Origin of the sequence: Saccharopolyspora sp. NPDC050642 (assembly GCF_040654735.1) — a bacterium.
GTDB classification, from domain to species: Bacteria; Actinomycetota; Actinomycetes; order Mycobacteriales; family Pseudonocardiaceae; genus Saccharopolyspora; species Saccharopolyspora elongata.
In genome coordinates this window covers 115,343-159,921 of the sequence record NZ_JBFAIN010000018.1, presented here as the reverse complement: position 1 = coordinate 159,921, position 44,579 = coordinate 115,343, and the positions used below count along the sequence as shown (strand labels likewise).

Below are 44,579 nucleotides of genomic sequence, written 5' to 3'. Positions count from 1 at the left end.
CTTCCGCACCGCCGACGGCGTGGTGCGCGCGGTGGACGGCGTCTCCTTCACCGTCGACGAGGGCGAAACGCTTGGCATCGTCGGCGAGTCCGGTTGACCGCAGTTTCAATTGAAACTGCGGTCACGGCAGGCGGCCGGCCGCGGGCGGCTCAGCTCATGGCGGTCGAGATGACCGACAGCAGGATGATCAGGAAGCACAGCGCGACGCTGCCGGCCATGATCCCGATGGCCAGGCCCATGCCGGGCGCCTTCTGCGGGGTCGGGCCGATGGCGCCGTTCATGAAGACGATCACCGGCGCCGCGTAGTGGACGTCGACCTGCTGACCGGCGTTGACCGGGATCACCGCGGTCGCGAGGCCGACCTGCCACAGGTAGTTGACGTGGATGCCGATCTGGTACTGGCCGGGCGGCAGGTCGACCGGGTTCTTGCCCCAGGTCAAGATCGGGCCCGGCTGCCCGTTGATGGTGAGCTGCGGCTTGAAGAACATCAGCATGAACGCCAGCCAGAAGTACGAGCAGTCGATCATGATGCGTCCCATGCCGGGCGCGGGCGGCGCCATCGGCTGGCCCTGCGGCGCGGCCGGGGCCGGCGGCTGCGGGTAGCCCTGCTGCGGCATTCCCGGCTGCATCTGCGGCGGCATCGGCTGTTGCGGCATCGGCTGCTGCGGCATCGGGCCGGACGGCGGGCCGTAGCCGCCGGGCGGCGCCATCGGCGGGCCCTGCTGCGGGTACGGCTGCTGCCCCGGCGGGGGGCCGTACGGGTTGGTCATGGAAAGCCTCCTGTACCTGGTGGGACCCCGCACTCGGGGTGATGCGGGAACTCCGCGCCCGGTGTCCGGTCGGCATCTGCCCCCGAGGATCGACGCCCGACCGCGGAAACATCGTCCCGCATGCCGTTCCCGAGGTTGAACCGAGGTGGCGGACGACACCATTGCCCGACCCCCGGGGCTTCAGCGGGAGTCGCCACGGGTCGATGATCTACCCAAGCGATCACCGAGGCTGCGGATGGGGGCTGCGGTGCAGGATCATGCGGATCTGCGGGCGAAGCTCAACGCCTATTCGGCGGGCGTGCTCAGCGACGTCGAATGGCTGACGGTGCGCACCCACCTGTCGGAGTGCGCGGCGTGCCGGACCGAGCTGGGGCGGCCGGAGTTGTGGAATCGTGCTGCGCCGCAGTGGATTTCACCGCGGGATCCGAAGCAGGCCCGCTGGGCGCCGGCCCGGCCGGGCTGGTCGGTGGTGTTCGGCTTCGCGCTGGTGGCGGCGCTCGTCGCCTTCGGCGTCGGCTACGCGCTCGGCACGTCGGCCTGATCTTCGGGCGCCGGATCCGGCTCTCCCGCAACGCTTTCCGACGTCGCCGTGCCGTCCAGCACCGCGGCGACGTCGCCTTCGGGCGGCGCGTCGGGCGCGTCGTCCTTGCGCCGTTTGCCGGAATCGCCGCGCAGGCGCTGGGAAATCACCTGCGTGATGCCGTCGCCGCGCATCGTCACGCCGTACAGGGCGTCGGCGATCTCCATGGTCGGCTTCTGGTGCGTGATGATGATCAGCTGCGAGGTCTCGCGGAGCTGGTCCAGCAGCGTGATCAGGCGCCGCAGGTTGGTGTCGTCCAGCGCCGCCTCGACCTCGTCCATCACGTAGAACGGCGACGGCCGGGCGCGGAAGATGGACACCAGCATGGCCACCGCGGTCAGCGACTTCTCCCCACCGGAGAGCAGCGACAGCCGCTTGACCTTCTTGCCCGGCGGCCGGGCCTCGACCTCGACGCCGGTGGTCAGCATGTCCTCGGGGTCGGTGAGCGTCAGCCGCCCGTCGCCGCCGGGGAACAGGACCTTGAAGACGGTCTCGAACTCCGCGGCCACGTCGTAGAAGGCGGAGGCGAACACCTCAAGGATCTTGTCGTCGACCTCCTTGACCACGCTGAGCAGGTCGCGGCGGCTGTCCTTGAGGTCTTCCAGCTGGGTGGAGAGGAACTTGTAGCGCTCCTCCAGCGCGGCGAACTCCTCCAGCGCCAGCGGATTCACCTTGCCCAGCAAGGAGAGGTCCTTCTCGGCGCGCTTGGCGCGGCGCTCCTGAGTGGCCCGGTCGAACGGCATCGGCGGCGGCGGGCTGACGTCCTCGCCGCGCTCCTTGGCCGCCTCGTACTCGGCGATCTCGGCGGGGCCGGGCGGAATCGGCACGGTGGGCCCGTACTCGTCGACCAGGTCGTCCAGGCCGATCCCGAAATCCTCGATGATCTTGGTTTCCAGCTGCTCGATGCGCAACCGCTGCTCCGCACGCACGACTTCGTCGCGGTGCACCGCATCGGTCAGCTTCTCCAGCTCCCCGCCGAGCTCGCGCACGCGCGCTCGCACGGCGCCGAGCGCCTGCTCGTGCTCGCTCTGCTTCGCCTGCGCGACGTCCCGCTCCTCCGTCGCGGCGCTCAGCGATCGCGCGATGCGCTCCAGCGCCGTCTCGGCCCCGGTGACCACGGCCTGGGTCACGCGCGCTGCGCGTTCCCGGGCCTTGCGAGCCGCTTCCGCGCGGGCACGCGCTTCGCGCTCATGGCGCGCTGCGCGGCGCAGCTGGTCGGCGCGCCCTTGCACGGCCCGGGCGCGCTCCTCGGCGGTGCGCTGTCCGAGGCGGGCGTCCATTTCCTGCTGCCGCACGGCGTTGAGCTCGGTGCCCAGCCGGTCGCGTTCGCCGGTGTCCGGCTCCACCGCTTCGTCCTGTTCGGACTTGACGACGCTCAGCCGCTCTTCGAGTTCGGCGAGCTTGACCAGGGCTTGTTCGCGGGATTGCTCGACCTTCACCCGCTGCTGCCTGATCCGGTCGACGTCGGCGCCGGCGGCGCGGGCGGCGCGTTGCAGGCTGGAAAGCCGTTCGGTGCTGCGGGCTCGCCGCACCTTGGCGTCGTTGATCTGCTCCTGCACGGCCCGCACTTCGGCACGCCGCGCTTCTTCTTCGGCTCGCGCGCCTTCCAGCGCCGCTGAGTGCTGCTCCAGGCGTCGCCCGGCGGCGGCGAGTTCGCGTTCGGCTTCGTCGACGGCGGCCTGCACCTCGATGGTGCTCTGCCGGTCTTCGGAACCACCGATCGCCCAGTGCACGCCGAGCACGTCGCCGTTCGCCGTCACGGCACGGACTTCGGGATGGCGCTGCACCAGTTCCCGGGCGTCGGTCAGCTCGTCGACGACCGCGACCTTGTCGAGCGCGGTGGCCACGGCCCCGCGCAGCCCGTCTGGCGCGGTGACCAGGTCGACCGCCCAGCGCGCCGAGCCGGTCAGCTGCGGCCAGCCCGATCGGTCGACGTCCACGGCGGAACCGATGAGCAGTCCGGCGCGGCCCGCCTCGTCCGCCTTGAGCAGTTCCAGGGCCGTCACCGCGTCCGTGACACCGCGAACGGCGACGGCGTCGGCGACCGCGCCCAGCGCCGCGGCGAGTGCGGCCTCCGCGCCCGGCTCGACGCTGAGCAGCGCCGCGACCGTGCCGAGCAGGCCCGGCACCCGGTCTCCCGCCGACATCAGCGCGCCGGCGCCGTCCTTGCGCTGCAAGCCCATCGACAGCGCTTCGACTCGCGCCTTCCAGGACGCGATCTCCCGCTCCGCGGTCCGCTCGGCCTTCACGAGCTCCTCGACGCGGGCGCGCGCCGCATCGCGCGCTTCGGCTGCGCCTTCGCGGCGTTCTTGCAGCCCGGCGTCGTCGGAGTCGTAGCCGCCGCTCTCCTCCTCCGCGTCGGCCTGCGCGCGCTCCGCTTCCTCGGCCCGCCCAGTGGCTTCTTCCAGCGAATCCGACAGCCGCTCGATCTCGTCGGCCGTGTCGCTGACCTTGCTGCGCAGCGATTCGACCTGGCCGGACAGCCGGGCAGCGCCCTCGCGGCGGTCGGCGATCGCCCGCACCGCGGCGAGGTGCGCCTGTTCGGCCTGCTTCAGCGCGGATTCCAGCTCCGAGCGGCGCAGCACGACCTCGTTGAGCACCTCGCGGGCCTCTTCGACCTGCTCGCGGAGCTCGATCTCCTGCTCCGCCGCCTCTTCTGCCTCGGCGTCGAGCTGATCCGGGTCGCGGCCGGGGCGGTGCTCGTCGGTCTGCGCCGTCAGATGCCGGTGGCGCTCGGCGGCCAGCCGCAGCGTGCCGTGCAGCCGCTCCTCCAGCGCCGACAGCCGGTACCAGGTCTCCTGCGCGCGGGTCAGCCTCGGAGCGTCCGCGGCGACCTGCTCTTCGAGGGTCTTCTCCTCGGACTGCGCGAACTGCAGGGCGCGCTCGACCTCGGTGCGCTTGGCGCGTGCGGTTTCCTGGTCCGCTTCGTCGCGGGCCAGGTCGGCGCGCGCGGTGATCAGGTCGTCGGCGATGAGGCGCAGCCGGGAATCCCGCAGGTCGGCCTGCACTGTCGCCGCCTTGCGGGCGATCTCGGCCTGCTTGCCGAGCGGTTTGAGCTGGCGGCGCAGCTCGCTGGTCAGGTCGGTCAACCGGGTCAGGTTGGCCTGCATCGCGTCGAGCTTGCGCAGCGCCTTCTCTTTGCGCTTGCGGTGTTTGAGCACGCCCGCGGCCTCTTCGATGAGCCTGCGGTTCTCGTCCGGCTTGGCCTGCAGGATGCTGGCCAGCTGGCCCTGCCCGACGATGACGTGCATCTCGCGGCCGATGCCGGAGTCCGACAGCAGTTCCTGCACGTCCATCAGCCGGCACGTGTTGCCGTTGATCTCGTACTCGCTGGCGCCGTCGCGGAACATCCGGCGGGTGATGGAGACCTCGGTGTACTCGATCGGCAGCGCGCCGTCGGAGTTGTCGATGGTCAGCGTGACCTCGGCGCGGCCCAGCGGGGCGCGGCCCGCGGTGCCCGCGAAGATCACGTCCTCCATCTTGCCGCCGCGCAGGTCCTTGGCGCCCTGCTCGCCCATCACCCAGCGCAGCGCGTCGAGCACGTTGGACTTGCCCGAGCCGTTGGGGCCGACGACGCAGGTGATGCCGGGTTCGAAGCGCAGCGTGGTGGCCGAGGCGAAGGACTTGAACCCCTTCAGCGTCAGGCTCTTCAGGTGCACGGCTGCGATCGACCTTCCCGTGTTTCGTCCGGTTCACCGGCGGTCACATCCGGCAAAGCCTACCGCTGCGGCCACTCGCGACTGCGCAGAACCGCTGGTTGCGGCGATTTTCCCCGCGCACCGCGCACTTGGAGATCAACGCCGGGTGCGCCCTGGACCCGTGCGCACTTCTGGTTGCTATCGCGACACAACGTACGCACGGCTTCCGGCCAGGCGAAACCGCTGCTAGCGCTCGACGAAACCGGTCAGCCCGCCCTTGGGCTCGGACCACTGCTCGGCGACGTGGTCGACGTGACCCGGGGTTTCGCCGGAGCGCAGCGCCGCCAGGAGCTTCGCGCAGGCCTCGCGGGACCCTTCGGCGACCACCTCGACCCGGCTCCCCGGCCGGTTGGTCGCGCTGCCCACCAGGCCGAGCTCCAGCGCCCGGGAACGCGTCCACCAGCGGAAACCCACGCCCTGCACCCGCCCGTGCACCCAAGCGGTCAGTCGTGCCTGTTGCGAATCGGTCACGCCCGGCATGATGCCGCACGGCCGCCGCGCGCGCGGTGTTGGCTCGCATCCACGACCGCGCTTGCTCGGGCTGCCGGTATGATCCGCCCGATTCGGCTGGGAGCCTGGGGTTTCGGGGCACCCGGCGCAGGCCGCCCGACGAGCCGACGAGTGGGGCACGCAATGGACCCGATGTTGCCGGAAGACCCGGACGCCCGGCCAAAGCAGCTGGTGATGCTGGCCGCGTCCGGCATCGCGGTGGCCACCGTCTTCGCGACGACCGCCGCGATGGTCGCCGGCGCGCAGCAGCACGACGAGGCGACGCCGGACTTCACGCTGAAGCCGACCGCCACGTCGCGGCCGGCGGACACGTACACCACGCCGCCGCTGCTGCCCCCGCCGCCGCCGAGCGGCAGCGCGACCTCGGAGACGTCCACGACCGCCAGCCGGACCACGTCGTCGACAACGCTGACGAGCACCGGCGAAATCCCCGGCGACTTCCCGGTTCCGCCGCCGCCGGAGCAGCCCGCGCCGCCGACGCGGCCGACGACGACGCCCACCAACCCGCCGACGACGAGCAAGCCGATCCCGACGACGACCCCCACCGAGGACCCGGTGCCGACGGACACCACCGAGTGGGAATCGGCCGGGGAAGACGCGTGACGCTGGCCGTCCACGCGTGCCGGTCGCTGTGCTCGTGGCATCGGACGCCCAAGGAGCTCAACGGGTTTCCGCTGCTGGCCTGTCGCGGCTGCGGCTCCCAGTGGATCCGCAGCGAGCAGTGGACGCCCATCGACCACACCGGCCGGATCCCCGACGACGTGCGGGCGGAACTCGCCGAGCGCTGACGCTGCGCGCCCACCCGTGCACCCATCGTCACGGAATCGTGCTAGTAAATGTCGGGTGGCGGTCAGAACACCAGCGCACGGGCGAGGGCGAACGATGGACGAGGCGGCGGCGAGCACCGGCAAACGCGGCCGGAAGCAGCAGCGCCCCGACCCGGCGGACGGCCCGGTCGCCGAATTCGCGTTCCGGTTGTGCGAGCTGAAGGAGGCCGCGGGCGATCCGTCCTACGACCGGATGCGCGCCGAGTTCGGTGCGGCGGCGTCGAAATCGGCGCTGTCGGCGGCGGCCCGCGGCCGGGATCTGCCGTCGTGGGAGACGACCTGGGAATTCGTCCGCAGCCTCGCCGTGAACGCGCTCGGCCAGGACGCCGAGGTCGTCCGTCGCGAGTGGACGCGGCGCTGGCAGGAAGCCCAGGTGACCGGCGAACCGGAGCCGGTACCTGCTCCTGCTCCTGCTCCGAAGCGGCGCTGGCCGCTGGTCGTGCTCGCGGCCCTGGTCGCGCTGGCGGCGGGTTCTGGCGTGTTCTTCTGGCTGTCGCCGCCCCAGCGCCCGATCCCCGGCGACGCCTCGTTCATGCTGAGCGAGGACCCGCCGGACGGGATCGAGGTCAGGGCCGGCGGGCGCTTCGTCAAGACCTGGGAACTGCGCAACATCGGCCAGGTCCGCTGGACCGGCCGCTACCTCGAGCAGGCCGGTCGCGAAGGCGGATCGCAGTGCACCGCGCCGCACCGGGTGTCGATCGCGGTGGTCGAGCCGGGGCAGGCGGTGCGGCTGAGCGTGCCGGTGGAGGCGGGCAGTGCGCCGGGGCGGTGCAAGATCGCGTGGAAGATGGTCGACGAGAACGGGGTGCTGTTCTACCCGGCGAGCGCCCTGCGGCCGATCTACTTCGACGTGGCGGTGGTGCCGTGAGCCCGCCGCCCGGGCTCACGGCACGCCCGGTCACTTCTTGATCTCGATGCAGGCGTGTTCCGCCCGGACCTTGCCGTTCTCGACCAGCGCGCTACACACCTTGGTGCCGTTCTTGAACTTGCCGCCGCCGGGCTTGAAATCGACCCAGACCCGGCCGAGGCCGCACTTGGCGTGCCCGGTGTCGGAGTACTTCCGGCCGTCCGCGTAGGTGCCCCAGACCTTGAAGTCGGCGTTGCAGGTGTAGTTCTTGATGTCGATCGAGGCCTGGATGTTCTTGACCGTCGTGCTCTCACCGTCGACGGTGGTGCACAGGAGAGCCGGATCGGTGCGCAGATTGGTGCCCGTGCATCCCTGCGCACTCGCAGAAGCAACCGGCGCGACGACGAGCATCCCGCCCAACAGCACAGCACCCGAAGCGCCGATTGCGAAAACGCGAGCCAGCTTGCTGGTCATGATTGTTCACTCCTCGCTGAGACCGTTCACCCGGGAGTTTCACGATTCGGCTTCTCCGCCGAACGAAATCGCTTCTCCTCGGGTTTCCGAAATGCCGTCCGGAACCGGACTGGAACCAACGTAGCCAGCATTCCGACAGGTTTTCCAGCCAACAATGAGTGAATGAATTAACCGATTGACCAGCGGTCAACAATCAATGTCTTCGCAGGCCAACGAGTTGTCCAGCAGACTGTCCGGACATTGCCCACGAGCCGTCCGGCCCACTCCACGGGCCGAACGACAACATCGTACCGCATTTCTGAAACTTATTCAGATGCAATTCGGGTAAATCATTCGGGGTCGCCGACGACGACCAGATCGGCCCGGCCCCGACTGGCCGAGATGATGGCGGCGTTGCGCTCATCGCTGCGGTGCACCCATTCCTCGGCCTCCTCGGGAGTCCGCCCGTGACCGATGTGCCGATCGATGAGCCGCCGCACCCGGACATCGTCATCGGGCGCGAGGAACCACGCCTCGTCGAGCAGTTCCCGGACCGCCGACCACGGTGGCGAATCCAGCAGCAGGTAATTGCCCTCGGTGATCACCAGCGGCACATCGGGATCGACGGCGATGGCCCCGGCGTAGGACTCCTCGATCTCCCGGTGGAACTCGGGGGCGTAAACGGTGCCGGGCCCGCCTTCCCGGATCCGCCGGAGCAGCGCGACGTACCCGGCGGCGTCGAAGGTGTCGGGAGCGCCTTTCCGGTCGGCCCGCCCGAGCCGCCGCAGCTGGCAGTTGGCCAGGTGGAAGCCATCCATCGGCACGAGAACGGCGGAACCGCCGAGCTCCCGGACGACCCGCCTGGCGACGAACCCCTTCCCTGCCGCGGGAGCCCCGGCGATCCCCAAGATCCGCCGCTGCCCGCTGCCGGCCAGCGCCCGAGCCCGCTCGACCAACTCCGAATACCCGACCACACCGCACCTCCGCACAGCCGTCGCCCAGGCTACGCGGGCCCGAACCTGCGGCCGCGGCAAATTCCCGAGCGATCTCCTGCTCGACGGCATCGATCTCCTCCGGCGAGATCGAACTGCCGGTGCTTGGTGCTACGCGGCGGGGCGCAGCAGGTGGCGGCCGATGAAGAAGTTGACCGCGGACAGCACGCATGGCACCAGCAGGAGCAGCAGGTAGCCGATGATCGCTGGCGTGTACTGCACCTCCGGGAGGACCGACGAGCGTCCGGACGAGCGAATGACCATTGCCAGCAGGCCGCAGCTGCCCAGCGACGTCGCGATGGTGCCGCCCCAGAAGACCGCCAGCAACCGGCATGCCTTACCCGCAGCCGTCTTGTTGAGCTGGCCGTTCTTGACGTAGGACCGCCCGGAAAAGACCGTGATGCTGGAGAAGAAGTGGAAGAACGCCGAGATACCGCCGAACATGACGGCGATGCCGGAAATCGGGTGGTGCGCGGTCGGCAGGCCGAACCCCAGCGCGAGGATGGCGATCCCCTCCACCAAGCTGAGCACCAGCGAACCCGCACCGAACCGCACCGCGCCTGATCTGATCCTGCGCGCGACGTCGTCCGGCACGGGGACGTGCTCCCAGTACGGCCGGTGGACGGTCACTGGTTGACCTTCCAGTCCGATCCGTCGCCGTCGCTGACACTCCCGTCGGACAGGTCCTGGTCCGAGCGCGACCACTTGTCGCCGAGGTCGGTGATCTTCTGCTTGATCGCGGTCTGCTCGGTCTCGATGGTGGTGGTGAAGCTGTTCATCGAGATGATCGCGGTCGTCACCAACCCGATGGACACGCCCGCCGCGGTCGCGATCGCGCCGATCGCCGCCGGGATGCCCACGACGGTGCAGGCCGCCGCGATCGCGCCCACGGCACCGACGACGAACACACCCAGGGCGACGCCGATCGCGAGCCAGAACGCATCCAGCGCGCTCGCCAGGCTGTTCAGCGAAGTGCGGATCTGCATCGCCATCAGCTTGACCGACGAAAGCCCGTCGCCCTGCGCCGGAACCAGCGCCTTGTACGCCTCGGCCGCCTTGCCGGTCCACTCGACGTTGGCCTTCAGCTTCTGCAGGTTGATGTCGCCGGCGATCTCCCCAGCCTTGTCGCCGACCTCGGTGGCCCACTTGTCGCTGGTTTCCCGCAGCTTGTCCGAGTCACCGGGCTGCTCGAAGAGCTGGGTGATCCGGTCCCAGAACTCCTGGACCTTCTGGGCCAGCGCCTGCATGCCCTGCTTGATGGGCTCGATGAGGTACGAGAGGAAGTCCGGCACCCAGCTCATCAGGTCGTTGACCTTGTTGAAGAAGTCCTGGATCTTCTCGTTGAGGTCGTTGGACTTGTCGCTCGCCTGCGCGACGAGAGTGTTCGTCATTGCCATCCCCGGATTCAGTACGCGTTCTGGATTCCGTGCTTGCCCTGCTCGTCGTCGCGCTCGTACTGCGCGGCCGCTTCGGTCAGGTCCGAGCTGATCTCGCGGAAGTAGTCGGCAGCCTGCTTCAGCATGTCCTCCAGCGCGCTTCGCGCCTCGTCATAGGTCTTGTCGATCCCCCGGTCGACCGCCCACATCGAAAAGGAACCCGGGTCGATCTGCAACGTTCCGATCGTGCTCAGCGGGCCATCGAGGTCCCCGGCGGCCGTGTCCCAGGTCTTGGCGTCGGAGCGCATCGCCTCCAACGCCACGCCGATTCCAGCACTGGTCATCGTTTCTCACCTCCATGCGTGCGACGACATCGACCGGTCAGGAACCGAGCCCGAGTCGCCGGAGAAGCAGCTGTGGATTGGACGCCAAACCGTTCAACTCGTCGATCGCGCGACTGCGCGGCCCGCCCGCCAGATCCGTCGGCGTCGACTTGCTCTGCAGCGTTGCGAGCAACGATGCGAGCTCGGTCTCGATCTCCGAGTTCCGCGCCGCGGAAGCCCAGTTCGGGTCGAGCGATAGTTGCAGGATCTGACCTCGCTGGGCCGTGCCGCTGACGTTGCGGCCAGGGCTTTCCGCGGTGACGGTCTGGTCGGCGATGGCGGTGAGCTGTTGCGTGAAAGCGTTCAGACCCGCGGTGACCTCGTCGAGCAGCCTGGTGATGTCCTGCGAGCTCAGCGGCGAATCGTCGTAACCGGGTGCGGCTTGGAGTTGATCGGTCCCTTCGAGGTCCGCCGACTCCAGCTTCTTGCCCAGCGCCAGCATCGTTGCCGCGTTCGCGGCCGCGACGACGCCGACGTGCAGTTGCCGGGGGTCGATGACCTGTCGCCAGTTGTCCGCCAGCGCCACCGACACGACCTCGGCGTCGAATGTCGAGCTGACGGAGACGACGCCGGACGGGTCCTGCCCCACCACGGTGTCGACGGCCGTCGATGCCCGGGTCGGTTCGTCGGCCTGAGCCAGCCAGTCGGTGTCGTCGTATTCCCAGTCGTCGGGTTGATGCCGACCAAAACTCATCCCGCAATACCTCCCGTTCTTGGGGTACGACGGTTCCAAGCCGCCGATGGTTCCCACTCGTGCCCGATCGGCAAGCCGGCGTTCTCAGTCGTCCCAGATCTCGGCCAGGAGTTCCCGGGCGTACTCCGCGATCCTCGCGTTGTCCGCCGGGGCTATCGTGCTCCAGCGGCGGCCGTCTCCGCTGGGGCGGACCACGTGGCTGTAGCGGCCCTTGTCCGTGTCGTGGAACGCCACCACCCTGTTCGCCCGCTCCGGCCTGCCGCCTCGGTTCGGGCAGACCTCCACGCCGAACTGGCCCCGGATCCCCATTCCGTCCGCCATGTTCGCCACGTCCGCCGCGTCGTCCGGGGCGATTCCCAGGGCCCGGAGTTCGTCGGTGAGCAGCAGCGGGTTGTTCGGGCCCGCGTAGTCGCTGGCTTCGCGGAGGACCTCGTTGGGCAGGCTCACCGCCCGGCCCGGTCCCGGCGGCATGTCGCCCGCCACCGACACCGCCGCCTCCACCAGCGAGCTCGCCCGGATCGGGGTCAGCTCGACGATGTCGCCGTCCACAATGGTCAGCAGGCCGGTGCCGCCGTTCGCCGAGGCCAGGGCGCGAATCGACCGGTCCGCCCAGATCCGCACGTCGATGCTGCGCTGCGGCCGGTCCAGCAGGCCCAGCAGGTCCGCGAAGTCGACGTCGACCCGGTCGCGGTGGGGCTCCGCCAGGCGGCGCTCGCGGAGCCCGGCCCACACGTCCGCGACGAGCTGCGCGCGCTCCGAGTAGGTCGCTCCCGGGCTCGGCACGTTGAGGATGATGTGCCGACGCTCGGTGAGCTTCTCCGCCTCGCAGACCACATCGAATTCCAATGCGGACAGCACGATCGGATCGGCTTCTGCTCCAGGGCGCAACGTCAGTCCCGCTTCTTCGGCTCGTCGTCGGGGGATTCGTCGTCGGCTTCGTCGTCGGGCTCGAAGTGCCCGAGCACCGGCGGCGCGACCAGCCGCTCGTCGTCGAACGGGGTTTCGTCGGCGACGTACTTGTTCTCGTGCTCCGCGTCTTCGCTGCGCTTCTCGCCGCGGGTCGCCGCCGGTCCCATCATCGAACCGGCCGCCGGGCGGCTGCCCGGCGTGTTGCCCGCGGACCGCCCGGCCATCGTGTCGCCGGGTCCGCCGCCGATGCCGGACGAACCGCCTCGGCTCAGCCCGGAAGCCGAGCCACCGCCGGCCGATGCCGCGGCCGGGCCCCGGCCGCCGAGCATCCTGCTCGCGGCGTAGGCACCGATACCCGCGACCGCCGCACCACCTGCGGCGATGCCGAGCACCGTGCCGGAGTTGATGCCGCTGCTCGTCGCGGCGGCCTCCGGCGTCTGGTCCGCCTCGCCGCCGGTCTCCCGCTCGTCCGGGTGCCGCCCCGTGCCGCTGCGGTCACCGGGATCCTGCGCACCCACGCCATCGCCGCGCTTGATTCCGCCGCCGATGTTGCCGCTGCCGACGTTCCCGCCGCCCACGACGACACCGGGCGTGCCCCCGTCGACCGCCGAGCCGCCGCCGTAGTAGCCGCCGCCGACCGAACCCACGCCGACGCCCGGCATGCTCGTGCCGGACGCCGACTGCGCGGACACCGTGGCGGGCGGCATCTCGGGCAGCGGCTGGTACGAATCGGCCTGGCTGACCGAGGTGTTGCGGTACGAGCTGAGCGCGGCCTGCGCGGCCTGCTTCTGGCCCTCGATGTTCTTGGCTTCTTCGTCGTAGTCGCTCTCGTAGCCGAAGGCACCGCCGGCCCATTCGAGCGCGTTCTCCGACTGCTTGTGCTTGAGCTCGTCGTTGTTCGGCAGCCCGTTGCGGGCGGACTCGTAGCCCCGGCCCTGCGCGTCGACGCTGTCCGCGGACGCCTTCAGGGGATCCGGGGCGTCGGCCATGAAGACGGACTGCTGCTGGGTCGCCGCCGCCGCGAGGCTCCCGGCGTTGCCCTCCCACGCGATCTGCAGCTTGCCGAGCTCGCGCCGCAGCGTCTCGTCGAGATCGACGACCACCTGCACGCACTCGTCCAGCGCGCGCACCGCGCCCTGCATCGACTCCGCGCCGCGCCCCTGCTTGATCTGGGTGATCCATTCCTGGAGCTGGGGGATGTCCATCCCCTCGAACCGGATGTCCCGGATCGGATCGATGCTGGTCACGACTCCCCCTAGCTACCCTGCAAGGTCGTCACGGCCGCCTCGGCGGCCTGCTTCGCCCGCTCGCACATCTGGTCGTTGTTCATGCCGCCGGGAGTGGTGAGGCTCAGGTCGACGTAGAGCGTCTGCCCTTCGGCAGCATCGACGAACACCGCACAACCGAGGCTCTCGCCACCCGGAACCTGCGCTTGCACCGCACCGAAGCCGTTGACCTCATACGTCTTCGCGGTCTTCGCCTTCACGGCCGCGATCTTCGGCGCGAAGGCGTCCAAGCCCTCGGGCACCACCCGGAGCGAGATCCCGAAGTTGACCTTGCCTGCGGCTCCAGCGAAAGAACACCCGTTGTAGTTGTTTCCGTTCTTGACCACTGGGCGACCACCACCCACCTGGAGCGGTGCCTTCTGCTCGGGAGACAGCCAGGTGCAGATCTCCGCGTCCTGCTTGCCCGCGATCGCGAGCTCTTTCGGGCGTTGCGGAAGGTCCAGCGAAGAAGATGACTCGGCCTCCGAAGTCGGAGCCGAGCTCGGCGGCTCCGGATCCGGGCCGTTCACCGTGCACCCGGCAAGCGCGAAAACAGCGGCCAGCCCGATCAAGCCATGCCCGAAGCGCAACCGCACGGGACTCCCCTCACACCTGGTTCTGCTGCAGCTGGAAGGACGCAGCGATCTCATCGTCGGTGAAGCCATACTGCTTGGCGGCTTCTTCGAGTTGCCTTCCCAGTTCAAAGACGTTGTCCACGTACTGCATGAGACGCGCGTAGTGAGAGTCCGGATTTCCCAGCAGGTTCGCCGACCAGACCGCTGCGGAGGTCGAGCTGATCTCGTCGTCGGCCGGAGCGTTGACAGCCAAGTTGTGCGCGAGGCTGAACAGCTTGAACTGCGCGTCCTCGGCCGCCGCGAGGATGACCTTGCGGACCTCGAGGACGTTGTCCTTGTTGACGGTGATGGTTTGACCGGCGCCCCCCGGAACCGGCGGCGGTGGTGGTGCTGGCGTCGTCATCGCGGGAAACCCCCAGGTCGCGGCGTCTGATCACCCGGTCGAAGGCCGACCCTAGCAGCGCGACTTCCCGCCCCGCACCAACTCTCGGAAACTTCACACCAACCCAACGCACCCATGCGCGGATCCGCATGAGGGCCACGAACAGCGGAGAACACCAGCACACCGCCGCAGGCTCCGAACCGCTTGTGCCGAAACAAGGAGCGCGTCACGGTTCGAAGCGGTAGCCCATGCCCGCTTCGGTGATCAGGTGGCGGGGGTGGCTCGGGTCCAGTTCCAGCTTCCTGCGGAGTTGGGCCAGGTAGACGCGGAGGTAGTGGGTTTCGTTCGCGTACTGGGGTCCCCAGACCTCCTTGAGGAGCTGCTTCTGGCCCACCAGGCGGCCCCGGTTCCGGGCCAGGACCTCCAGCATGCCCCACTCGGTCGGCGTCAGGTGCACCTCGATGCCTTCGCGCAGCACCTTCTTCGCCGACAGGTCGACCGTGAACGTCGCGGTCTCCACCACCGGTTCGTCGGCCGCTTCGCTGGTGCTGGCGCGCCGGACCGCCGCGCGCAGGCGCGCCAGCAGCTCGTCCATGCCGAACGGCTTCGTCACGTAGTCGTCCGCCCCGGCGTCCAGGGCGTGCACCTTGTCCGTGGAGTCCGTGCGCGCGGACAGCACGATGATCGGCACCGTCGTCCAGCCGCGCAGCCCCGCGATCACCTCGTTGCCGTCCATGTCCGGCAGGCCGAGGTCGAGGATCACCACGTCGGGTTTGCCGTCGATGGCCGCGCGCAGCGCGGACGACCCGTCCGTGGCCGTCAGCACCTCGTAGCCGCGCGCGGTCAGGTTGATCCGCAAGGCGCGCAGCAGCTGCGGCTCGTCGTCGACAACCAGGACCCTCGTCATCGTTTCCCCTGTCCGTCAGCGGCGACCACCGGGAGTGAGAGCACGATCGTCAACCCGCCGCCGGGGGTGTCCTCGGCTCGGATCGTGCCGTGCATCGCCGTCATGAAACCCTGCGCCACGCTCAGGCCGAGCCCGACCCCGGCCACCCCGGTGTCGCCGCGCTCGCCGTGCTCGCCCAGCCGCTCGAACGGCGCGAACGCGGACTCGGCCGCGTCTTCCGGCAGTCCCGGCCCGTGGTCGACCACGCGCAGCTCGACCCGCGCCGCGTGCTCGCTCGCCCGCACCCTGATCCGGTCGCCGTTCGTTCGCCCGTACTTCAGCGCGTTCTGCACCACGTTGGCCACCACGCGCTCCAGCAGCCCGACGTCGGCGAGCACCGGCGGCAGGCTCTCGTCGATGTCGACGTCGATGTGCTGCCGCCCGTCCAGCCCGGCCAGCGCGCCCGCGACGACCTCGTCGTAGCTCACCGGGCGAAGCCGCGGGGCGATCGCGCCGGTCGCCAGCCGGGAGGAATCCAGCAGGTTGTCCACCAGCTCGGTCAGCCGGTCCGAGGATTCCTCGACGCCGGCGAGCAGGTCGGCGGTGTCCTCTTCGGACAGCTGCAGGTCGGCGGCGCGGAGGCTGCTCACCGAGGCCTTGATGGACGCCAGCGGGGTGCGCAGGTCGTGGCCGACCGCCGACAGCAGCGCGGTGCGCAGCTGGGTGGCGTCCGCTCGCCGCTGGGCCTCCTGCGCTTCCGCGGCCATCCGCTGCTGGCGCAGCGCGACCAGCGCCTGCCCGGCCGCGCCTTCCAGGACGGTGCGCTCCGCGGCCGGCAGCGGCCTGTTGCCGGGGCGCTTGAGCACCAGGTGGACGTCCGGGTTGACCTCGATGTCCACATCGGACTGCTCGGGTCTCGCGCAGGGCCGCACTCCGGTGGAGGCCGCCACGTGCCAGCCGTCCTTGGTGCGTTCCAGCAGCGCCGCCGAGGTGAGGCCGAAGTTCTCCACCACCTTCTCCAGCAGCCGCGCCAGCGGATCGGGATGGGTGAGCACGGTGCGGGCGTAGGACGTGAGCAGCGCGGCTTCGGTGCGGGCGTTGGTGGCCTGCTCCGCCAGCCGCGCGGCCCGGTCGACCATGATCGCCACCAGCATGCCGACGATCATCATGGCGACCAGCGTCACGAGGTTCTGCGGCTCGGACACGGTCAGCGTGTACAGCGGCGGCGTCAGGAAGAAGTTCAGCAGCCCGCCGGAGAGCAGTGCGGCGACTATCGCCGGGGCCATCCCGCCGACCAGCGCGACGATGACGGTGGCCAGGAAGTAGCCGACGACGTCCGTGGACAGCGCGACATCGCCGAAGAAGTAGGCCACCGCGGTGACCGCGCTGGGCACCAGCACCGACAGCACCCAGCCCCACAGCTGGCGGGCCGACGACAGCGGATTCCTGGTGATCTTCCGGAGGAATCGCCGCCCGCCGGCCTCGGCGTGGGTGACCATGTGCACGTCGATCGGCCCGGACTTCTGCACCGTGGCGGCGCCGATGCCCTCGTCGAACAGCCGCGCCCAGCGGGACCGCCGCGAGGTGCCGATCACCAGCTGCGTGGCGTCGGCCGCCCGGGCGAACTCCAGCAGCGCCTCGGGCACGTCGTCGCCGACGACGCTGTGGAAGCTGGCGCCCACGGCGTCGGCGAGCTTGCGGGCGCGCGCGATGCCGGTCGGCGACGCCCCGGCGAGCCCGTCGCCGCGCAGCACGTGCACCACCTGGAGTTCCGCGCCCGCGCGGGCCGCGATCCGGCGGGCCCTGCGGATCAGCGTCTCGCTCTCGCGGCCACCGGTGACGGCGACCACGACGCGTTCGCGGGCCTCCCAGGTGTCGGTGATCTTCTTCTCCGCGCGGTAGCGGCGCAGCGCCACGTCGACCTGGTCGGCCAGCCACAGCAGCGCGAGCTCGCGCAGCGCCGTCAGGTTGCCGGTGCGGAAGTAGTTGCCCAACGCGGCATCCACCCGGTCCGCCGCGTAGACGTTGCCGTGCGCCATGCGGCGGCGCAGCGCTTCCGGGGTGATGTCGGCGAGTTCGATCTGCTCGGCGCGGCGCACCACCTCGTCCGGCACGGTTTCCTGCTGCCGGACGCCGGTGATCGTCTCCACCACGTCGTTGAGGCTCTCCAGGTGCTGCACGTTGACCGTGGACAGCACGTTGATCCCGGCATCGAGGAGTTCGTCGATGTCCTGCCAGCGCTTCTCGTTGCGGGAGCCGGGAACGTTGGTGTGCGCGAGCTCGTCGACGATGGCGACCTCCGGCTTCCGGGCCAGCAGCGCGTCGAGGTCCATCTCGGTGAGTTCGACGCCGCGGTGGCTGACGCGCCGGCGCGGCAGGACCTCCAGTCCGTCGAGCAGCGCGGCGGTCTTGGCGCGGCCGTGGTCCTCCACGAAACCGACGACCACGTCGGTGCCGCGCTCCGTGCGCCGCTGCGCCTCGTTGAGCATCGCGTACGTCTTGCCGACCCCGGGCGCCGCACCGAGGTAGATCCGCAGCTCGCCGCGCCTTCGCCCCTTCTCCGCCACGCTTCCAGTCTCCTACGAACCGCTGTTATTAGCGGTTGCCTTCACCGAATACCGCCTCCGGCCCGCGCGTACTTTGTGCCGCTGTGGCAACCAAAAGTACGCACGGCCCTGACCAGGCAACTTACCCCGTCGGCATCACCCTGCCCGGTGGACGGCGACGTTGAGGGTCGGCACGTTCACCACGCGCTCGGCGACGATCCCACCGCTGGTGTTCTCGGCGATCAGGCGCCGGACCTCCTCCAGCGGGATGCCGGTGACGCGAGCCACCCGGGCCGCCTGCAGCTCCGCGTAGGCCGGGCTGATGTCCGGGTCGACGCCGCTGCCCGACGCCGTCACGGCGTCCGTCGGCACCTGCTCGGGCCGCACGCCCTCGCGGGCGGCGATGGCGTCGCGCCGCTCCTGCACGGCGGCGAGCAGATCCTCGCTGGCTCCGCCGTAGTTGGAGCCGCCGGTGCTCGCCGGGTCGCCCGGGCCGAGCGCACCCTCGGCGGACGCCGCGGGGCGGGTGTGGAAGTACGGGTCGTGGGCCGGGTCGGCCGGGACCGGGTCGATGCCGATCAGCGACGAGCCGACGACCTTGCCGTCCACCACGATCTGCGAGCCCTCGGCGTTGGCCTGCAGGCCGGGGATCCGGCTGATGCCCCAGATCGCCAGCGGATACGCCACGCCGAGCACGACGGTCGCCACCAGCAACAGCCGCAACCCCGCCAACGCCTGCCGCAGCAGTGTGCTTTTCATCAGTGCCTCTTCGGTTCGGGTCGGCCGCAATTTCAATGGAAATCGAAGGTCCGATTTCCATTGAAATTGCGGGAAGTTGTCCACAGGTCCGGGCGTGTCGGGACCTGACACGCCGGAGGAGCGCAATTTCCATTGAAATTGCGGACCAACGGGATCCTCGGCATGTCCCGGGCCCTCTCAGCCGATGCCCGGGATGAAGCGGATGACCAGGTCGATCAGCCAGATCCCGAGGAACGGCGTGACGATGCCGCCGAGCCCGTAGACCAGCAGGTTGCGCCGCAGCAGCGCGCTCGCCGTGGTCGGCCGGTAGCGGACCCCGCGCAGCGCCAGCGGGATCAGCGCGATGATGACCAGCGCGTTGAAGACGACGGCCGACAGGATCGCCGACGTCGGGGTGGCCAGCCGCATGATGTTCAGCGCGTCCAGCTGCGGGTAGATCGCCACGAACATCGCGGGCAGGATCGCGAAGTACTTGGCCAGGTCGTTGGCGATGCTGAAGGTGGTCAGCGCGCCGCGGGTGATCAGCAGCTGCTTGCCGATCTCGACGATCTCGATCAGCTTCGTCGGGTCGGAGTCGAGGTCGACCATGTTGCCGGCCTCTTTGGCCGCCGCCGTGCCGGTGTTCATCGCCACGCCGACGTCGGCCTGCGCGAGCGCGGGCGCGTCGTTGGTGCCGTCGCCGGTCATCGCGACCAGCCGGCCGCCTTCCTGCTCGGCCTTGATCAGGGCCATCTTGTCCTCGGGCTTGGCCTCCGCGAGGTAGTCGTCGACGCCGGCCTCGGCGGCGATGGCCTTGGCGGTGAGCTCGTTGTCGCCGGTGACCATCACGGTGCGGATGCCCATCGCGCGCAGCTCGGCGAACCGCTCCTTCATGCCGGGTTTGACCACATCGGACAGCCGGATCACGCCGACCACGCGGGTTTCGCCGCCACTGCGCTCGGCGACCACCAGGGGCGTGCCGCCCTCCGAGGCGATCTCCTCGGTGAGTCCCTCCACTTCGGACGAGATGCCGCCGGCCCAGGCGCGCACCGCGCTGGTGGCGCCCTTTCGGATCTCGCGGCCGTCGATGTCGATGCCGCTCATCCGGGTCTGCGCGGTGAAGGCGACCTCTTCGGCTTGCAGCTCCGAACCGCGCGGCCGCGTGGGCAGCCCGTACTGCTCGGCGCAGTACGCCACGATGCTGGTGCCCTCCGGGGTCTGGTCGGCGAGGCTGGACAGCCGCGCGACCTCGGCCAGCTCGCCGAGCGTGGCGCCGCCGACGGGCAGCAGCTCGGTGCAGCGCCGGTTGCCGAAGGTGATCGTGCCGGTCTTGTCCAGCAGCAGCGTGTCCACGTCGCCTGCGGCCTCCACGGCGCGGCCGGACTTGGCGAGCACGTTGCGCTGCACCAGCCGGTCCATGCCTGCGATGCCGATCGCCGACAGCAGCGCGCCGATCGTCGTCGGGATCAGGCACACCAGCAGCGCGGTCAGGGTGATCACCGACAGCAGCGAGCCGGAGTAGCCGGCCATCGGCTGCAGGGCGACCACCGCGAGCAGGAAGATGATCGTCAGCGTGGAGAGCAGGATCGTCAGCGCGATCTCGTTCGGCGTCTTCTGCCGCTGCGCGCCCTCGACCAGCGCGATCATCCGGTCGACGAACGTTTCGCCCGGGTTGGTGGTGATCTCCACGACGATCCGGTCGGAGAGCACCGTCGTGCCGGCCGTGACCGCCGAGCGGTCGCCGCCGGATTCCCGGATCACCGGGGCGGATTCGCCGGTGATCGCCGATTCGTCGACGGTCGCGATGCCCTCGACGACGTCGCCGTCGCCGGGGATGACCTCGCCGGCCTCGACCACGACCCGGTCGCCGATGCGCAGCGCCGTGCCCGGCACCTGCTCCTCGACGCCGTCGACCAGCCGCCGCGCGACCGCCTCGGTCTTGGTGCGCCGCAACGATTCCGCCTGCGCCCGGCCGCGGCCTTCGGCGACGGCTTCGGCGAGGTTGGCGAACAGCACGGTGAACCACAGCCAGGCGGCCACCGAGATGCTGAACGCGTCCGGTTCGGCCGCGGCGAGCACGGTGGTCAGCACCGAGCCGGCCCACACCACGAACATGACCGGGTTGGCCAGCTGGTGCTTCGGGTTCAGCTTGCGCAGCGCTTCCGGCAGCGACGTCCACAGCTGGCGCGGGCTGAACGCGCCCGCGGTCATCTTCCGCGGCCCGGTTTCCTGCTGCGATTCCTGGGGTTTCTCCAGCGTGGTTGTCATGCGAGGGCCTCCGCGATCGGGCCGAGGGCGAGCGCGGGCAGGAAGGTCAGCGCCGCGACGAGGATGACGGTGCCGCCGAGCAGCCCGGCGAACAGCGGGCCGGTGGTGGGCAGCGTGCCCGCGGTGGCGGGAACGCGCTGCTGCTGGGCCACCGCGCCGGCCAGCATCAGCACCGCGAGGATGGGCACGAACCGGCCGAAGAGCATCGCGATGCCGAGCGCGACCTGGAAGAAGTCGCTGCTCACGGTCAGCCCGGCGAAGGCGCTGCCGTTGTTGTTGCCCGCCGAGGCGAAGGCGTAGAGGACCTCCGACAGGCCGTGCGCGCCGGTGTTGTTCAGGGCGTCCTCAGTGGACGGCAGCGCGAGCGCGGTGCCGGCCCCGAGCAGCACCATCGTGGGCATCACGAGGATCGACAGCGCGGCCGCGGTGACCTCCCGCCGCCCGAGCTTCTTGCCCAGGTACTCCGGCGTGCGGCCGACCATCAGCCCGGCCAGGAACACCGCGATCACGGCCAGCACCAGGATGCCGTACAACCCCGCGCCGACGCCGCCGGGCGCGACCTCGCCGAGCAGCATGTTCAGCAGCGGCACCAGACCGCCGAGCCCGGTGAAGCTGTCGTGCATCGCGTTGACGGCGCCGGTGGAGGTGCCGGTCGTGGCGACCGCGAACAGGCCGGAGAGGAACAGCCCGAAGCGGGTTTCCTTGCCTTCCAGGGCACCGCCGGCGGCCAGCGTCGCCGGGCCGTTGGGGTGGCTTTCGGCCCACCAGACGACCGCGGTCATCACGGCCATGATCGCGACCATCACCGTCAGCAGCACCCGGCCCTGGCGGCGGTCGCCGACCATGGTGCCGAAGGTGCGGGTCAGGGCCAGCGGGATGACCAGGATCAGGAAGATCTCCAGCAGGTTGCTGATGCCGCCGGGGTTGGAGAACGGGTGCGCCGAGTTGGCGTTGAGCACGCCGCCGCCGTTGGTGCCGAGCTCCTTGATGACCTCCTGGCTCGCGATCGGCGCGGTGGCGATGATGTGCTCCTGGCCGTCCAGGCCGATGACGTGGATGCCCGAGGCGAGGCTCATCGCCCCGCCGAGCGCGACCAGCAGCACCGCCGCGATGACCGCGATCGGCAGCAGCACGCGGGTGCAGCCGCGGGTGATGTCCACCCAGATGTTGCCGATGCGGCCGGTTCCGGCGGAAGCGAAGCCGCGCACCAGCGCGATCGCCACCGCCATGCCGACAGCAGCCGAGACGAAGTTCTGCACGGTCAGCCCGGCCATCTGCACGGTGTGCCCGAGCACCTGCTCCGGCACGTAGGACTGCCAGTTCGTGTTGGTCACGAAGCTGACCGCGGTGTTGAACGCCGTCGCGGGGTCGACCGCGCCGCGGCCGAAGCTCAGCGGCAGCAGCGGCTGCAACCGCTGCATCAGGTAGAGCAGCGCGACGGACATGACCGAGAAGCCGAGGACGCCGGCGGCGTAGGTGGTCCAGCGCTGCTGGGCGTCGCCGTCGATGCGCACCAGGCGGTACACCGCCTTCTCGACGCGCCAGTGCTTCTCGCTGGTGTAGACGTGGGCCAGGTAGTCACCGAGGGGCCGGTAGACCACTCCGATGGCCAGGATCAGGAGGCCGACCTGCACCAGGCCGACCATGGGGGAACTCATCAGAACTTCTCCGGCCGGATAAGCGCGACGAACAGGTAACCGATCAACAGCAGCGCCAACACGCCTCCGGCGACGTTGGCTAGCAAGGTGCTCACAAGCGCTCCAAACCGCGGAGGGTCAACGCCAGGACGAGGAACCCGCCGATCAGCAGCACGGCGTAGGCGAGATCAGCCACCGCTGCGCACTCCTTCACTCGAAATCGGGCCACCGGCTCGTGGTGACCGCCTACGTCCAGCGAAATCCCCGCGACGGGCGCGGCCAAGGCCCATGACGGCTCCTTGACACCCGCCCCGAACGCATTGATGCGTTCTTGATGCGCCCGATCGAGTGAGGCGGCGGCGCCGGTTTTCGGGCGGTTTCGCTGATCCGCACGTTTTGTGAGTGGCTGACTTCACTCCGTGAGTTGGTTTCGTCGATGCAACGATCTCGTTAACCTGGCTAATGAAAGCGCGTGTGGCTCGGACCACCCGGAACCCGGCGCCCGCGGCCCGACGCGAGGTCAAACCGACACGGAGGAGAACCCGAAATGTGCGGCATCTCCGGCTGGATCGACTTCCAGCGCGACCTGACCGGCGAACAACCCGCCATCGACGCCATGTGCGCCACCATGACCTGCCGCGGCCCGGACGCCGGCGGCACCTGGGTGCGCCCGCACGCCGCCCTCGGCCACCGGCGGCTGGCCATCATCGACCTGCCCGGCGGGGCTCAGCCGATGGAGGCCGCGACGCCCGACGGCGAGGTCGCGATCGTCTACAGCGGCGAGGCCTACAACTTCACCGAACTGCGTGACGAACTGCGGCGCCGCGGCCACCGCTTCGACACCGACAGCGACACCGAGGTCGTGCTGCACGGCTACCTGGAGTGGGGCCCGCAGGTCGCCGAACACCTGAACGGGATGTTCGCCTTCGCCGTCTGGGACACCCGCAGCGAGCAGCTGCTGCTGATCCGCGACCGGATGGGCATCAAGCCGCTGTACTACTACCCGACCGAGCAAGGCGTGCTCTTCGGTTCCGAGCCGAAGGCGATCCTGGCCAACCCGCTGGCCGAGAAGGTCGTTGACGTCGGCGGGCTGCGCGAGATGTTCACGATGGTCAAGACGCCGCGGCAGGCGATGTGGTCCGGCATGCGCGAGGTGGAGCCGGGCACCGTCGTCACCGTCGACCGCAAGGGCCTGCGCGAGCACACCTACTGGCGGCTGCGGGCCGCGGCGCACGACGACGACCAGCAGACCTCCGTCGCGCACGTCCGCGAGCTGCTCGACGACATCGTCGCGCGGCAGCTGATCTCCGACGTGCCGCGCTGCGTGCTGCTCTCCGGCGGCCTGGACTCCAGCGCCATCACCGCGCTGGCCGGCCGCCAGCTGGCGCGCAGCGGCGAGCAGGTCCGCAGCTTCGCGGTCGATTTCCTCGGCCAGGCCGACAACTTCGTGCCCGACGAGATGCGTGGCACGCCCGACACGCCGTACGTCCACGACGTCGCCGAGCACGTCGGGTCGTTGCACCAGGACATCGTCCTGGACCCCGACGCGCTCGCCGATCCCGCCGTGCGCCGCGCCACCGTGCAGGCCCGGGACTTCCCGCTGGGGATGGGCGACCTCGACCAGTCGCTCTACCTGCTGTTCAAGGCGATCCGCGGGCACTCGACCGTGGCCCTGTCCGGCGAGTCCGCGGACGAGGTCTTCGGCGGCTACAAGTGGTTCCACGACCCGCAGGTGCGGCAGGCCGAGACCTTCCCGTGGATCGCCGCGGTGCGCGCGCACTCCACCGAGCGGGCGGAGATCCTCAGCCCCGACGTGGCGGCGGCGCTGGACCTGGAGTCCTACGTGGCCGACAGCTACCGCGACGCCATCGGCTCGGTCCCGGTGCTCGACGGGGAGGGCGACTTCGAGCGCCGGATGCGGGAGATCTGCTACCTGCACCTGACCCGGTTCGTCCGCGTCCTGCTGGACCGCAAGGACCGGATGAGCATGGCGGTCGGCCTTGAGGTGCGGGTGCCGTTCTGCGACCACCGGCTGGTGGAGTACGTCTTCAACGCCCCGTGGTCGCTGAAGACCTTCGACGGCCGGGAGAAGAGCCTGCTGCGGCACGCCACCGCCGACGTGCTGCCGAAGTCGGTGCTGGAGCGGGTGAAGAGCCCGTATCCGTCCACACAGGACCCGAAGTACGCGGCGGTGCTGCAGCGCCAGGTGGCGGACCTCGTCGCCGCGGGAGACCCGGCGCTGTCGCTGCTCGACGAGCGGTGGCTGCGCGGAGCGCTGGCGCAGGACCCGGCGCGGATCGACCCGATGGCGCGCTTCACCTTCGAAAGGGCCCTCGACCTGTCGGTGTGGTTCGACATCCACAACCCGACGATCAAGCTCTGACCGGAACCCCCGGAAGAGGGAACCCCGTCTCGGAGGGACGCAATTTCAATGGAAATCGGAGGTCCGATTTCCATTGAAATTGCGGAAGTGGAACCGGAGTTCCGCGATGCGGGACGGCACGATCGGTCCCGGGGCGTTGTGTCCCGGGTGGGCGGTCAGGTCAGGGGCAGGAGGAGGCGGAAGGTGCTGCCGCCGTCGGGGTTGGCGTGCAGTTCCACCCTGCCGTTGTGGGCCTCGGCGATCGCCGTCGTGATCGCGAGGCCGAGGCCCGTTCCGCCGGCGTCGCGGTGTCGGCCGTCGTCGACCCGGTAGAAGCGGTCGAAGATCCTCGGTGCGTGCTCCGGCGGGATGCCCGGGCCGGTGTCGGTCACCGAGATCAACGCCACCGGGGTGCCCGCCGGCAGCTCCGCGCCGGCCGCCGCGAGCGCCCCTCCCCCGGCCGAACCCCGCGCGACCTCGACGGTGACCGGCGAGCCCGGCGGGGTGTGCATCAGGGCGTTGTTCACCAGGTTCGTCAGCACCTGGCGGATCCGGGGGCTGTCGGCGAGCACCCGCAGCGGGCGATTCCCGTCCCGCAGCTCGATCTCCCGCTCGGGGTCGCGCGCCCGCCCGTCCTGCACGACGTCCTGCACCAGCGGCACCACATCGACGTCGACCAGGTCTATGGTGCGTTCCCGGTCCAGCCGGGCCAGCAGCAGCAGGTCGTCGACGAGGCCGCCCATGCGCACCGCCTCGGACTCGATGCGCCGCATCATCATCCGCACGTCCTCCTCGCGGTGCTGATCGCTGCGCCGGTACAGCTCCGCGAAGCCCCGGATCGACGTCAACGGCGTCCGCAGCTCGTGCCCGGCGTCCGCGACGAACCGCCGCAACCGGAGCTCGGAGTGCTCCCGCTGCTGCAACGCGTCCACCAGCCGCCCGAGCATCGTGTTCAGCGCCGCGCCGAGCCGGCCAGTCTCGGTGCGCGGGTCCTGCTCGGGCACGCGCCGGTCGAGCTGCCCGGCCGCGATGGCGTCGGCGGTGTGCTCGATCCGGTTCAGCGGCCGCAGGCTCAGCCGCACCGTCAGCGCCGCCGCGACGGCCAGCACGAGCAGCACCGCGCCGCCGACGACCAGCTCGATGACGATCAGCTGGCGCACGGTCGCCTCGACGTTCGCCAACGACAGCGCGAGCACCACGAATCGCCCGTTGGGCAGGCCGACCGTCCGCACCCGCCAGTCCGAGCCGCCCGCCCGGTCGGGCACGGTCTTGATCGCCGGGCCGTGCTGCGGATCCCGCAGCACCGGGCCGCCCTGGTCGGTCTGGGGCTGCCCGATCACGGCGCCGACCTGGCCGCCACCGGGATCGAACATCAGCACCCGGAACTCGGTGGGCAGCTCGCCGCGTTCGAGCGCGGGGTCCGGTGGGGGCCGCAGCGGGTCCGGCGGCGCGACCAGCCCGTGCTCCCACGGCTCGGACAGCGCCGCCAGCCGGTCGTCGGTGCGCTCGACCAGCGACCGGCTCAGCAGGGCGGTGCTGGTCACCCCCATCAGGAACAGGCCGACCACCAGCGCGCCGACCAGCACGAGCACCAGCCGCCCGCGCAGCGTCCGCAGCACCGTCATCGCTGCTCCGGCGGCAGGCGCAGCACGTAGCCGACGCCGCGGATGGTGTGGATCAGCGGCGGCGCGGCGGAGTCGACCTTGCGCCGCAGGTAGCTGATGTAGGACTCGACGATCCTGCTGTCCCCGCCGAACTCGTAGTTCCACACCCGGTCCAGGATCTGCACCTTGCTGACCACCTTCTCCGCGTTGATCAGCAGGTAGCGCAGCAGCTTGAACTCGGTCGGCGACAGGTTCACCAGGCTGCCGCCGCGGCGGACCTCGTAGGTCTCCTCGTCCAGCTCCAGGTCGTGGTAGCGCAGCCGCGAGTCGTTGGCCTGCGCGGGCTGCACCCGGCGCAGGATCGCGCGCAGCCGCAGCACCACCTCGTCGAGGCTGAACGGCTTGGTGACGTAGTCGTCGCCGCCGGCGGTCAGCCCGGCGATGCGGTCCTCGACGGCGTCCCGGGCGGTCAGGAACAGCACCGGTACGGCGTTGCCGTTGGCGCGCAGCTCGGAGGCGACCGAGAACCCGTCCCGATCCGGGAGCATCACGTCGAGCACCACGATGTCCGGCCGGAACTCCACGGCGGCCCGCAGCGCGTCGGCACCGGTGCCCGCGCCGTGCACCTCGAATCCGCTGAGGCGCAGCGCCGCCGTCAGCAGCTCCAGGATGTTGGGCTCGTCGTCGACGACCAGGACGCGCGCGCTGTTGGTATCCGCCACGCCGTCAAGCATCGCCCACCTCCCTGGGAAAAGCCTGGAAGAAGTCTGGGAACCGGATGGGCCGGTGTTTCCGCAGGTGCGGTGCAGAACAGTACCCACCTCAGAGCGCCCCCAAGGGGTGGGTGCGCGACCTCGGCCGCGCACCCACCCGCGGGTCAGTTGCACCGGTAGAGCTGCACCGATGTGTCCGCCGCGCCTCCCCAGGCGGCCGGGTCGACGGGGGTGCAGTTCTGCTTCACCCACTCGTCGCGTTCCTGCCTGACCTCGCCGCCCGGCATGCCGCCGGGAGGCTGCGCGCCATCCGGTGCGCCGTCGCCCATGCCGTCCCGATCACCCATGCCGCCGCGACGCGGCATGCCGCCCGGGCCGCCCATGCCGCCGAGCTGGACGAAGCCGAGCTGACCGGTCCGCTTCCACTCGGTCAGCCGGGCCACCGACGGGGCATCGTCGCCGCCGCTGAATCCGCCCATGCCGACCACGGTCACGTCCGATTCGATGATGTACGACGAAGCGCCCATCGAGCCGCCCTCCACCGCCAGCGGCACGTCGAGATCACCCGCATTGGCCTGGACGTAGTCGAGCATCTTGCGCTGCTCCGCGCTCAGCGACTCGGCGCCGCCCACGCCGCCGACGAACAAGATCGGCCCTTGCTCGGCGTCGGCCGGCTCGACCGAGTTCTGCCCGCCGTCCTGGCTCTGCCCGTCCGGGGGCACGGCGTCGCCGCCCGCACCCGGGAACCGCGTGGCGCCCGGTGGGCGCATGCCCGTCTCCGGCCCGGCCATCGGGTTCGCACCGCCCATGCCCTTCTGGGCGCTGACCGCGCCGATCGCGGACCACGCCGTCGGCACCGCCAGGGCCGCGGCCAAGCCCAGCGCCAGGCCGGTTCTGGCCAGCGCCTTGCCGCGCCGGCCGATCACGAGCACGACCAGCGCGAGCACGCCCAACCCGACGGCCGCGAGCCCGGCCCACGCGTGCCAGCTCAGGTCGCGCGCGACGATGGCCACCGCCCAAGCCACCGTGATCGCGACGCCGACCGGAAGCAGCAGCCACGCCTTGCCCTGCGGTTGGCGGTACCAGCGCCAGAACCGGACGACGCCGGCCCCGACGATCGCGCCGACCGCGGGCGCGAGCATCGTCGTGTAGTAGGGGTGCATGATGCCCTGCGCGAAGCTGAACATGAGGCCGATGACCACCAGCCAGCCACCCCAGAGCACCCAGCCCGCGACCTGCTCCCGGTCCAGCGGCCGACCGCCGCGCCACCGCCGCACCCCGGCGACCAGCATCGCGACCAGCACCAACGCGCACAGCGGCAGCAGCCAGCTGATCTGACCGGCGAGCTGCTCGTTGAACAACCGCAGCACGCCCGACGAGCCGGAGAAACCGCCGCCACCGCCCGGCGGCTGGCCGCCGCCACCCGGCGGTTGGAGCCCGCCGCTGGGCGGTTGGAAGCCCCCACCACCGCCGAAGATCCGCCCGAAGCCGTTGTAGCCGAACACGAGATCCCAGGCGGAACCGTCCGCGCTGCCACCGATGTACGGCTTCGGCGACGGCCACAGCGCGGTCGCGACGACCCACCAGAACGAGCCGACCAGGACCACCGCGGCCGCCACGCCCAGGTCCAGCAAGCGCCGCCCCCAACCGGCGCGGCTGCCGACCAGGTAGGCCGCGATGAAGGCGGGCAGCACCATCCACGCCTGCAACATCTTCGTCAGGAAGCCGCAGCCGACCAGGAACGCCGCCAACGCGACCCACCCGGTGGCCTTGCGGGACTCGAAGGATCGCGTCATCGCGTACGCGGCCGCCACGACCAGCAGCACGAGCAGCGTGTCCGGGTTGTTGTCCCGGTTGATCACCACCGTGATCGGGGTCAGCGCCAGCACCAGCGCGGCGATCAGCGCGGCGTGCTCCCCCGCCCACCGCCGGACCGCGCGGTGCAGCAGGAAGATTGCGGCGACACCCGCCACCACCTGCGGGAACAGCACGGCGAACTGGTTGAACCCGAACACCTTCACCGAAAGCACCTGCAGCCACAGGGCCATCGGCGGCTTGTCCACGGTGACCACGCCGGCCGGGTCGAAGGAGCCGAAGAAGAAGTTCTCGAAGCTCTGCGACATCGACTTCACGGCCGCCGAGTAGTACGAGTTCCCCCAAGACCCGCCGATTCCCCAGCCGTACAGCACCCCGGACAGCACGCAGATCGCGGCCAGCGAGATCCGCTGCCACGGCGCGGCCGCGCGCCGCGCGTTCGTCGCATCGACCGACATCATCCCTGTTCCTCTTCCTCCGGCAGTGCCGCGGGCCGGAAGACCCACGACCTCAGCAGCACGAACCGCAGCCCGGTTCCGATCATCGAAGACACCACGAGCACGAGAACTTCCAGCCACCGCGACGAATCCGGCTGCCAGGCGTGCAACCCGAGCAGCGCGCCGGAGGTGACGACGTAGTAGAGGGCGAACACGACCAGCCCCTGCAGGTGCACGCGGCCGGACGAGCTCGCCCCGCCGAGGAAGGTGAACCGGCGGTTGGCCTCGGTGTTCCACAACGTGGTGACGGTCAGCGCCACCAGGTTCGCCAGCAGCGGCGGCCACCAGGAGCGCAGCAGGGCGTACAGGACCGAGGTGAGCACTGTGGACACCAGGCCGATCACGCCGAACGAAACCAGCTGCCACAGCAGGCCGTTCTCCCGCTTCGCCAGCACCGCCTGCGGGTGCGCGGCGCGCGGCGCGGGCCGCTGCGGCAGGCCGGGAACCTTCGCCGCGCCGGTGATCTTGGCGCGGGCCACCCGGACCAGGCCCGCGACGTCGTCGACGGCGGTCCGCACCACGTTGACCCGAGTGTCGACGTCCTCGACCCAGTCCACCGGCACCTCGTGCACCCGCAGCCCGTTGTGCTCGGCCAGCAGCAGGAGTTCGGTGTCGAAGAACCACGAATCGTCGCTCACGCGCTTCAACAGCGGCTTCACCACGTCCGCGCGCGCCGCCTTGAAACCGCACTGCGCGTCGGTGAACCGGGCACCGTGCGTCCAGCGGATCATCTTGTTGTAGCAGCGCGAGATCACCTCCCGCTTGCCGCCGCGGACCGTGCGGGCGCCGGTCGCCAGCCGGGAACCGATCGCCAGGTCCGAATGCCCGTTGACCAGCGGGGCGACCAGCGGGAGCAGCGCGTCCAGGCCGGTCGACAGGTCGACGTCCATGTAGACCACGACATCCGCGTCGCTGTAACCCCACGCGGTGCGCAACGCCAGGCCGCGCCCCTTGCGGTCCAGGTGCAGCACCCGCACGCCGTCCATCGAACGGGCCAGCTCGCGGGCGACGCCCAGCGTGCCGTCCGTGCTCGCGTTGTCGACCACCGTGATGGTCCAGGCGAACGGAAAACCTTCGGACAGGTGCTCGCGCAACACCTCCAGACATCCCGGGAGCGTTCGTTCCTCGTTGAAGACCGGGATCACCACGTCGATCGTCGCGGTCCGGCGAGCCACGCGATGCGCGTCGACGCCGAGCTGCGGCACAGCATTCATCTCCCACCACCTCGCTTCCGGCGTCCATCAAGCCGGGGCGAGGTGCGAGTGCCGTGGAAACAGGCTGGGAAATCCCTGGGAATCGGCGGCCGCGACCGGACCCGATCGCATTTCCGCAGCTCAGCCAGGACCGTTCCAGCCGCGATCAGCGGACTTCCGGCAATTTCCCGAAGATTTCCCAGAAGCGACCGCGCGCCGCAGGATCCGGCAACGACCACTGTGGACGCCGAATCGGCGGACCGGAAAGTTCCCGCCCGCGGAAGTCAGGACTGGCGGGCCCGGTGGGCGTTCACCTTGTGGCGGTTGCCGCAGCGCTGCATCGAGCACCACCGGCGGGAGCCCGGCCGGGAGGTGTCGAGGAAGAGCAGCGAGCAGTCGTCCGCCGCGCATTCCCGGAGCCGCTCGACTCGATCGCCGCCGAGCAGCTCGATGGCCTCGCGGGCCGCGGCGCCGAGGATCTGGCTGCCGGTGACGGGCGAGGCCCACTGCCGGAAGCCCGTCGCCTGGTTCAGGCGCGGCCGGGGCGGCGGCTCCGCGCTGTCGTTGAGCACCTCCAGGTCGGCGCTCGACGGGCGCTCGCCGTGCGCCACGGCCTTCGCGACCGACCACATCGTGTCCCGGAACCGCTTGATGCGGCGGAGTTCGGCGGGCTGGATGCGGATGTCGTCGCCGGACAGCGGCGCGGCCTCGGCCAGCCGCGAGCCTTCCAGCCAGCGCACCAGATCCGCCGGCTCGTGCAGGATCTCGTAGCGCTGGTACGGCCCCGGCCCGCCGGTGATCAGCAGCTCCAGGCAGAAGCACCCGGCGTCGAACCGGAACCGTTCGCCGGTCGCCGCGGTCAGCAGCCTTGTTCCCACCCGCATGTAACCACTATATTCGGTTTCTCTTCCACTTTAACCGGTTACATCGAGGGCGGGGCGCACATGATCGGGCAGACCAAGGACGTCGGCTTCCAGATCGGGGTCTCCAAGACCGTGCCCCACCCGCCGGAAGCGGTCTGGCGCTTCCTCACCGGCCCGGCGGGCATCGCGCTGTGGCTCGGCGCGGGCGCCACCCTGGAGAAGGGCGCGACCTACCGGACAGCGGACGGCACGACCGGCGAGATCCGCAGCCACCGCGAGCTCGACCGGGTCCGGCTCACCTGGCGACCGGCCGACTGGGACCACGACACGACGGTGCAGGTCGCGATCGTGGGCAAGGGCGACCGCACGCAACTGCGCTTCCACCAGGAGTGGCTGGCCGACGCGGACGAGCGCGCCCGCCAACGAGACCACTGGCAGCGCACGATCACCGCCGTGACGACCGCCCTGACAACGGAGCCGTGAGCCCTTGCGGGGCCGCCGTTTTCGCGCGAGAACGGCGCCCAACGAGCCTGTCAGAGGTGGGCGTTGCGGGGCTTGGGTTGGCACACCGGGCAGGTGTAGGACGAGCGGTTCATGAACGGGTCGCGTCGCACCGACGCCCCGCACCGCGGGCACGGGTGCCCCGCCTGCCCGTACACCGCCAGCGACCGGTCGAAGTAGCCGGATTCGCCGTTCACGTTGACGTACAAGGCATCGAACGAGGTGCCACCCGCGTGCAGCGCCTGCTGCATGACATCGGTGACGGCGCCGAAAAGCTCGCGGATCTTGGGCCGGGTCAGCGTCGCCGTGGGCCGGGCCCAGTGCAGCTTCGCCCGCCACAGCGCCTCGTCGGCGTAGATGTTGCCGACGCCGGACACCAGGCTCTGGTCCAGCAGCGCCCGCTTGATCCCGGTGCGCCGCGTCCGCAATCGGTCGGCCACCGCCTCGAGATCGAACACCTGCTCCAGCGGGTCGGGCGCGATGTGCGCCACCGGCTTCGGCAGCGCGATCCCGTCCACCTCGACCAGATCGGCCAGGTGCAGGCCGCCGAAGGTGCGCTGGTCCACGAACCGCAGCTCCGGACCGTCGTCGGAGAACCTCATCCGCACCCGCAGGTGCTTCTCGTCCGGGACGTCGCCGGGCTGCACGAGCAGCTGACCGCTCATCCCCAGGTGCACCACGAGCGCTTCGCCGCCGGACTCGGGTGCACCGGCCTCGTCGCCGAGCTCCAGCCACAGGTACTTGCCGCGCCGCCGCGCCGCGCTCAGGCAGCGACCGGCGAGCCGACCGGCGAAATCATCCGGACCGGGCACGTGCCGGCGGACAGCGCGCGGATGCAGGACCTCGACGCCGGACAACGTCCGGCCGACAGCATGGTCGGCGACACCGCGCCGGACGACCTCGACCTCAGGCAACTCGGGCACGAAAACATCTTCGACCACCCGCGCCGGACCCCGGCGCGCGGCCCCGGATTCCGCTACGCGGAAGGGGTCCCGGCGTCTTCGGTGGTCTGTTCGGAGAGCTGGCGCCAGGCCGCTTCGGCGGCCTTCTGCTCGGCTTCCTTCTTGGTGCGGCCATCGCCGCGACCGTAGGTCTGCCCGCCGACCGCCACGAACGCGCTGAACTCCTTGCGGTGGTCCGGGCCCTGCTCCTCGACTCGGTACTCGGGCACGCCGAGCCCCGTCGACGCGGTCAGCTCCTGCAGGCTCGTCTTCCAGTCCAGCCCGGCCCCGCGCTGCGGCGCCTCGGCCAGCAGCGGCTCGAACAGCCGGTGGACGACGCCGCGGGCGACGTCGATGCCCTCTGCCAGGTACACCGCGCCGAGCACGGCTTCCAGGCCGTCCGCGAGGATGCTCGCCTTGTCCCGGCCCCCCGTGAGCTCCTCGCCCCTGCCCAGCAGCAGGTACTCGCCCAAGCCGCCCTCACCGAGCCCGCGAGCGACGCCGGCCAGCGCGTGCATGTTGACCACGCTGGCGCGCAGCTTCGCGAGCTGCCCCTCGGGCAGGTCCGGGTGCTCGGTGTACAGGTGATCGGTGATCACCAGGCCGAGCACCGCGTCGCCGAGGAACTCCAGCCGCTCGTTGGGCGGCAGGCCACCGTTCTCGTAGGCGTACGAGCGGTGGGTGAGGGCAAGGGTGAGCAGCTCGGCGTCGAGCTCGACGCCGAGCGCTGCCAACAGCGGAGCCCGATCGACCTTCCGGACCCGCGACTGCTTTCCCCCCACTGCGCGACCGCCGATCAGGCGGGCTGGACGATCTGGCGGCCGTCGTACTGGCCGCAGGCCGGGCAGACGACGTGCGGCAGCTTCTGCTCGCGGCAGGAGCGGTTGGAGCACTGCACCAGCGTCGGCGCCGAGGTCTTCCACTGCGACCGGCGGTGACGGGTGTTGGCCCGGGACATCTTGCGCTTCGGGACGGCCACGACTACTTCTCCTCCTCGGTCCCGCCGAGCCGCTCTTGCAGCGCAGCCCAGCGAGGATCAATGGTCTCATGCGTGTGATCCGGGGCGAGTTCGGCCCACTTCACGCCGCACCCGGAGCACAGCCCCTGGCAGTCCGGCGAGCACAACGGCGCCGAGGGCAGCGACAGCAACATCGCGTCCCGCACCACCGGTTCGAGGTCGATCAGGTCGTGCACGACCCGCTCCACCTCGTCGTCATCCGTGCTGACGTCCGTGGCGCTGTCCGGGTAGGCGAACAGCTCCCGCACCTCCACCTCGACCTCGTCGGAGATCGGGTCCAGGCACCGGACGCACTCGCCGGCCAGGGTGGCCACGGCGGTGCCGGACACCAGCACGCCCTCCACCACCGACTCGGCCAGCAGGTCGAGCTGCACCGGATCGCCCTCCGGCACCTTGATCATGTCCAGCCCGAACCCGGTCGGCGCCGGGGCACTGCGCGTGTAGGCACGGCTGCTGCCGGCCCGGTGGCCGATCTCCCGGGTGTCGATCACCCAGGGGCCGACGTGCGCGATGTGCGCTGCATGGTTCTGAGACATCACAAGTTTCGGTGGTCAATTCGACAGGGCGGTGCGGCATAGGCGGATGAGAAACTGCGCATCATCCCCAGCCAGCTTTCCCAGGGTACGCGACACCCTTCCAGCCGCGACACCAGGGCCTTCCACCACCGGGGACCGCCTCCGGCGCGGGCCCGGTGGCGCGGAGATCAGTTGGCGCCGGTGTTGTTGCCGGCGTGCCACTCCTCGTAGTCGAAGGGGGCGCCCATCGGGCTGCGCAGCTGCTGGCGACCCTTGCCGACCGTGCGCAGCGTGCGGCTGAGCAGGTCCTCGAAGTCCGCGAGCCGGGAGTCGACGTACGCGTCGCACTCGCTGCGCAGGCGCTCGCCGTCCTCGTTCGCCTCGTCGACGATGCGCTTGGCCTCGGCGTTCGCCGCCTGCACCACCTCGGTGTCGGCCACCAGCCGGGCCTGCTCCGCCTTGCCCTCGTGCACCGACTGCTCGTAGGCGGCCCGGCCGGCCTGCACCATGCGGTCGGCCTCGCTCTGGGCGCGGCCGACGTACTCCTCGTACTCGCGGCGGCCCGCGGTCACCGCCTGCTCCGCCTGCGCCCGCGCCTCGGCCAGCAGCTCGTCGGCCTGCTCCCGGGCGTCGGCGAGCAGCTGCTCCGCCTCGGCGCGCGCCGAGGCGACCGTGCGGTCGGCCTCGTTGCGGGCGTCGGCGACCGACTTGTCGGCCTGCGCCGCCGCGGTGGACACCACCTCGTCGCGGTGGTCGAGCACGTCCTGGGCGTCGTCGAGTTCCTGCGGGATCGCGTCCCGCACGTCGTCGAGCAGCTCCAGCACGTCGCCGCGGGGCACCACGCACCCCGAAGTCATGGGCACGCCACGCGCTTCCTCGACGATCGTGACCAGCTCGTCGAGCGCCTCGAACACCCGGTACACCTTGATCTCCCTGCCGTCGTAGCCGCCGCAGCGGCAAGCATCTCAGAACACCCGCAGCCGCCGATCATGGGTTTGTCCTGCTACCAGTCTGCCCGGGCCGGGCAGACTGGCGGGGGAAATCCAGTTCCGCGTGTCAAGCCCCCGAACGCGCCCGTGCGCGTCCCGGACGGCCCGGAACGCGCACGGCTCGCAGTGGACTAGGTCGTGTTTGATAAGCGGCGAAGCCGCTTGCGGTGTGGGACGCAACTCGCACCGCCGCGGGTTCTCAGATGGCTCCTCGCGAGGACAGCCCCGACGTGGTGAATTGGTCATTCATGATGTCGGGGATCCCACAGCGAGGGGGCGTCTGAGGTTCCGCCACCCGCACCGCTACGCAAACCAATTTCGAAACATCTCTACGCGTTGATGTTGGTCAGCTGGAAGCTGTCGTAGTGGTCCTGGGTGTAGAAGTACTCGCCGCCGTTGCCGACCACGAAGCGGCGGGCACCGCGGTCGTCGCTGCCGGGGGTCTTGACGGTGTACTCGTGGTAGTAGCCGCTGTCGCACTGCGGCAGGATGCCTTCCCGGTTCTGGAAGACCGTGCCGTCCTGCGGGTACGGGTAGGGGCCGCCCTTCTTGATCAGGTTGACCGTGTCGGTCGCCTCCTTCGGCAGCGCCGAGAGGTCGACCTTCTGGAAGCCCGAGGTGTCCCCGCACGGCGCCTGCGCGACGGCAGCCGTCGGCGCGGCGGACAGGGCGCTCGCCTGGAACCCGACCAGCCCCACCACGGCGATCAGACCGGCCAACAGGACCTGGAGTGTCTTCGACGTGATCCGCTTCATGGTCGAGCACGCTACGTCGATGACGTGTTCACGCACTGAAGCTGACGTGAACCCGAAATGTCACGTGGCACCATCGTGCGACACGCGTTGAACCGATCGGCCCAATCTCGGTCAGTTCTGCTCGGCGAGCCGGTCGAGGAGCCGGCGCTCGATCGTCGGCGGCAGCAGGTTCGACACGTCGCCGCCGTAGGTGGCGACCTCCTTGACCAGCGAGCTGGCCAGGAAGCTGTACAGCGGGTTGGTGGACATGAACATCGTCTCGACCCCGGACAGCTGCTGGTTCATCTGCGCCATCTGCAGCTCGTAGTCGAAGTCGCTGACCGCGCGCAGGCCCTTGACGATCGCGCCGATGTCGTGCGCCTTGCAGTAGTCCACGAGCAGGCCGTGCCAGGCGTCGATGCGCACGTTCGGCCACTGGGCGGTGACCTCGCGCAGCATCTCCAGCCGCTCTTCGACGCTGAACAGGCTCTTCTTGTTCTTGTTGATGAGCACCGCGACGACGACCTCGTCGAACAGCTTCGACGCTCGCTCGATGATGTCCAGATGACCGTTCGTCACCGGGTCGTAGGAGCCAGGACACACGGCACGCCTCATGAGCTGGCACGTTAGCAGCAGGCCGGGACTGTCCCCACGATCACGTGGCGCGGGTCACCGCATGGGTCGCGAGTGCGAAAACGGGCTCCAGCCCGGCTTCGCCACTCACGACTCCTCGTGCGCGGCCCAGTGGACGGCGGTGTCGCCGTAGCGCTTGGTGCGGAAGGCCCGCAGCGGCGGCGGCCAGTCCGGTTCGCCGCTGCGCACCGCGCGCTCGACGATGACGAGGCTGCCCGGCGCGGTCCAGCCGTTCGGGGCCAGCCCGGCCAGCACGCGCTGCAGCAGCTCGGGCGCGAGGTCGTAGGGCGGGTCGGCCAGCACCACGTCGAACGGCTGCGCCGTCGGGGTGCCGATCAGGGTTTCGGCCTTCGCCTGCTCCACCCGGACGTCGCGGAACCCGAGCGATGCGGCGTTGCGGCGCAGCAGCAGGGCGGCGCGCCGGTCGGATTCGACGAACGTGGCGTGCGCGGCGCCGCGGGAGAGGGCTTCGAGGCCGAGCGCCCCGGAGCCGCCGTAGAGGTCGAGCACCCGCGCGCCGGCCAGCTCGATGGCCGATTCGAGCGCGCTGAACAGGGCTTCCCGCACCCGCTCCGAGGTGGGTCTGGTGCCTCGCGGGGGCACGTCGATGCGCCGCCCGCCCACGCTTCCGGCCACGATCCGAGTCACCCGACCATCGTCGCGCACCCGTGTCCGACCGGTGCTCCGCGGGCCTGGCAAGCGGCACCGCGGCGCAAAACGCCCGCCAGGCGCTCTCGCGCGGCGGGCGTTGGTGTTCTGCTCAGTTTACGCCTGGGTATTCGGGTTCTTAGCTCCTGGGAGCAGCAAGCAGCCGCCGCGACGGGCCGTAGGCTGATTGGTCTGCCCACTGCGCCACACGGGAGAACGACACAGGTGTCCGAAGCGTCCACCAAGCAGGCCGAGATCGCGGTCGAGCAGCAGCACGTCGACCGGGTTTACGCCCGGCTCGACGAACTGCGCGCCGAAGCCGAGGCGATGCGCGACAAGAGCTACGAGTACGGCCTGGAGGCCACTCCCGAAGCGCTGAACGAGCGCGACGTGATGCTGTACCACGCGAACCGGACGCTGCAGGCGCTGAACGCGGAGTCCGAGGGGCTGGTGTTCGGCCGCCTGGACTTCGCCGGCGGCGACGCCGTGCACATCGGCCGGCTGGGCATCCGCGACCCGCAGTTCGACAACCTGCTGGTGGACTGGCGGGCCCCGCTGGCCGCGGCGTTCTACCAGGCCACTCCCGAGCAGCCGCTGGACGTCGTGCGGCGCCGGGTGATCCGCTCGTCCCGCGAGCAGGTCGTCGACCTCTCCGACGACCTGCTGGACCCGGACCGCGCGCCCGCGGACATGCGGGTGATCGGCGACGGCGCGCTGATGGCGGCGCTGACCCGGTCGCGCGGCGACTCGATGCGCAACATCGTCGCCACCATCCAGAAGGAGCAGGACGACGCGATCCGGGCGCCCGAGGGCGGCGTCACCGAGATCACCGGCGGCCCGGGCACCGGCAAGACCGCGGTGGCGCTGCACCGCGCCGCCTACCTGCTCTACCGCGAGCAGCGCCGGCTCGGCGGCCCCGGGGTGCTGGTGGTCGGCCCGTCCCCGGTGTTCATGTCCTACATCTCCCGCGTGCTGCCGTCGATGGGCGAGCACAACGTCGAGCTGCGAGCCCTCGGCGAGGTGCTGGACGGCATCGGCACGGCCAAGATCGACGATCCGCGCACGGCGGAGGTCAAGGGCTCCTCGCGGATGGTCAAGGTGCTCCGGCGGGCGCTGCGGCTGCCGCCGCCGGACGCCCCGGACCACCTGCAGATGTTCTACCGGGGCACGGTGCTGAAGCTGCAGGCCGACGAGCTGAAGCGGATCCGCCGCTCGCTGCACAACAAGGGCGGGCAGCCCAACCGGTACCGGATGCGCGCGGCCGACGCGCTGCTGGAAGCCCTGTGGCAGCAGGCGAAGCAGGCCGCCGACGAGGACTTCCAGCCCGACCGGGAGCGGCTGATCAGCGAGATCGGCGAGCGCATCGAGTTCCACCGGTTCCTGGTCGCGTGGTGGCCGCCGCTGTACCCGATGCAGGTGCTGCGCTGGCTGTCCGACCCGGCGCGGCTGTCCCAGGCCGCCCGCCGGTTGCTGTCGGCCGAGGAGGTCGACCTGCTGGCGAAGTCGTGGTCCGAGGTGACCGAGTGGACGGTCGCCGACATCGCGCTGATCGACGAACTGCGGGTGCTGGCCGGGCCGCCGCCGAAGCGCCGCCGCACCGATCCGGAGGCGGAGCAGTCGCGCCGCGCGGTCAACTACGACGAGTACGCGCACGTGGTGGTCGACGAGTCGCAGGACCTCTCGCCGATGCAGTGGCGCATGGTGGGCCGCCGCGGGCGGCACGCGAGCTGGACGATCGTGGGCGACCCGGTCCAGTCGTCGTGGCCCGATCCGGCGGAGGCCGCCGCGGCACGGCAGGAGGCGTTGAGCGCGCAGCGCACGCACCGCCGGTTCACGCTGCGCACCAACTACCGGAACTCGGCGGAGATCTTCGCCGTCGCCGCCGACGCGGTCCGAGACCTGGTGCCGGCCGACGACCTGCCGGTCGCGGTGCGCACGACCGGCATCGAGCCGGCGGTGCGCGAGGTGGCCGCCGACGAGCTGCCGCAGGCGGCGCGGTCGGCCGCGGTGGAGCTGGTGGCGGCGGCCGAGGGCACGGTGGGCGTGGTCACCACGATGGCCCGCCGCGACGAGGTCCGCGAGTGGCTGTCCACTGTGGATGGGTCCGACTCGGACCGGCTCCGCGTGGTCGGCAGCCTGGAGGCCAAGGGCATGGAGTACGACGCGGTGGTGGTCGTCGACCCGGACGGCCTGGCCGCGGAATCCAGCACCGGCCGCCGGGCCCTCTACGTGGCGCTCAGCCGGGCGACCCAGCTCCTGACGGTCCTCAAGACGCCGTAGTCCGCGAAGATCTATCGAAAGTTGGACGCCAGGCCGCCCGGGTTCCCGAAAGCCTGGGCGCATGAAGAAACTGCTCACCATCGTGCTCGGCGCGGGGCTGCTCGCGGCGGGGACGGTGCACGTCGCGTCCGCCGAACCGGGGCCGTCCTGGCAGGACTGCGGGGACGGCCTGCAGTGCGGCCGGATCGACGTGCCGGTCGACTGGGCCGATCCCGGCGGCGACCGGATCGACCTGGGACTGGCCAGGCTCCCCGCGCAGGATCCGGCCAACCGCAAGGGCACGCTGCTGGTCAACATCGGTGGCCCCGCCCAGCAGATCTCGGTGCTGCGCCAGTCGAAGGCCGCCTTCGCCGACCTCACCCGGTGGTTCGACGTCGTCGTCTCCGACCCGCGCGGCTTCGAAGAGAGCGCCGGGGTGCGGTGCCCGGATCCGATGCCCATGCCGGAGAACGCGGAATGGGTGTTCCCGGACCGGGCCACCTACGACGCCTACGCCGCCGAGAACCGGCGTTTCGGCACCGGCTGCACCGAAGCGGCCGGGCCGCTGGCGGGCAGGCTGAACACGTGGCAGGTCGCCCGCGACATGGACGCGATCAGGACCGCGTTGGGCGAGGAGAGGCTGAACTACTACGGCAACTCCTACGGAACGGTCTTCGGGCAGGCCTACGCCGAGTTCTTCCCGGACCGCATCGGCCGGATGTACCTGGACAGCGTCATGGACCACACCAACCGGTCCTGGCCTTCCTGGCTGCTGCCGCGCGCGAAGACCATGGAGGCGAACCTCGACCGCTTCGCGCAATGGTGCGCCGCGGAACCGGAATGCGCGCTGCACGGCCGCGACGTGCTCCAAGTGTGGGACGAGGTGCTGGCGCGCGCCGAGCGCGATCCCATCCCGGCTCCCGGCGCGGGGCCGGGCGCCACCGCCGGCGCGACCCTGATCGTCTCGCGCGCCAATCCCGGTTACGAGGGCCGGTGGCCCGAACTGGCCGCATCGCTGCTGGAGGCGCACGCCGGTGACGCCACCAGATTCGCCAAAACCCCCAGCGGCGGGATGGATCCCGCGCTGAGCCGGATCATGTTCTGCGCCGATTTCCCGTATCCGACCGAGTACGACGAGGTCAAGGCGCTGGAAACCGCGCTGCGGAGCCGAACTCCGCGAATCGGCTGGGCCACCGCGTGGCAGATGTCCTACCACTGCGCCGGTCTCCCCGAGACGACGAACTTCCGGCCGCATCCGATCCGCCCGCAGGGCCTCCCGCCGATCCTCGTCGCGAGCGGCGAATACGACAGCACCACCCCGCCGCAGGACGCGCGCCGGGTGACCGCACAACTCGACGGCGCCCGCTACCTCCCGGCCGAGGGCGCTCACGCGCTCTACCTCAGCGGGCACCCCTGCGTGCGGGACCGGGTGCACCGGTACCTGACCACCGGCGAACTGCCGCCGGAAGGCACCGCGTGCGGTGCTGCATCCTCTTGACATGCGCTACGTGCGGGAAATCCTGCTCATCGCGGGCGTTTCGGCCGCGCTGATGCTGGTGGCGTGCCTGGAGCGGCGGGTCCCCGTGGACCTGCCGCTGCTGGCCGCCTTCAGCATCGGCGTCTGCCTCCCGTTGCCGGCCCGCCGGGCGCTGCCGCTGACCGTCGCGGTGGCGTCCGCGATGATCGCGCTGCTGGGCATGGCTTTCCTGCCGAACTGGCCCGGAATGCTCGTCGCGATGGGGGCGTTCTGCGCCGCCGTCTACCACCGGCCGCGAAACCCGTTGCTGGTGCTGGCGATCGCCACCTGCTGGTCGGTGGGCACGCTCCTGATCGCCGGCGGGCCGGTCCAGGTCTTCACCGCGACCGACCTGATCGTCATGGCCATCGCCCCGGTCGCCACGGGCTACGCGTTGCGGCTGCACCGCGAGCGGGCGGGCCAGGCGCTCCGGCTGCAGCGCGCCGAGTCGGACCGCCTGCTGGCCGAAGAACGGGCGTGGCTCACCAGGAACGTGCACGACAGCGTCGGCCACCACCTGACCGCGATCAGGTTGCAGGCCACCGCGACCCGCCGGGCGCTCGACGGGGCTTCGCCGGTCGCCGACCGAGCGCTGGGCACGATCTCGGAGCTCTCGCGGACCGCGCTCGGCGAGGTGCGGAACCTGCTGCGGGAATTGCGGGAGGAACCGACCTGCGGTCAGCCGGGCCTGGCCGACCTGGACCGGCTCGCCGACCGGCTCTCCTCCCCGGAGCGCAAGGTCAGCCTGCACCGCACCGGCATCGCGGCCGGGCTGCCGCCGGCCGTCGACCGGACCGCGTACCGGGTGGTGCAGGAGGCCCTGACGAACGCCGCGCGCCATTCCGGTGCGGCGGAAGTCGTCGTCCGCCTGCGGCGGGACGAGCGGAGCCTGTGCATCGAGGTCACCGATGACGGCCCGCCGACCGCTGCGGGAGCCGAGGGCCAGGGCATCCGCGGCATGCGGGAACGCGTGCACCTGCTCGGCGGGACGCTGTCGGTGGGCCCGGCCGCTCCGGGCGGCTGGCGGGTGGCGGCCGAACTGCCCGTGGAGAGGACGGACTGGTGACGATCCGGGTGCTGGTGGCCGACGACCAGGAGGCGGTGCGCGACGCGCTCCGCCTGGTCCTGGACGGCGAGCCGGACATCGAGGTCGTCGACGTGGCGGCCAACGGAGCCGAAGCGGTCCGGCTCGCGCAGTGGCGACGGCCCGACGTCGTGGTGATGGACCTGCGGATGCCGCACCTGGACGGGATCGCGGCGATCCGCCGGCTCATGGGCGCGCAACCCGCGCCGCGGGTGCTGGCGCTGACGACCTTCGACCTCGACGAATACCTCTTCGGCGCGCTGCAGGCAGGCGCGGCCGGTTTCCTGCTCAAGGACAACGAACCCGACGTGCTGGTGGCAGCGGTCCGCGAGCTGCACCAGGGCCGGGGGCTGGTCGACCCGCAGGTCACCGGGCGCCTGATCAGCCGCTTCGCGGCGCTCTCGCCGCACCCGGCGACCCCGGAACTGGACCGCCTCACGCCCCGCGAGCACGACGTGCTGCGGCTGGTGGCGCGCGGGATGAGCAACGGCGAAATCGCGGCCGCCTGCACGATCGAGGAAGGCACGGTGAAGACCCACGTGAACCGGATCCTCGCGAAACTCGGCCTGCGAACCCGCGTGCACGCGGTGATCTACGCCTACGAACACGGCCTCGTCTCCCTCGACCGGTGAGAGCCTGCCTTTCCGGGGTTCCGGTGTTCCCGTTTTCCTCCTGCGCTGAATGGGAATTCCACACTTTCTCCAGAAGGTGCGCCGATCAGGCGGACTTGCTGGAAGGCGGGCGCGCCCGGGAGTAGCGTCGCCTTTCGAACGCGGGGCGAATCCGCGTTGGGGTCCGGAGAATTCGGCGGCGCGACCGCACTCAGGTCCGTACTTCGCACGAGTCCGAATTCGCTTCTTCCACCCGCGCGTCCGCACGCCACCGGTTCGGTTCATGCACCGCCTTCTGATCACGTGAGCGATGGGAGGTCCGCCATGTCCTACGTCCACTGACAACAGTCGCGAAGCTGAGCAATGGTCGGTGCCTCCGCGAAGCGCGGGAGGCACCGGCTTTCCAGTCGTGCCGAGGAGTGCCGATGACCGCTTCGCCCACCGACACCGATGAGATCTTCCGCCCGCTGTCCCCCGAGATGCTCGCCGACCCCTACCCGGTCTACGCGCGGCTGCGGGCCACCGACCCGGTGCACTGGCACGAACAACTGCAATCCTGGGTGCTGACCGGCCACGACGACTGCTCTCGCGTGTTGCGCGAGCCGACCGTCTTCGGGTCCGACCCGCGCCGGCTCGGGCTGCCGATCCCGGACTCGGTGATCAGCCTGCAGACGATGGACGCCCCCGAACACCCGGAAGTGCGGCACCACTTCGTGCGGGCGTTGCGCGGGCAGGACCTGGACCGCTGGGCCGCCGAGGTCCGCGCGACCACCGACGAACTGCTCCGCCGCGCCGCCGGCGGTCCCTTCGACTTCGTCGCCGACATCGCCGAACCGCTGGCGCTGCACGCGATGTGCCTACTGTGCGAGGTCCCGTACCCGGACGACGACCGACCGCTGCGCGGAGCGTCCCGAACGATGGTGCTAGGCATGGATTCCGGCCTGGACCCGCAACGCCGGGAACCGGCGCTGGCGGCCCGCGAGGTGCTCAACGACATCGTGGCGCGGTGGGTTTCCACCGCGCGGACCGGGCTGTTCGCCGGGTTCGCCGAAATCGGTTCGATCGACCGGCGACACCTGGTGAACTCGGCGAAAGCGGTGTTCGACGCGGGCTATTCCTCGACCAGCAACATGCTGGGCAACGTGGTGCACCGGCTGGTGCGCCGGCAACCGCTGGAAACGGAAAGACTGCGCGGGCTGGGCACCGACGGGGTCGCCGAACTCGGCCGCCTCGACCCGGTGGTGCAGGCGGTGAGCCGGTTCTGCCTGGCGGACGTCGAACTGGGCGGACGCCCGCTGCGGCGCGGTGACGTCGTGATCGCCATGCTCGGCGCGGCCAACCACGACCCGGCGGTCTTCCCGAACCCGGACGAGCCGGACCTCACCCGCCCCGCAGGCCCGAACCTGCTGTACGGGCGCGGCGCTCACTCGTGCCTGGGCGGACACCTCGCCAACCGGATCGGCGTCGCGCTGCTGCACGCGATGGCGGACGCATTCGATCGCATCGAACCGGCCGGAGCGGCGCGGCAACGCCCCACTGCCACCCAACGCGGCCTGGACGAACTGCCGCTGCGTGCGAGCTGATCAGCGCCCGGATTCGGCGCGGACGTCCGCGGCGTACACCGCGAACCGGCCGACTGCCCATGCCACCGCACCGGCGCTCTGCCGCATCGCATCCCGGTTGATGTGCGCCAGGTCGTCGCACGGCTGGTGGTAGCACGGGTCGTAGAACTGCCCCGCGGTACCGC

At 70.6% G+C, this 44,579-nt stretch carries 44 protein-coding genes (1 of these 44 cut by a window edge); 11 read left to right on the top strand and 33 right to left on the bottom strand.

Translation table 11 applies throughout. The features are described from left to right. Positions 1–149: 149 nt before the first annotated feature. On the bottom strand, positions 150–770 hold the full coding sequence (locus tag AB0H93_RS25985) for a hypothetical protein (RefSeq protein ID WP_358575787.1): 621 nt from the start codon (positions 768–770) through the stop codon (positions 150–152). A gap of 247 nt (positions 771–1,017) precedes the next feature. Here AB0H93_RS25985 and AB0H93_RS25980 point away from each other — a divergent pair, with 247 nt between their 5' ends. Continuing rightward, a complete protein-coding gene (locus tag AB0H93_RS25980; RefSeq protein WP_358575785.1) occupies positions 1,018–1,311 on the top strand; it encodes a zf-HC2 domain-containing protein in 294 nt (97 codons plus the stop codon). Here the strand turns inward: AB0H93_RS25980 and smc are convergent. Next, on the bottom strand, positions 1,287–5,009 hold the full coding sequence (smc, locus tag AB0H93_RS25975; protein WP_358575784.1) for a chromosome segregation protein SMC: 3,723 nt from the start codon (positions 5,007–5,009) through the stop codon (positions 1,287–1,289). The genes AB0H93_RS25980 and smc overlap by 25 nt on opposite strands. A 225-nt stretch (positions 5,010–5,234) precedes the next feature. Beyond that, complete coding sequence (locus AB0H93_RS25970; RefSeq protein WP_132484840.1) at positions 5,235–5,528, bottom strand: acylphosphatase; 294 nt, start codon at positions 5,526–5,528, stop codon at positions 5,235–5,237. A 153-nt stretch (positions 5,529–5,681) separates the two neighbouring features. Between AB0H93_RS25970 and AB0H93_RS25965 the strand changes: the two genes are divergently transcribed. The 3 genes from AB0H93_RS25965 to AB0H93_RS25955 all read left to right on the top strand — a co-directional run bounded on the left by AB0H93_RS25965 (position 5,682) and on the right by AB0H93_RS25955 (position 7,253). Continuing rightward, complete coding sequence (locus AB0H93_RS25965) at positions 5,682–6,161, top strand: hypothetical protein (protein WP_358575782.1); 480 nt, start codon at positions 5,682–5,684, stop codon at positions 6,159–6,161. Next, positions 6,158–6,346: a hypothetical protein gene (locus AB0H93_RS25960; protein WP_358575780.1), complete on the top strand. Its 189-nt coding sequence runs from the start codon at positions 6,158–6,160 to the stop codon at positions 6,344–6,346. Before AB0H93_RS25965 ends, AB0H93_RS25960 begins: the two co-directional genes overlap by 4 nt. Before the next feature lie 94 nt (positions 6,347–6,440). Beyond that, a complete protein-coding gene (locus AB0H93_RS25955) occupies positions 6,441–7,253 on the top strand; it encodes an NBR1-Ig-like domain-containing protein (protein ID WP_358575779.1) in 813 nt (270 codons plus the stop codon). 30 nt (positions 7,254–7,283) lie between these two features. On the opposite strand, the gene AB0H93_RS25950 is transcribed toward AB0H93_RS25955, so the two are convergent. The 16 genes from AB0H93_RS25950 to kdpF all read right to left on the bottom strand — a co-directional run bounded on the left by AB0H93_RS25950 (position 7,284) and on the right by kdpF (position 22,452). Further along, a complete protein-coding gene (locus tag AB0H93_RS25950) occupies positions 7,284–7,706 on the bottom strand; it encodes a hypothetical protein (RefSeq protein WP_358306714.1) in 423 nt (140 codons plus the stop codon). Positions 7,707–8,035: 329 nt separating this feature from the next. Beyond that, entirely contained in the window at positions 8,036–8,659 is a 624-nt protein-coding gene (locus AB0H93_RS25945; RefSeq protein WP_358575778.1) for a nucleoside/nucleotide kinase family protein, read from the bottom strand. 129 nt (positions 8,660–8,788) lie between these two features. Next, positions 8,789–9,307 (bottom strand): hypothetical protein, encoded by a 519-nt coding sequence (locus tag AB0H93_RS25940; RefSeq protein WP_358575777.1) that lies wholly within the window; start codon positions 9,305–9,307, stop codon positions 8,789–8,791. Continuing rightward, a complete protein-coding gene (locus tag AB0H93_RS25935) occupies positions 9,304–10,068 on the bottom strand; it encodes a hypothetical protein (protein ID WP_358575776.1) in 765 nt (254 codons plus the stop codon). The genes AB0H93_RS25940 and AB0H93_RS25935 overlap by 4 nt, the downstream gene beginning before the upstream one ends. A 14-nt stretch (positions 10,069–10,082) precedes the next feature. After that, positions 10,083–10,397 (bottom strand): type VII secretion target, encoded by a 315-nt coding sequence (locus AB0H93_RS25930; protein WP_358575775.1) that lies wholly within the window; start codon positions 10,395–10,397, stop codon positions 10,083–10,085. A 37-nt stretch (positions 10,398–10,434) separates the two neighbouring features. Then, positions 10,435–11,130, bottom strand: a complete 696-nt coding sequence (locus tag AB0H93_RS25925) for a hypothetical protein (protein ID WP_358575773.1) — start codon at positions 11,128–11,130, stop codon at positions 10,435–10,437. An 84-nt stretch (positions 11,131–11,214) separates the two neighbouring features. Continuing rightward, the gene (locus AB0H93_RS25920; protein WP_358575772.1) at positions 11,215–12,018 is read right to left on the bottom strand and encodes an ESX secretion-associated protein EspG; all 804 of its coding nucleotides are present in this window, start codon (positions 12,016–12,018) and stop codon (positions 11,215–11,217) included. 2 nt (positions 12,019–12,020) lie between these two features. Beyond that, on the bottom strand, positions 12,021–13,286 hold the full coding sequence (locus tag AB0H93_RS25915; RefSeq protein WP_358575770.1) for a hypothetical protein: 1,266 nt from the start codon (positions 13,284–13,286) through the stop codon (positions 12,021–12,023). Between the two features lie 8 nt (positions 13,287–13,294). Further along, entirely contained in the window at positions 13,295–13,900 is a 606-nt protein-coding gene (locus tag AB0H93_RS25910) for a DUF3558 domain-containing protein (RefSeq protein ID WP_358575769.1), read from the bottom strand. Positions 13,901–13,910: 10 nt separating this feature from the next. Beyond that, complete coding sequence (locus tag AB0H93_RS25905; RefSeq protein ID WP_358575768.1) at positions 13,911–14,282, bottom strand: hypothetical protein; 372 nt, start codon at positions 14,280–14,282, stop codon at positions 13,911–13,913. 205 nt (positions 14,283–14,487) lie between these two features. Further along, positions 14,488–15,168 carry a response regulator gene (locus AB0H93_RS25900; RefSeq protein ID WP_358575767.1) on the bottom strand — a complete coding sequence of 227 codons (681 nt, stop codon included), beginning with the start codon at positions 15,166–15,168 and terminating at the stop codon, positions 14,488–14,490. Beyond that, positions 15,165–17,714 carry a sensor histidine kinase KdpD gene (locus tag AB0H93_RS25895; RefSeq protein WP_358575766.1) on the bottom strand — a complete coding sequence of 850 codons (2,550 nt, stop codon included), beginning with the start codon at positions 17,712–17,714 and terminating at the stop codon, positions 15,165–15,167. The genes AB0H93_RS25900 and AB0H93_RS25895 overlap by 4 nt, the downstream gene beginning before the upstream one ends. A gap of 135 nt (positions 17,715–17,849) precedes the next feature. Further along, positions 17,850–18,452, bottom strand: a complete 603-nt coding sequence (locus AB0H93_RS25890; protein WP_358575765.1) for a potassium-transporting ATPase subunit C — start codon at positions 18,450–18,452, stop codon at positions 17,850–17,852. A gap of 177 nt (positions 18,453–18,629) precedes the next feature. Next, positions 18,630–20,699 (bottom strand): potassium-transporting ATPase subunit KdpB, encoded by a 2,070-nt coding sequence (gene kdpB / locus AB0H93_RS25885; protein ID WP_358575764.1) that lies wholly within the window; start codon positions 20,697–20,699, stop codon positions 18,630–18,632. Further along, positions 20,696–22,357, bottom strand: coding sequence for a potassium-transporting ATPase subunit KdpA (kdpA, locus tag AB0H93_RS25880; protein ID WP_358575762.1), 1,662 nt, complete (start codon positions 22,355–22,357; stop codon positions 20,696–20,698). Before kdpA ends, kdpB begins: the two co-directional genes overlap by 4 nt. Beyond that, positions 22,357–22,452, bottom strand: a complete 96-nt coding sequence (gene kdpF, locus AB0H93_RS25875; RefSeq protein WP_093262700.1) for a K(+)-transporting ATPase subunit F — start codon at positions 22,450–22,452, stop codon at positions 22,357–22,359. Before kdpF ends, kdpA begins: the two co-directional genes overlap by 1 nt. 431 nt (positions 22,453–22,883) lie before the next feature. Between kdpF and asnB the strand changes: the two genes are divergently transcribed. Further along, positions 22,884–24,719 carry an asparagine synthase (glutamine-hydrolyzing) gene (gene asnB, locus AB0H93_RS25870; protein ID WP_358575761.1) on the top strand — a complete coding sequence of 612 codons (1,836 nt, stop codon included), beginning with the start codon at positions 22,884–22,886 and terminating at the stop codon, positions 24,717–24,719. A 155-nt stretch (positions 24,720–24,874) separates the two neighbouring features. Here the strand turns inward: asnB and AB0H93_RS25865 are convergent, their stop codons facing one another. From AB0H93_RS25865 to AB0H93_RS25845, 5 genes are all read right to left on the bottom strand, one after another. Beyond that, the gene (locus AB0H93_RS25865) at positions 24,875–26,323 is read right to left on the bottom strand and encodes a HAMP domain-containing sensor histidine kinase (protein ID WP_358575759.1); all 1,449 of its coding nucleotides are present in this window, start codon (positions 26,321–26,323) and stop codon (positions 24,875–24,877) included. Then, complete coding sequence (locus AB0H93_RS25860; RefSeq protein ID WP_093262694.1) at positions 26,320–27,036, bottom strand: response regulator transcription factor; 717 nt, start codon at positions 27,034–27,036, stop codon at positions 26,320–26,322. The genes AB0H93_RS25865 and AB0H93_RS25860 overlap by 4 nt, the downstream gene beginning before the upstream one ends. A 143-nt stretch (positions 27,037–27,179) precedes the next feature. Then, entirely contained in the window at positions 27,180–29,291 is a 2,112-nt protein-coding gene (locus AB0H93_RS25855; protein ID WP_358575757.1) for a glycosyltransferase family 39 protein, read from the bottom strand. Further along, entirely contained in the window at positions 29,288–30,541 is a 1,254-nt protein-coding gene (locus AB0H93_RS25850; protein ID WP_358575755.1) for a bifunctional glycosyltransferase family 2/GtrA family protein, read from the bottom strand. The genes AB0H93_RS25855 and AB0H93_RS25850 overlap by 4 nt, the downstream gene beginning before the upstream one ends. A 263-nt stretch (positions 30,542–30,804) precedes the next feature. Further along, positions 30,805–31,404: an ABATE domain-containing protein gene (locus tag AB0H93_RS25845; protein WP_358575754.1), complete on the bottom strand. Its 600-nt coding sequence runs from the start codon at positions 31,402–31,404 to the stop codon at positions 30,805–30,807. 60 nt (positions 31,405–31,464) lie between these two features. On the opposite strand from AB0H93_RS25845, the gene AB0H93_RS25840 reads away from it, so the two are divergent. Beyond that, the gene (locus AB0H93_RS25840) at positions 31,465–31,866 is read left to right on the top strand and encodes an SRPBCC domain-containing protein (protein ID WP_358575752.1); all 402 of its coding nucleotides are present in this window, start codon (positions 31,465–31,467) and stop codon (positions 31,864–31,866) included. Positions 31,867–31,916: 50 nt separating this feature from the next. Here AB0H93_RS25840 and mutM read toward each other — a convergent pair whose 3' ends face one another. The 8 genes from mutM to rsmD all read right to left on the bottom strand — a co-directional run bounded on the left by mutM (position 31,917) and on the right by rsmD (position 37,362). Then, entirely contained in the window at positions 31,917–32,807 is an 891-nt protein-coding gene (mutM, locus tag AB0H93_RS25835; protein WP_358575750.1) for a bifunctional DNA-formamidopyrimidine glycosylase/DNA-(apurinic or apyrimidinic site) lyase, read from the bottom strand. A 53-nt stretch (positions 32,808–32,860) separates the two neighbouring features. Further along, positions 32,861–33,607, bottom strand: a complete 747-nt coding sequence (gene rnc, locus AB0H93_RS25830) for a ribonuclease III (protein ID WP_358575749.1) — start codon at positions 33,605–33,607, stop codon at positions 32,861–32,863. Between the two features lie 14 nt (positions 33,608–33,621). Further along, on the bottom strand, positions 33,622–33,804 hold the full coding sequence (gene rpmF, locus AB0H93_RS25825) for a 50S ribosomal protein L32 (protein WP_093262685.1): 183 nt from the start codon (positions 33,802–33,804) through the stop codon (positions 33,622–33,624). Between the two features lie 2 nt (positions 33,805–33,806). Continuing rightward, positions 33,807–34,379, bottom strand: coding sequence for a DUF177 domain-containing protein (locus AB0H93_RS25820; protein ID WP_358575747.1), 573 nt, complete (start codon positions 34,377–34,379; stop codon positions 33,807–33,809). A 167-nt stretch (positions 34,380–34,546) separates the two neighbouring features. After that, positions 34,547–35,281, bottom strand: coding sequence for a DivIVA domain-containing protein (locus AB0H93_RS25815; RefSeq protein ID WP_358575746.1), 735 nt, complete (start codon positions 35,279–35,281; stop codon positions 34,547–34,549). Between the two features lie 395 nt (positions 35,282–35,676). Then, entirely contained in the window at positions 35,677–36,102 is a 426-nt protein-coding gene (locus AB0H93_RS25810) for a ribonuclease (RefSeq protein ID WP_358575744.1), read from the bottom strand. 111 nt (positions 36,103–36,213) lie between these two features. Then, positions 36,214–36,696 (bottom strand): pantetheine-phosphate adenylyltransferase, encoded by a 483-nt coding sequence (coaD, locus tag AB0H93_RS25805; RefSeq protein WP_093262682.1) that lies wholly within the window; start codon positions 36,694–36,696, stop codon positions 36,214–36,216. 105 nt (positions 36,697–36,801) lie between these two features. Beyond that, the gene (gene rsmD / locus AB0H93_RS25800; protein WP_358575742.1) at positions 36,802–37,362 is read right to left on the bottom strand and encodes a 16S rRNA (guanine(966)-N(2))-methyltransferase RsmD; all 561 of its coding nucleotides are present in this window, start codon (positions 37,360–37,362) and stop codon (positions 36,802–36,804) included. Between the two features lie 225 nt (positions 37,363–37,587). On the opposite strand from rsmD, the gene AB0H93_RS25795 reads away from it, so the two are divergent. The 5 genes from AB0H93_RS25795 (at position 37,588) to AB0H93_RS25775 (ending at position 44,415) form a co-directional block, all read left to right on the top strand. After that, positions 37,588–39,642 (top strand): ATP-binding domain-containing protein, encoded by a 2,055-nt coding sequence (locus AB0H93_RS25795; RefSeq protein WP_358575740.1) that lies wholly within the window; start codon positions 37,588–37,590, stop codon positions 39,640–39,642. Positions 39,643–39,703: 61 nt separating this feature from the next. Further along, complete coding sequence (locus AB0H93_RS25790; protein WP_358575738.1) at positions 39,704–41,119, top strand: alpha/beta hydrolase; 1,416 nt, start codon at positions 39,704–39,706, stop codon at positions 41,117–41,119. Position 41,120: 1 nt separating this feature from the next. Further along, on the top strand, positions 41,121–42,203 hold the full coding sequence (locus AB0H93_RS25785) for a sensor histidine kinase (protein ID WP_358575737.1): 1,083 nt from the start codon (positions 41,121–41,123) through the stop codon (positions 42,201–42,203). Continuing rightward, positions 42,200–42,853 (top strand): response regulator transcription factor, encoded by a 654-nt coding sequence (locus tag AB0H93_RS25780; RefSeq protein WP_358575736.1) that lies wholly within the window; start codon positions 42,200–42,202, stop codon positions 42,851–42,853. Before AB0H93_RS25785 ends, AB0H93_RS25780 begins: the two co-directional genes overlap by 4 nt. Positions 42,854–43,257: 404 nt before the next feature. Continuing rightward, entirely contained in the window at positions 43,258–44,415 is a 1,158-nt protein-coding gene (locus AB0H93_RS25775) for a cytochrome P450 (protein WP_358575735.1), read from the top strand. On the opposite strand, the gene AB0H93_RS25770 is transcribed toward AB0H93_RS25775, so the two are convergent. Next, positions 44,416–44,579, bottom strand: partial view of a M28 family peptidase gene (locus tag AB0H93_RS25770; RefSeq protein ID WP_358575733.1) — the final stretch only. The gene runs 1,261 nt beyond the window's last position; only the last 164 of its 1,425 coding nucleotides appear in the window; its start codon lies off the right edge, out of view — the gene reads right to left on this strand; its stop codon occupies positions 44,416–44,418.

Coding starts and splice junctions, on each gene's coding strand:
- AB0H93_RS25985 (WP_358575787.1), bottom strand. CDS start 770: ATGACCAACCCGTACGGCCCCCCGCCGGGGCAGCAGCCGTACCCGCAG.
- AB0H93_RS25970 (WP_132484840.1), bottom strand. CDS start 5,528: ATGCCGGGCGTGACCGATTCGCAACAGGCACGACTGACCGCTTGGGTG.
- AB0H93_RS25965 (WP_358575782.1), top strand. CDS start 5,682: ATGGACCCGATGTTGCCGGAAGACCCGGACGCCCGGCCAAAGCAGCTG.
- AB0H93_RS25955 (WP_358575779.1), top strand. CDS start 6,441: ATGGACGAGGCGGCGGCGAGCACCGGCAAACGCGGCCGGAAGCAGCAG.
- AB0H93_RS25950 (WP_358306714.1), bottom strand. CDS start 7,706: ATGACCAGCAAGCTGGCTCGCGTTTTCGCAATCGGCGCTTCGGGTGCT.
- AB0H93_RS25935 (WP_358575776.1), bottom strand. CDS start 10,068: ATGACGAACACTCTCGTCGCGCAGGCGAGCGACAAGTCCAACGACCTC.
- AB0H93_RS25930 (WP_358575775.1), bottom strand. CDS start 10,397: ATGACCAGTGCTGGAATCGGCGTGGCGTTGGAGGCGATGCGCTCCGAC.
- AB0H93_RS25925 (WP_358575773.1), bottom strand. CDS start 11,130: ATGAGTTTTGGTCGGCATCAACCCGACGACTGGGAATACGACGACACC.
- AB0H93_RS25905 (WP_358575768.1), bottom strand. CDS start 14,282: ATGACGACGCCAGCACCACCACCGCCGCCGGTTCCGGGGGGCGCCGGT.
- AB0H93_RS25900 (WP_358575767.1), bottom strand. CDS start 15,168: ATGACGAGGGTCCTGGTTGTCGACGACGAGCCGCAGCTGCTGCGCGCC.
- AB0H93_RS25890 (WP_358575765.1), bottom strand. CDS start 18,452: ATGAAAAGCACACTGCTGCGGCAGGCGTTGGCGGGGTTGCGGCTGTTG.
- kdpB (WP_358575764.1), bottom strand. CDS start 20,699: ATGACAACCACGCTGGAGAAACCCCAGGAATCGCAGCAGGAAACCGGG.
- kdpA (WP_358575762.1), bottom strand. CDS start 22,357: ATGAGTTCCCCCATGGTCGGCCTGGTGCAGGTCGGCCTCCTGATCCTG.
- asnB (WP_358575761.1), top strand. CDS start 22,884: ATGTGCGGCATCTCCGGCTGGATCGACTTCCAGCGCGACCTGACCGGC.
- AB0H93_RS25865 (WP_358575759.1), bottom strand. CDS start 26,323: ATGACGGTGCTGCGGACGCTGCGCGGGCGGCTGGTGCTCGTGCTGGTC.
- AB0H93_RS25860 (WP_093262694.1), bottom strand. CDS start 27,036: ATGCTTGACGGCGTGGCGGATACCAACAGCGCGCGCGTCCTGGTCGTC.
- AB0H93_RS25855 (WP_358575757.1), bottom strand. CDS start 29,291: ATGATGTCGGTCGATGCGACGAACGCGCGGCGCGCGGCCGCGCCGTGG.
- AB0H93_RS25850 (WP_358575755.1), bottom strand. CDS start 30,541: ATGAATGCTGTGCCGCAGCTCGGCGTCGACGCGCATCGCGTGGCTCGC.
- AB0H93_RS25845 (WP_358575754.1), bottom strand. CDS start 31,404: ATGCGGGTGGGAACAAGGCTGCTGACCGCGGCGACCGGCGAACGGTTC.
- AB0H93_RS25840 (WP_358575752.1), top strand. CDS start 31,465: ATGATCGGGCAGACCAAGGACGTCGGCTTCCAGATCGGGGTCTCCAAG.
- AB0H93_RS25820 (WP_358575747.1), bottom strand. CDS start 34,379: ATGTCTCAGAACCATGCAGCGCACATCGCGCACGTCGGCCCCTGGGTG.
- AB0H93_RS25810 (WP_358575744.1), bottom strand. CDS start 36,102: ATGAAGCGGATCACGTCGAAGACACTCCAGGTCCTGTTGGCCGGTCTG.
- coaD (WP_093262682.1), bottom strand. CDS start 36,696: ATGAGGCGTGCCGTGTGTCCTGGCTCCTACGACCCGGTGACGAACGGT.
- AB0H93_RS25790 (WP_358575738.1), top strand. CDS start 39,704: ATGAAGAAACTGCTCACCATCGTGCTCGGCGCGGGGCTGCTCGCGGCG.
- AB0H93_RS25785 (WP_358575737.1), top strand. CDS start 41,121: ATGCGCTACGTGCGGGAAATCCTGCTCATCGCGGGCGTTTCGGCCGCG.
- AB0H93_RS25775 (WP_358575735.1), top strand. CDS start 43,258: ATGACCGCTTCGCCCACCGACACCGATGAGATCTTCCGCCCGCTGTCC.